Source organism: Nocardia sp. NPDC057353 (genome assembly GCF_042667085.1).
GTDB lineage: Bacteria > Actinomycetota > Actinomycetes > Mycobacteriales > Mycobacteriaceae > Nocardia.
The window spans coordinates 55,748-97,869 of sequence record NZ_JBHVAK010000022.1 but is presented as its reverse complement, the minus strand read 5'-3'; the positions used below and the strand labels follow the sequence as shown (position 1 = coordinate 97,869).

The window sequence follows — 42,122 nt, the reverse complement described above, 5'->3', positions numbered from 1 at the left end:
GTACCGGAGGGATCTCCGGTACCGGGCGTCGACCGACCCCGCGGCTCAGCAGGCGGTCGAGGTACCACCCTGGATGGCGATCAGCGCACAGAAGGTGGCCGAGGCGACCTTCCAGGTGCTCCCCTCCTTCACCGCCTGCCCGGTCTGGTCCGGCAGCACCGGGGCTCCGTTGATCAGCAGCGAGTACCCGACATCGGCGTTGTTCGCGTCCACCAGCTTGATGGCGCCGAGCGAGACCGAGGTCCCCTGCCCCTGCGGGTTGCTCGCCTGCCCCTGCAGGATCGGCAGGAACGCGTCCCCGCTCTGCACATTCGCGGCCCGCTTCTCGGCGGGCTGGGTGGCGTCGAAGAACGTGGTGTACGCCTGGCTGATCGCCTGCGTGGTCGCCGCGTCGGCGGTGGCGGCCGCGGCCGACGTGGTGGCGGCAGCCGTCGTGCTGCTCGCGGTGTCGGACTCGTCGTCCGAGCCGCAGCCGACCAGCACGGCGGACGCGACGACCGCGAGGCCGATACCGGCCACGGCCTTGCGGAAGAGGGATTCGCGCATGAAACTTCCTCGTTTCAGGGGGGAGGGAACGGACGACTTCCGGTCCTACTGCATCTTGGCCTTCATGTCGTCCAGATGAACCAGAACCGGGAACCCGTTGACGCTCAACGCGTTCCCGTGCCCGGTCTGATGGGAGTCGAACACCGACTGGATGGCCGCGTAGAAACCCTGCACGTCCAGCGTCTGGTTGACGGCCCGCTTGGCCTGGCGCAGGCCGAAGGCGGGCATGGTCGCGATGTGCGCGGCCAGCTCCCTGGTGTGCGAGTCGAGTTCGGCCCGCGGCACCACGGTGTTCACCATGCCGACCTGCCGCGCCTCCTCGGCGGTGACCGGGCGGCCGGTGAACAGGATCTCCTTCGCCTTGCGGGCGCCGAGCTCCCAGGTGTGGCCGTGGTATTCGACGCCACCGATCCCCATCATCACCACGGGATCGGAGAACAGTGCGTCCTCGGCGGCCACGATCAGGTCGCAGGGCCAGCACAGCAGCAGCCCGCCGGCGATGCACCGGCCCTGCACCGCCGCGATGGACGGTTTCGGCACGTTGCGCCAGCGCAGCGAGTACCCGAGGTACCGCTGCGACTCGGAGCCGTAGATCTGCTCCAGCGTGATCTTGTCCGTCCAGCCCTTGCCCGCCTTGAGGTCGTGCCCGGAGGAGAAATGTTTGCCCTCCGCCCGCAGCACGATCACCGCGACCTCCGCGTCCTCGGCGGCGCGGGTCCACGCGGCGTCGAGTTCGTCCAGCAGCTCACCGTTCTGGGCGTTGGCCACCTCGGGCCGGTCCAGGGTGATGGTGGCGATGCGGTCCGCGACTTCGTAACGGATGTACAAGACGTGCTCCTTGCCGCCGGGGTGCGATGGGAGCGAGAATAACATTCTCAGTTGCGGAAGTAATAGTCTCTCAGAAAATGGAACATGCGTACCGTGAAGGCACTGTCGCATGACGTTCTCCGGTACAGTGCATTCATGTTCTCTTCATATGACCGGGGATCGAGGTGCCCGTGACCAGCCCGAGCGAGAAGCCGGCCTGGAAGCAGCGCGCGATCGAGCGGTCGCTGCGCTCGGCGAAGCTGCGCGCCGAGGAGCGTGTGCAGCGCTTCCTCGACGCCGCCCAGGCCATCATCACGGAGAAGGGGAGCACCGACTTCACCGTGCAGGAGGTCGTCGACCGCTCCCGGCAGTCGCTGCGCAGCTTCTACCTGCAGTTCGACGGCAAACACGAGCTGCTGCTCGCGCTCTTCGAGGACGCGCTGGCGCGCACCTCCGAGCAGCTGCGCGCGGCCGCCGACGGCCAGACCGACCCGATGGACAAGCTGCAGGTCGCGGTCGAGCTGCTCTTCGAGCTGTGCAGGCCGGACCCGGCGGCGCAGCGCCCGCTCTTCACCGATTTCGCCCCGCAGCTGCTCGTCTCGCACCCGGGTCACGTGAAGGTGGCGCACGCGCCGATGCTCGCGCTCTTCACCGAGCTGATGGACCTGGCCAAGGAGAAAGGCGAGCTGGGGCCGGACATGAACTCCCGCCGCACCGCCGCGATGGTGATGCAGACGGTCATGTTCACCGCCCAGTCCACCGGCGCGGTGGACGAGGAAACCCAGCACCCCATCACCGCCACCGAGGTATGGAACTTCTGCGCGCACGGTTTCGCGCGCGGATAACACGAACAACCCCCGGGTCCGGACACGGTGAGGGTGTCCGGTGGGCCGCCGGAGGAGAGAACGCACGCGTGAGCGAGCGGAGGGACGCCGCCCTCCGCTCGCTCACCCGTTTCACGGGGCCGGGACCTCGATCACGGTCGCCGACCCCATGCCGCCGCCCGCGCAGAGCGCGGCGATGCCGAAACCGCCGCCACGTCGGCGCAGTTCGTGCACCAGCGTCACCACCATGCGCGCGCCGGTCGCCGCCACCGGGTGGCCGAGCGAGCAGCCGCTGCCGCTGTAGTTCACGATTTCCTCGTTCAGGTCCAGGGCCCGGATGGTGGCGATCGGCACCGAGGCGAAGGCCTCGTTGATCTCGATCAGCTTCACCTGCCCGAGCGAGATCCCCGCCCGGCGCACCGCCTTGGTGATCGCCTCGATCGGCGCCAGCCCGGTGACCGCCGGGTCGACGCCGACCGACGCCCAGGCCCGGATGTAGCCGAGCGCGGGCAGCCCCAACTTGTCGCTGGCGATGGCGAGCGCGGCCGCGCCGTCGTTGGCGCCGGAGGCATTGCCCGCGGTGATGGAGAACCCCTCGATCTCCGGGTGCAGCACCTTGAGCGAGCCCAGCTTCTCCATGCTGGTCTCCCGGCGCGGGTGCTCGTCGGTGTCGAAGAGCCCGTGTGGGGTCTCGATCGGGACGATCTCCTCCTTGAAGCGCCCCTCGTCGATCGCCGCGATGGCGTTGCGGTGCGAGCGCAGCGCCCAGGCGTCCTGCTCCTCGCGGGTGAGCCCGGCGTGCACGGCGGCGTTCCAGCCCACCGTGATGGACATGTCCATGGCGGGGGCGTCCGGGCGGTTCGGGTGGCTCGGCGAGGTCCAGGGGTCGATCCACTCGTCCTCGCCGACCTTGAAGCGGGCGCGCGGCGCGGTGGAGTCGCTGTTCACCCCGCCCGCGATGATCAGCTCGTCCATCCCGGACCTGATCCCCGCCGCCGCGGACTGCACCGCGGCCATCCCGGCGGCGCAGTGCCGGTTCTGCGCCAGCCCCGGCACCGTGGTCAGCCCGGCGGTGATCGCCGCGTGCCTGGCCAGCACGCCACCGCCGTAGCGGCCCTCACCGAGGATCACGTCGTCGATCCGCCCGGCGTCGAGCCCTTCGGCGGCCGCGCTCACCACGTGGTGGGCCAGGTCGAAGGCGTTGGTGTCGCGCAGCTTCCCCTTCCTGGCGGTACCGATCGGCGTCCGCAGCGCGGAGACGATGACAGCTTCGGGCATGGAGGGCCTCCCCGGCTCGTCGTGAGAATAGTATTCTTTTGATTCGAGAGTACGACTTGCGAGAAGGGAATGCGACATGCAGATCAGTGGGAGCTCCGCGCTCGTCGTCGGCGGTACCGGTGGACTCGGCGAGGCGACGGTGCGCAGGCTGCACGCCGCGGGCGCGCGGGTCGTCGTCGCCGACGTGGCCGACGACAAGGGCAAGGAGCTCGCGAGCGAACTCGGCATCCGCTACGTGCACACCGACGCCACCGACGAGGACTCGGTCCGCGCCGCTGTCGAGGAGGCGGAATCCCTCGGCCCGCTGCGCATCGCGGTCGACACCCACGGCGGCCCCGCCACCGGCGGGCGGCTCATCGGCAAGGACGGGAAGGCGCTGGCGCTCGACGGCTTCCGCACCACGATCGAGTTCTACCTGACCGCCGTCTTCAACGTGCTCCGGCTCTCCGCCGAGGCCATCGCCCGCAGCGAGCCGCTCGACGAGGGTGCCCGCGGCGTCATCGTCACCACCTCCTCGATCGCCGGTTTCGAGGGCCAGATCGGCCAGCTCCCCTACGCCGCCGCCAAGGGCGGCGTCGCCGCCATCACCCTGGTCGCCGCCCGCGACCTCTCCCCGCTCGGCATCCGGGTGGTATCGATCGCCCCCGGGACGATCAACACTCCCGCGTACGGGCAGAACGCGGACAAGCTCGAGGCGTACTGGTCCCCGCAGATCCCGTTCCCCAGGCGGATGGGGCGCTCGGACGAGTACGCCAAGCTCGCGGTCTCGATCATCGAGAACGATTACCTGAACGGTGAGGTCATTCGCCTGGACGGCGCCCTGCGCTTCCCACCGCGCTGATGCCGGTCGGCGCCCCGGCGCCGGCGACGGCAGCCGGAGGCCGGGCCGCCCGACGGGGCGAAGCCGGCCTCGAGCTTTGCCTGTGCCGGGTGAAACCTACAGATCAGTAGAAAGGATCCGGAACAAGCGGAGATCCTGATTCAGGGATTCGATTCAGGGCCGCTGCGAAACCGGTATCGCGTCGAGTCTGATGATCCAGCTCGGTCGGCACGAGCGGCAAGATGACCAAGGTCTCTCGCTCCATCACCCGCAGCGCTTGCTCATGCTCATCCTGGCAACGACGATCACCGACGGCCCGACCGCTGTTTGATCTGCTGATAGATCTCGTCACGCATCTCAGCGGCATCGCGCGTGCGCCCGCTGCGGAACACCGGCAGCGGCGCGTCGTTGTCCGGGCGGTCGGATGTGTCGAGCAGCATCGCGAAGCCGCGACGGACGAGTTCCGCTTTGCTCACCCCGGTCGCCGACGCTTCCGCCTCGAGCCTCAATTCCAGCTCGTGCGGGAGGTACACCGTCGTCTTTGCCATGCCGCATATGGTGCCACCCGCTCGCACCACCGGCTGCCTGCCAGGCCGGGACGCCTACTTTCCCGCAGGCACCGCCCGCTACAGGTACAGGTTGAGCCACTTGGTGCTCTCGACCTGAGGTTCCCCCGCTTTGTTGGAGGGCGGGGATATCAGGTTCTGGCCGGGACCGGGTGATGGTAGACGGCCTCGAACTCGTCGGGTGATCGCCAGCCGAGTTTCTTCTGGATGCGCTGGGTGTTGTACCAGCCGTCGATGTAGGCGAACAGAGCGTTCTCGGCCTCTTCCCGGCTCCGCCAGCTGTTGCGGTAGACGAGTTCGGTCTTGAGGGTGGAGAAGAAGTTCTCCATCAGAGCGTTGTCATAGCTGTCACCGACCGATCCCATCGATTGCGCGATTCCGTTGTCGGCCGATCGGTTAGCGAACCGGAACGCTGTGTAGGTCGAGCCGCGGTCGCTGTGGTGGACCAGCCCGCCGTCACGAACGTCACGGCTCCAGACCGCGTACTCGAGGCGCCGAGCACGAGTTCGGTGTCGCAGCGGTCGGAGGTCTTCCAGCCCACGATCCGGTTGGAGAACGCGTCGCGGACCGCTGCCAGCCAGAACGCGCCCTGACCACACGGTATGCGGGTGGCGTCGGCGACCCACAACCGGTTGGGGCGGTCGGCGGTGAAGACGCGCTCGACCAGATCCGGTGCCGGCGCGGCCCGGGGATCCGGCCGTGTGGAGGCGATCCGCCATCGTTTGCGCAGGAAAGCGCCCTGCAGGCCGGCGCCGCGCATCACCCGCTCCACCCGTTTGCGCCCGACCGCGACACCGCGCCGGGCCAGCATCGCGTGCACCCGCGGGGAGCCGTAGGTGCCACCGGAGCTGGTGTGGATATCGACGATCTCGGCCAGCAACTGCTCGTCGGCGACCTGGCGTGCCGACGGCCGTACCGAGCGTTCGCGCCACCAGTAGTAGGCCGACGACGCGATACCCAGGACCCGCAATACGAGCTCGACCGGGTGCGGGCTGTCTTCGACGAATCCCACGATCACCTCCGGGTCTGGCCGAGCTCCGAGACGAAATACGCACTCGCAGAACGCAAGATTATCGTTGACTCGCTCCAGCTCGGCGACCTCTTTACGCAGCCGCTTGTTCTCCTCGGCCAGATCACTCACCTCCGGCGCGGGGCGCTGGCCGGTGTCGGCCTGGCGGATCCAGTTCCGCAGCGCTTCGTGGTGCACCCAGCTGCTGGGCCAGCTTGCGGATCGTCGGCTCGGATCCGACTCCAGGTACAGCCGGACCGCTCGGGCCTTCAGCTCGTCGGGGTACTTCTTCGGTGCTGCCACGCGGGGCTCCTTCCTGGTCCTATCGGACCATGCTGAGCCCTCCAGAGAAGCGGGGGAACCTCAACCGCCTGCTGCGGCAACTCGAGAATCCGCTCGGCGGTGGTGAGTGCCAGTCACCGCTCGCGGAGTGCGTCAGCGAATCCGCACGCCCGGCTCGAAAACCGTGACAGGCAGGAGCGCGTCTGCTCGAATGGTGTTCGACCGTGGTTCCGACGGTCGTGACCTGGCGGGGGCGGGGGCCGATCGTGAATGCGATGCAAGAAGCCGACTGGTTGCGGCGCGACGAAAGCACAGCGACGACGCGCTCGATCGGGCAGGTCGTGCGCGAATACCGGCTCGCGGCAGGCGCCAATCAGGGCACAGTGGCCGAGGCTCTCGGCCTGACCCAGCAATTTCTGAGCCAGATCGAGAAGGGCAGTCGGAAGGCGACGCTGGAGCATCGTCGTGGTTTTGCTCGGGTCCTCGGGATTCCGCCGGAAGAAGTCGGGCTCGCGCACCCGGCACGAGGGCAGGTGTTCACCGATGCCGACCCATCGGTTGCCGCGAGCCGAGGCCGATGGCGAGCGCAACGCCACTGGCTGAACAGCCACCGCAGCGAACTGGCCCGCATGGCGATCCGATACTACGACGTCGACTATCGCTTACCACGGACATCGCTCATCAGCGGGGAAGGATGGGTGCCCGCCGCCCCCATCGAACTGGACTCGATCCGGCTCCACCTCGACGAGCGGCCTCGGACCATCGAGGTAACCGGAGCCGAGCGGCAAACCCGGCCGGTCCGTCCACTCCGGCTCCGGGATATTCCCTTCGAGACCTACTCCACGGCGGTACGACATCTCGACCCACCGCGCCTCTTCGAGTCGAGACCGAGCTACCGCTATCTCGGCGGAACCATTTCCGACGGGTCCATGAACTTCGGGCTCGCCGCCTACTTCGACAAACTCGATGTCAGCGAGGCACTTGCCCATGAAACGGCGGCCGCCTGCCTGGCACACGCCGCCGCGAGTACAGTGCACCTTCCGAGCTCTCTTCCGTTCCGGGAGTTGATCGGTGACCCGTTCGATGCCGCGCGGCGAGCCATCATTCCAGCCATCACCACGCTGACGATCCGGCTCCGCCGATTCCCGGAATCGCCGACCTTCCTACTGCACTGGCGAGATCCTGATCGGGTCGCTACGGCAGCGGGCCTTTACGACGTGATCCCGGCGGGCGAGTTCCAACCTTCCGGCATAGCCCTGTGGGACCGTCGCAATGACTTCTCGCTCTGGCGCAATATCGTCCGCGAGTACTCCGAAGAACTGCTCGGCCACCCGGAACACGATGGGACTCGGAGCACACCGATCGATTACGCGAACTGGCCACTGTTCCAGAACCTGGGAGCTGCCCGCGACCGCGGGACGATGAGCGTCCACCTCCTCGGTTTCGGGCTCGACGCACTAACGCTGGCGGCCACCCTGCTCACCGTGGTCGTCATCGACAATGACGCCTTCGACGACATGTTCGGCGCAGCGGTGCGCTACAACGATGAGGGCGAGATCGTCGGCATCGGAGATGGCCGTGGCACCGACGGAGTGCCGTTCACACGCGAGGCTGTAACGCGAATGCTAGACACGGAGCCCATGGCCGCACCGGGAGCCGCATGTCTGGCGCTGGCATGGCAACATCGACACAGCTTGATCGGCTGAGATGAACCGGGAGGCCCGATGCCCACGCACTCGCGCACGTTCACCGGAAGCGAGCAGGCGTGGCTTCGATCCCGTACTTATCTGCGCGAACACCGGCTCGAACTCGATCGCGCCGCTGCAGCCCAGTTTCCGGATCTGCACCAGGTTGCGGGCTCTGCACTTCTCGCACGACGTGAATGGCTGCCGGACGGTCCGTTTCCTTTGCACGACATCTCGCTGCGGGGGTTGTTCGACGAACCCGAGATCCCCGACGCACTGCCTCGAAGCTCCGTTCTGCCGATCCGTGAGGACGGCTTGTCGTACGAGACCTATTCGGCGGCGATGCGGGAAATCGCAGCACCGGCGGTGTTCGAAGATCGTCCCACCTACCGGTTGCTGCGCGCCGAGCTGAAGAGCGGTGATCCGGTTCTCGAATTCGGGCTCGGACGCTACTTCGACAGTGTCGACGTAGGCGAAGCCGCTGCCCACGAATTCGCGACGGCCTATCGTGACGGAGTAGTCGAGCCCGGGGTGCGCACAGCGATCACCAATCCGTGCGAGCTACGGCAACGCCCTGCGAACCTCGCGATCAGCACCCTGACCATCCGACGTGATACCCGTACCGGCGAGCGCGAGTTCCTGCTGCACTGGCGCGATCCCCGCAAGACCGGCCATGCGGGCGGCTTGTACCAGGTCGTTCCCGTCGGCATCTTCCAGCCCTCCGGATACGCGACGTGGAACACCCACAACGACTTCTCGCTGTTACACAACATGACTCGAGAATTCGCGGAAGAACTCGGTGGCATCGACGAAGACCATGGCAGCGAGGCAGCCCCCATAGACTACGAGTCCTGGGACTTCGCGCGGCGAATTCGCCTGGCGATCGGCACTGGATCGATCGAAGCGTACTGCCTGGGGCTGGGTGTAGACCCCACGAGTTTCGCCACCGACCTGCTGACGGCGGTCGTCATCGATGGACCGGTCTTCGATGATCTGTTCGGCGACATACCGGCGGACAACGACGAAGGACGAGTGCTCGAATTGCAGCCCTTCACGGTGGAGCGAATTCGGCAGCTCCGCGCCGAACATCCGATACAGGCCGCAGGCGCGGCCGCCCTCGAACTGGCCATCACCGGCTTGCGTTGACCGAATACAGCGACCGGTTGTACAGCACCCGGTTGTTGGTGCCGCTGTCGGCTCCCGAGTCACGCTGATGAAGTGAATATCTCGGAGACGAGCGACCTGCTGCACAACGCTCTCGACCTCGGACTGGAGTTCAAGACGCGCTCGGCGATCTTCGGTCGGCGCGGTACCGCGGAAGAGATCCGCGACCTGCTGGTCACGGACCTTCCGATTCAACCGACCGATGCGGGAACGGTCCTCGACGACTTCCGCGAGCGAGTACTGCCGCTGTGCAAGAACGAAGCGTCGCCACGTTTCTTGGGATTCGGTGACACCGGCGATGATCCGCTCGCACTGGCGGGTAGTCTCCTGGCCACCCTGACCCAGCAGAACCTGATCAATCAGTCGTTCGACAGTCCGAGCGCGACCTTCATCGATATCGCGGTACTGCGCTGGTTGCGCGAACTCCTCGGGTACTCGAACCTCTCCGCCAGCGAGGTCAGGACGGTGTGGGATGTCGGCGGCATGATCACGCCGGGTGGAACGACCAGCAATACGGTTGCCATGATGCTGGCCCGCGAAGCCAAGGCGCCGGGGACCATGCAATCCGGTGTCACCGACCCCGGCCGCTTCGCGATCGTGGTTCCCGAAGGGATCGGGCACTACAGCGTGCGAGCAGCGCTGACCTGGATCGGCTGCGGTGCACAGATCATCGAAGTGCCGACCATGGGATTCCGCTACGACAGGATCGAACTGGCACGAGCGCTCCGACGTCACCACGATCGGGTGATGGCGGTGATCGCCTATGCCGGCGACAGCCGGACCCAGACGGTCGACTACCTGCGGGCGATCCATGACCTCGTCCGGGCGGTCGATCCGACGATCTGGCTGCACGCGGACGCGTGTTGGGGGCTGCTCGCGGCGTTCACACCGACCCTGCGGCGGAAGATCGACGGCATTGCGAATTTCGACAGCATCACCGTCGACCCACACAAGATTCTGGCCGTGCCCTACAGCTCGAGCGCCCTTCTGGTTCGCGACCCCGCCACTGTACGGAGCATTTCGACTTACTCCGATCTGATCATGCAGGAAGACTTCGCTTTCGGGCAGATCACTCCGTTCCTCGGAACCAGGGAGTGGACTTCATTGAAGCTCTGGATGATGTTGCGTGGTCGCGGTCGTAGCGGCCTGGCACAGCTCGCCGAGCGGCGCTGCGACGCCGCCCAGCGGTTCGCTGCACTGGTGGACGCTCACCCGCGGCTGGTCCGACTCAATGCACCGGACCTGGCAGCAGTCGTTTTCGCCTATCTGCCGATCGGCATCGAGGCCGAGCCGCCGGTAGACCGCTGCGCACTCGATCGCATCAACAATCTCAACCTGGCGATTCACGCGCGAATGCTGGCCGAGGGCACGTGGCATCTCCATCAGTTCACGATGCGCGACGACCTGGGCCGGTTACACGGCGGCGCGACCCTCCATCCACTGCGGTTCATGGCAGGAAATCTCGCCATCACCGAAACGCATATGCATGAGCTCCTGGAGTACCTGGAGATCCTCGCCTGCGACATCGAGGGGGACCGAACATGACGGATGCCGAATTTCGCGCGGTGTACGAAGCCACGGGCATGTACGACCGGCTGTTGCTGCCGCATTACTTCGGCGGCATCGAGGACGTCGACCTGATCGGCACCTGGCTGGACGAGCACTACGGCGCGCCGATCTCGGCACTGGAAGTCACCGAGTTCGGTTGCGGTACCGGCCGAATGACCGAAGCACTTGCACCCTTCGCTCGGAATCTGGTGCTCGTTGACGACAGCGAGGTGATGATCTCGGCGGTGTCCCGCAGATTCCCCGATGCGCGAACTCTGTGCGCGGATGCCGGAGATGCTACCCAGTCATTGCTGGCAGCAGGCCGAGCCCAGAGCTTCGACTTGGTGACCGCATTCTGGTCATTGAGCTACCCGATCGGTGCGTTCTTCGAAGAATTGACCGCCGCGGGGGTGCGCCCGCATCCGGACCAGGCGACAGCGCGTGACCGTGCGCACGCTTTCGTGGTGGACCTGCTACGGCTGGTGGCGCCGGGTGGGCATCTTCTCGCCATGCTGTTCGATGCCGAGAGCCCCGAGCAGCAGTTGGTGACCCGGGCTTGGGAGATAGTCGCCCCATTCCCGGACGGGGGACGTTCCTACACCCGCGACGTCCTGATCCACGCCCTTCGTTCCGCGGAGAGTCAGGGGGTGGGCACACTGACACACACACGACGCGGAGGAGTTGCGTGGGCGCCTTCCGCGCGTGCGGCCCTCGAGTGGTTCTTCGGGGTGCACTTCAAGCACCACCCGCGGCTACTCGCCGATACCGATCTCGCCGCCGCGGTGGCTGAGTTCGTCGAATGCAACACGATGCCGAACGGTGGAGTCGCACTTCCGAGTGGTGTCCACATGATCGATTTTCGGGTAGGTGCGCACCCGGCGACATCGGTTCCGAAGGGCCTACGCGCATGACACCCGAACTCTTCTGCGCCGCTGCCGAGGTGTGCCACACCTTCACACCCGCGGGAGGGTACGGGTTGGCCTACGGATCGCAGGCCGTAGAACCCGACTCCTCCCTTGCCGACCTCGACATCGTGCTGGTCGGAGAGAATCGGCCGGGCGCCGCTGAAATGAGCGATCTCGTCGCCGCCGTGTCCCGCATCCATGAGGACTTCGGTCTGCGAGTCGATACCGAGGTCGAGTACGAAACGAAGCTCTTCGCGACCTACGCCGACATCGATCACGCTGTCGGGCTGCGCTGCTTTCCGCGGTCCGCCGGGCGGCTTCGCCCCGGTCCGGTCATCACCGAGATAGATTGGCTCAACTCGTCCGACTTCGCTCAGCGCCTGGCACTTAACGCTCTCACCAGTGCGCATCTCTTTCTCGGCGGGAACGTACACCGCTATCGAGTTGATTCCGCGCGGGCGGAGCGGGCGTTGATACTGCTGGTCTCGTCGATGCTCGGAACCGAAGCCTTCGGGGTGTACGACGCGGTGCAGGCTCTCACCCACGGACCGGACGGTACCCAGGGCAAAGATTTTCTCGGATATCACCGGAACGCGCGCCTTTACGCGACGGTTCGAGCGGGGCTGGCCCGGCTGAGTCGTCCGGCGGATGGGACCTGTAACAATAGCGCCACCAACCCCTCCTGAAAGGAAGCACCGGTGAGCCCTGTCGGCATCACACCGCTCCTCGACCGTGTCACCTCCGCCGTGTCGGAGGCGATCGGGCGAGTCCGTCCGGATATGGCGGATGCGGACCCGGTGGTGCGACGATCCGATCGGGCCGACTTCCAGTCGAACGCCGCGCTTCCGCTGGCGAAGCGGGTCGGAGTGCCGCCGGTCGGCCTCGGCGGCGAACTCGCGCGGTGCCTCGATACCGAGGTGATCGCCGAAGTGGCGGTATCCGGGCCGGGGTTCTTGAACATCACCCTGACCGACCGGGCCGTCTGGGCGAGCGTCGCGGCGCGGCTGGGCGACGAGCGGCTCGGTGTTCCCGCCTCCGAGGCGCAGCAGCGGGTGGTCATCGACTACTCCGCGCCGAATGTGGCGAAGGAGATGCACGTCGGGCATCTGCGCACCACGATCATCGGGGACAGCCTCGCCCGGATCTTCGGCTTCCTCGGTGCCGACGTGGTTCGCGCGAACCACCTGGGCGACTGGGGCACGCAGTTCGGCATGCTCATCCAGTACATCGATGAACATCCCGAATCACACTGGCATACGGCTGAACTCGGCTCCGGTGACAGCGCGGTCTCGGCCCTGGACCGGTTGTACAAGGCCGCGCGGGCGCTCTTCGACGCGGACGCCGCGTTCGCGGACCGGGCGCGCACGCGCGTGGTCGCCCTGCAGGCGGGGGACCCCGCGACCATGGCGCGCTGGCGGGAGATCGTCGCCGAGTCGGAGCGGGCCTTCGGCGCGATCTACGACCGGCTCGGCGTGCTGCTCACCGCCGAGGACTACGTCGGCGAGTCGTTCTACAACGACCAGCTCGCCGACACCGTCACCGAACTCGTCGATAAGGGAGTCGCGGTCGACAGCGACGGCGCCGTTGTTGTGCTTTCCGAGCAGGTCACCGGCCCCGATGATCGACCGGCCGTGCTCATGGCGCGCAAGCGCGACGGTGGCTACGGCTACGACAGCACCGACCTGGCCACCATCAGGTACCGGCTCGCCGCGCTCGGCGCCGACCGGCTGCTCTACGTGACGGATTCGCGGCAGGCCCTGCATTTCCGACTGGTCTTCGAAGCCGCCCGGCGCGCCGGGTGGCTCACCGATGCGATCCGCGTCGACCACGTCGCCTACGGCACCATCCTCGGTCCGGACGGCAGACCGTTCAAGACCAGGGCGGGCGGCACCGTCCGGCTGCTCGGCCTCCTGGACGAGGCCGAGGCGCGGGTCCGCGCCATCGTCGCCGAGAAGAACCCCGAGCTGCCCGCGGCCGAGCTCGATGCCATCGCGCGGCAGGCCGGGATCGGCGCCGTGAAGTACGCCGACCTGTCCACCTCGCGGGTCAAGGACTACACGTTCGACCTCGAGCGGATGACCGCGCTGAACGGAAATACCGGCGTCTACCTGCAGTACGCGCACGCACGGGTGCGCGCCATCCTGCGCCGCACCGGAACGGCGGGCGAGGTCGACGAGCTCGCGCCCCTGGAACCGGCGGAGCGAGCGCTGGCACTCGCCCTCGACGGCTACGGGACGGTACTGGGCGAGGTCGCCGAGACGCTGGAGCCGCACCGCCTCGCGGGCTACCTCTACGACCTCGCGCGCACCTTCACCGGCTTCTACGACGCCTGCCCGGTCGCGACGGCCGACGAGCCCGTGCGCTCGAATCGAGTCGCGCTGTGCCTGCTGACAGCCCGAACCCTGGAGCTCGGGCTCGACCAGCTGGGAATCGCGGCGCCGCACCGCATGTGAGCCGCTATTTGCCTGCCGTGAGCTTCGCGATCGTCGCGTGGAAATCCGGGTGCTGGAACGACAGCTCCTCGGCGGCGTTCGCGTAGTCGAGCGTGGCCAGCACCGCGCGCTCGAGGTGCAGGTTCAACAGCCGCTTGGTGCTCTCGACCGCCTGCTGGGGCAGCTCGAGAATCCGCTTGGCGGCGGCGATCGCCTCGGTGAGCGGGTCGGCGACGACGTGGTTGACCAACCCCATCTCCCGGGCCCGCTCGGCGGTGATCTTGGCGCCGGTGAGCGCGTACTCCTTGGCGAGCAGCAGGCTGGTGTGCAGCGGCCAGGTGAGCGGGCCGCCGTCGGCGGCGACCAGGCCGACCTGGACGTGCGGGTCCTTCAGGTACGCGGTCTCGGCGATGTAGGCGACGTCGCTCAGCGCGACCAGGCTGCAGCCGAGCCCGACGGCGGGGCCGTTGACGGCGGCGACGAGCGGGAGCCGGAGCCGGGCCATGCCGAGCACGATCTCCCGGCCGTGCCGGATGGTCTTGGCGCGCAGCTTCGCGTCCTGGGCCAGCTCGGCGAGGTAGGCGAAGTCGCCACCGGCGGAGAAGGCCTTCCCGGCGCCGGTGAGGACGGCGGCCCTGGCCTCCGGGTCGTCGTTGAGCTGCGGCCAGAGCTCGGCGAGGCCGGTGTGCAGCGCGTCGTCCACGGCGTTCAGCGCGTCGGGGCGGTTCAGCGTGATGATCCGGAGCGGGCCTTCGGCGTCGACGCGGATCTCGGCGGGCAGGTCGTACATGATCAGGCTCCTAGGTCGAGGATGCGCTGGGCGATGATGTTCTTCTGGATCTGCGAGGTGCCGCCCATGACGCTCTGGGCGCGGCTGTAGAGGTAGTGGCCGAGCATCTCCTCGTCGCCGGTCCCGGCGACGGCGAGCGCGGCGTGCCCGACGGACTGCTCGACCCAGGTCATGAGCAGCTTGTCCAGCGAGCCGTCGGGGCCGTGGGTGACGCCGTCGAGCTGCTCGGAGAGCCTGCGGCGGACGTGCAGCCGGAGCATCTCGGTCTCGACCGCGGCCCAGGCCAGCTCCGCGGGCTGCGGGCCGGTGACCCGGGATTGCAGCTGCCGCACCGTCTTCGCGTAGCGCGCGGCGAAGCCGAGGGTGGAGGGCTCGCGTTCGTGGCCGACGACGGTCATGGCGAGTTTCCACCCGTCGCCGGGCGCGCCGACCATCTGCGCGGCGGGCACCCTGGCGCCGTCGAAGAGCACCTGCCCGAATTCCTTGGTGACGCCGCTGATCATGGTGAGCGGGCGCTGCTCGATCCCGGGCTGGTTCATCGGGACGATGAAGCCGGAGATGCCGCGGTGCCGCGGCGCGTCGGGGTCGGTGCGGGCGAGCAGCAGGCACCAGTCGGCGACGTCGGAGTAGCTGGTCCAGATCTTGTGGCCGTTGATGACGTAGTCGTCGCCGTCGCGCACCGCGGTGGTGCGCAGCGAGGCCAGGTCGGAGCCTGCCCCCGGTTCGCTGAAGCCCTGGCACCAGCGCTGTGAGCCGTCGATCATGCCGGGCAGGAAGCGCTGCTGCAGTTCGGGGCTCGCATGCCTGCCGAGCCCGACCACCAGGTAGCCGAGGCTGGGGCGGGCGGGGGCGCCCGCGGCGGCCAGCTCCTCGTCCAGGATCACGTCGTAGACCGGCGGCAGCGCGTGCCCGCCGAACTCGGCGGGCCAGGAGAGGCCGAAGAACCCGGCCTCGTAGAGCGCGCGGTGCCACTCGCCCGCGCGCGCCCAGTAGGCGTCGCCGGAGGTCGGGAACTCGCCCGCCACCCCCGCCAACCAGGTGCGCAGCCGGGCCCGGAACTCGGCCTCCGCGGGTGAGTCACGAAAGTCCATGGTCGATCTCCTCCAGACGGACGGCGAACAGTTCGGTCGCGGTGAGCACCCGGCGCAGGAACAGGTGCGCCAGGCACTCCCAGGTATTGCCGATGCCGCCGTGCACCTGGATCGAGGTCTCGCACACGGTGCGCGCGGCGCGCGCGGTGTAGACCTTGGCGATCCGGGCGGCGCGCAGCGCCTCGGCGGGCGGCAGCTCGTCGACGGCCCACGCGGCGTGCCTGAGCACGCTGATCGAGCCCTCGAGCAGCGCCCTGCTCTCCGCGAGCAGGTGCGCGACGGCCTGGTACGAGCCGATGGTGTGGCCGTACTGCTCGCGCACCCGCGCGTACTCGACGGCCAGGTCCTGGGCGCCGCGCGCCGCGCCGAGCAGGTCGGCGGTGGTGGTGGTGACCGCGAGCGCCCGCCACTGCGTGAGCTGGTCGGACGAGAAGTCGCCGAGAAGTTCGGTGCTGCCGCTGATCTCGGCGGAGCGCCGGGTGAGGTCGGCGCCGGGCACCCGCTCCCCCACCTCGGCGGCGAGCAGCTCCCGGCCGTCGATGAGCAGCACCCGCTGCCGCCCGGCGGAGCCCGCAGGCTGCTCGCCGCCGGCACCACCCGGAGCGGCGGCGCCGATCCCGCCGGACTGTTCGCCGTAGGTGGCGACGTCTATCGCGCGGCCGTCGACCCCGATGGTCGCGCCTGCGTCGGCCGGGCCGCGCAGGTCGTCGGCGAGCACCGGACCGAGGAAGGGCACGTCGACCAGGCCGCGCGCGAACTCCTCGGCGACCAGCGCCACCTCGACCCCGGAGGCGCCGTCGGAGCGCAGCGTGCGCCAGCCCGCGGTGCTCACCGCCTTCTCCAGCCGGGCCCGCCGGGCGGCATCGTCCAGCTCGGCCACCGATCCGGGGCCGAGGTCGTCGGCGAGCTTCGCCGCGGCGTCGCGCAGCTGGCGCTGCTCACTGGTCAGTCGGACGTCCATAGCGCTCCTCGAGGACTCGGCGCAGCACCTTGCCGGAGGGCAGGCGCGGGATCTCGGGCACGAACACGACCCGGCGGGGTCGCTTGTAGCCGGCCAGGTGGGTGCCGACCAGCGCGATCAGCTCGTCGGCGGGGACACCGTCGGCGTGCACGGCGGCCACGACGGCCTCGCCGTCGCGCTCGTCGGGGGTGCCGAAGACGGCGCAGTCGCGCACCAGCGGGTGCGCGTGCAGCACCGCCTCGATCTCGGCGGGCGCCACCTGGAAGCCGCGCACCTTGATCATCTCCTTGGCCCGGTCGGTGAGCCGGATCCAGCCGTCGGCGTCCACCCAGCCGACGTCGCCGGTGCGGTACCAGCCGTCGTCGAAGGCGGCCGCGGTCTCGGAGTCCGGCAGGTACCCGGCCATGACCGAGGCGGCGCGGCACTGGATCTCGCCCAGTTCGCCCGGCGGCAGCGGTTCGCCGCTGCCCAGCTCGGCCACCCGGATCTCGACGCCGGGGGCGGCGCGGCCGACGGTGTCCAGCCTGGCACCGGTCAGCGGGTTGCAGGCGATCACCGGCAGCTCGCTGGCGCCGTAGGCGGGCAGCCACGGCACGCCGGTGCGGGCGGTCACCCGCTCGGCGACGTCGGCGGTGACCGGGGTGGCGCCCCACATGATGTAGCGCAGCGAGCTCAGGTCGTAGCGCTCCAGCTCCGGGTGCGCGGCGATGGCGAGGGCGATCGGCGCGACCGCCATCTCGACCGTGATCCGCTCGGCGGCGATGGTGCCGAGCACGGTGTCCAGGTCGAAACGGCGGTGCAGCCGCATGCTCGCGCCCGCCGCGAGCACGGTGAGGATATTGAGCAGCCCGAGGATGTGCGAGGGCGGCGTGGCGATCTGCAGCCGGTCGGCGGCGGTCAGCCCGAGCACCTCGGTCCACTGCCGCACCGCGACCGCGAGCGAGCCGTGCGTGTGCCGCACCGCCTTCGGCAGCCCGGTGGTGCCCGAGCTGAAGACCAGCACCGCGTCGGCGTCCGGGGCGGGTGGGACATCCGTCGGCTCGGCCGGGGTGATCGGCTCGTCCAGGTGCCGCATGGGCAGCAGCCCGGCCAGCACCTCGGTGTCGCCGACGGCGTGCGCGGCCTCGGTGATCGCCAGCGCGTGCTCGACCTCGCCCGCCTTCCACGCCGGGCTGAGCAGCACGACGGCGGCGCGCAGCTGCCACACCGCCAGCACGGCGATCACGAACTCGGGGCGGTTGGCCGACATGAGCGCGACCCGGTCGCCCGCGCGCACCCCGCGCCCGGCCAGCTCGGCCGCGAGCCCCGCCGCGAGCGCGCTCAGCTCGGCCCCGGTGTAGCTGCGATCGTCGAAGCGGAGCGTCCCGTCAACCGCCATCTTGGAACTTCCCGTCGCATAGGTGAGAATGTAATTCTCTTTGCACTAGAATATACGTACCAGGAGGAGGCTGTTCATGGCGAGACCCAGTTCGTCCGGTCCGGTGGACGGCACCGTGACCGTGATCCTGAACGGTAAGAAGACGACGGTGCCGCGACGCGAGGGCGAGACCCTGTTGGAGACCGCGCGGCGCGCCGGGCTCGCCCCGCCGTTCTCCTGCGAGCAGGGCAACTGCGCCACCTGCATCGCCCTGGTCACCGACGGGCACGCGGTCATGCGGAACAACGAGGCGCTGGCCGACGACGAGATCGAGGAGGGGTACATCCTCACCTGCCAGGGCGTGCCGGACACAGCCGATATCACCGTCGACTACGAGTAGCGGCACCGGGCGCGGGCGGTCCGATGGCCGCCTGCGCCCGGTGCGCCTGCCAATCAGCGCAATTCGCGCGCGAGGACCGCGATTATCTCCCTGGTGCGCCGCTTCGAGGCGACCAGGGTCTCGCGATCGTCGCCGATCGGCAGCAGCCGGATCGAGAGGTCGGTGGCGCCCGCCTCGGCGTAGCGGCGCAACCCGGCGGCGATGGCCTCCTCGTCACCGGCGATGCAGAGATCCCCGATGTCGCGGGCGTCGCCCTGCTCCAGCAGCCGCTGGTAGTTCGGCGAGACCTCGGCCTCGCCGAGGATCCGGTTGGCCCGCGCCTTCGCCTCGTCCACCTCACCGGCGGCGCAGAGGCAGACCGGCAGCCCGGCCACGATCCGCGGCGCGGGCCTGCCCGCCTCCGCGGCCGCCTTGCTGATCTTCGGCAGCACGTGCTGCTCGATCGCGCGCTCGTCGGCCATCCACAGCACGGTGCCGTCGGTCCGCTCGCCCGCGATCCGCAGCATGACCGGGCCGAGCGCGGCGATCAGCACCGGAACCGGCGCCACCGGGCCGAGGTCGAGCGGGTTGTGCACGGTGAAGGTGTCGTTCTCCACGTCCACCGAGCCGGTGCCGCGCAGCGCGGCGTTCAGCACGTCGAGGTAGTCGCGGGAGTAGGCGGCGGGCTTCTCGTAGGGCAGCCCGAGCATGTCCTGCACGATCCAGTGGTGCGAGGGCCCAACGCCCAGCGCCAGCCGCCCGCCGGCCGCGGCGTGCGCGGAGAGCGCCTGCCTGGCCAGCGCGATCGGGTGCTGCGCCTGCAGCGGAACCACCGCGGTGCCCAACTCGATCCGCGAGGTCTTCAGCCCCATGGCCGCGATGGTGATGAGCGCGTCGAAATCGGTGGGGATCTGCGGAATCCAGGCGGTGTCCATCCCCGCCGATTCCGCCCACTCGATATCGCGCAGCATGCGCTCCAACTTCCGGCCGGAATCGCCCTTCTCCGGACCGATCATCACGCCGATGCGCACGGTGCCTCCCACCGGGTCGTGGACCAACTTTGCACGTGGTTGTTCATTGGCGGATATGCTACTTGCACAAAATGAGAATGCCAATACCGCTCGCGCGAGGAGAACCATGCCCGACCAGGACCGTCCGCTGCTCGACCGCACCGTGGTGATCTCCGGCGCCAGCCGGGGAATCGGCCTCGCCATCGCCGTCGCCGCCGCCGAGCAGGGCGCGAACGTGGTGCTGCTGGCCAAGACCGCGGACCCGCACCCGCGGCTGCCCGGCACCGTGCACACCGCCGCCGCCGAGGTGGAGGCGGCGGGCGGCAAGGCCGCGGCGGTCGTCGGCGACGTGCGCCGGGAGGAGGATGTCGCGCGGGTGGTCGCGACCGCCGTCGAGCGCTTCGGCGGCATCGACATCTGCGTCAACAACGCCTCCGCCATCGCCACCGAGCCGACGCACGAGCTGAGCCCCAAGCGTTTCGACCTCATGCAGGACATCAACCTGCGCGGCACCTTCCTGCTCACCGCCGCCGCCCTGCCGCACCTGCGCACCTCGCCCAACCCGCACGTGCTCACCATCGCGCCGCCGGTGAACCTGAACCCGCGCTGGCTCGGCGCGCACCCGGCCTACACGCTCTCCAAGTACGGCATGACGCTGCTCTCCCAGGGGTGGGCGGCCGAGTACGCCGACGCGGGCATCGCCTTCAACTGCCTGTGGCCGCAGACCTACATCGCCACCTCCGCGGTGGCGGCGCTGCCGGACGCGGAGAATCAGCTCGCCGCGGCGCGCAGTCCGCGGATCATGGCGGACGCCGCGGTCGCCATCGTGACGCAGCCCGCGAAGCAGGTCACCGGCAACTGCTTCCTGGACGCCGACGCGGTCGCGGTCTACGCCGGAATCGACGACCTGACCCGCTACGGCGGCGGGGACACCCCGACGCCGGATCTCTTCCTGGACTGAGGTTCCCATGACGCATCCCCCTACCCCGCTGCGTGTCGTGCAGTGGGCGACCGGCACCATCGGCGGCTACGCGCTGCGGTCGGTGCACGCGCACCCCGGGCTGGAACTGGCCGGGGTGCGGGTGCACTCGCCTGCGAAGGTCGGCCGGGACGCGGGCGAGATCGCGGGCACCGCGCCGATCGGCGTCGCGGCGATCGGCACCCTGGACGAGGTGCTGGCCCTGCGCCCGGACTGCGTGCTCTACATGCCGCTCGCCTTCGACGCCGACGAGGTCTGCGCGCTGCTCGCGGCGGGGAGCAATGTGGTGACGACCTGCGGGCTCTTCCACCACCCTGCGAGCACCGAGCCCGCGCTGCGCGAGCGGGTCGCGGCGGCCTGCGCGGCGGGGGGGAGCACGCTGCACAGCACCGGGAGCAGCCCGGGGTTCATCACCGAGGCGGTGCCGCTGGTGCTGACCTCGCTCCAGCGCGAGCTGACCGGGCTGGTCATCGACGAGTACGCCGACCTCTCCCGGCGGGACTCGCCCGAGCTGCTCTTCGACGTCATGGGGTTCGGGCGGGAGCGGACGGCGGTGAACGAGTTCCTCGCCCCGCACATGGCGGGCAGCTTCGGGCCGTCGCTGCGGTTGCTCGGCGATGCCGTCGGGCTGCCGCTCGACGACGTTGTGGCGCACGCGGAGCTGGCCACCGCGCGCGGCGAGGTGCGGATCGCGGCGGGCACCATTCCCGCCGGGACCGTTGCGGCGCAGCGCATCACGGTGTCGGGAATGCGCGGCGGCGCGGAGCTGGTCGGCTTCCGCGCCACCTGGTACTGCACCCGCGACCTGGCGACCGATTGGCGGCTCGGGGACACCGGCTGGCACGTCTCGGTGCGCGGCGACGCGCCGATGGAGGTCGATATCCGGTTCGCGGTGCCGCTGGAGCGGATGGCGGCGGTCTCGCCCGCCTTCACCGCCAACCGGGCGGTGAACGTCGTTGCCGCGGTGTGCGCGGCCGAGCCGGGGATCCGCAGCAGCGTGGAGCTGCCGCAGATCATCCCCCGGCTGGGCTGAGGTCGATCGCGGCCGGGTCGGCGGCACCGGGCCGAATCCACCTCCCGGAGGGCCGCTACCGCGCGGCGGCCGCGGCCTCGGCGCGGTGCAGCTCCACGGCGGCCTGCGTTTCCGCCATGACCAGGTCGGCGTTGATCTGGGCGCCTGCCATGGCCCCGGCCGCCGCGGCGGCACCGACCTGCGCGGAGAGGTCGGTGACGTTGCCCGCCACCCAGACACCGGGCACCTCGGTACGGCCGAAGGCGTCGGCGGGCACGGTCTCGCCCAGGCCGGACGGGTGCTCGACCGGCACCAGACCGAGCCCGGCGAGCAGCCCGCCGCGCGCCACCATGCGCGGCCCGACCACGATCGCCTCGCGCGCCAGCACGGTGCCGTCACCGAGCCGGACTCCGGTGATCCGATCGTCGGTGACCACCACCTCCGCCACGGTCCCCGACACCAGCGCGATCCCCCGCGCGGCCAACTGCTCGGCCTGCTCGGCGCCGGGCGGCGCGGTGTGCGCGAAGACCGTCACGTCGGCGCTCAACTGCCGGAAGAGCAGCGCCTGGTGCACCGCGTTCGGCCCGGTCGCGATGATGCCGATCGCCTTGTCGCGCACCTCCCAGCCGTGACAGTAGGGGCAGTGCAGCACATCCCGCCCCCAGCGCTCGCGCACGCCGGGAATCTCCGGCAGCTCGTCCACCAGCCCGGTGGTGACCAGCAGCCGGCGCGCCGCGGTCACCCGCCCGTCCGCGAGCTCGACGGTGAACCCCGACTCGTCGCGCGCCACCGCCCGCACCTCGCCAGGCACGACCTGCCCGCCGTACCCGCGCACCTCGTCCCGCCCGCGCGCCACCAGCTCGGCGGGCGGCATGCCGTCCCTCGCCAGCAACCCGTGCACCCCGTCCGCCGGGGCATTGCGCGGCGCCCCCGCGTCGACCACCAGCACCGAGCGCCGCGAGCGCGCCAGCATGAGCGCCCCGTTCAGCCCGGCGGCGCCACCGCCGATCACCACCGCGTCGTAGCCGTCCAGAATCTCCTCGGTCACCCTGACCACCTCCTCGGGTTCCGAGGGTGCCCGCAGTCCGGCGGATCCGGCAAGGAAGTTTGCCGTGGCGGCAAAATCAGCGCGGCAGCCCGACCAGGTCGGCGGCCAGCTCGGCATGCCGGTCGAAGTACTCCGCCCGCGCCAGGACCAGGTCGTTCAGCCGGCCGAAGACCTCGAACCCGACCGCGCCGAACAGCTGCGTCCAGGCCAGCATGACCAGCTCCAGCTGCTCCTCCGGCATCCCCTCCGGCTGCTGCTCGATCAGCGCGCGCAGATCCGCGCGCACGGCGCCGGGCAGCGGCGCGCCGCCTGCGGGCGGTGTGCCGTGCGCGCGCACGATGCCCGCCAGCTGCAGCAGCACCGCGGCGGCGGGCTCGACGGTCTCCGGCGGCGCGGTGTAGCCGGGCACCGGTGTGCCGTAGAGCAGCCCGAACTCGGCCGGGTGCGCCAGCGCCCACGCGCGCACCGCGCGCCAGACGGCGAGCCACTGCGCACGGGGCCGGTCGGCGGGAACGGCGGCGGCGGCATCGCGCAGATCGCGGTACGCGTCCACGATCAGCGCGGTGAGCAGGGCATCGCGGCTGGGGAAGTAGCGGTAGAGCGCTGAGGCCACGATCCCCAGGTCCCTGGCGACCGCGCGCAGCGAGAGGTTCGCGCCGTCTTCGGCCAGGCGGCGCCGCGCGGCGGACCCGTCGGGTCCGCGACCGCCCTGCTGCTCGCCGAGCGGGGGATGCGGGTCCGGCTGCTCAGCCGCGCGGGCAGCGGCCCCGCGCACCCGGCGATCGAGCGGGTCGCCGCGGATGCCGCCGACCCGGAGGCGCTGATCCGGCACAGCACCGGCGCCGCCGCGCTCTACTGCTGCGCGGGCCCGGCCTACCACCGCTGGGCCGCCGAGTGGCCGCAGCTCGGCGCGGCCTTCGTCCGGGCGGCCGAGGCCACCGGCGCGGTCTACGCGGCGACCGGCAACCTCTACGGCTACGGCCCGGTCGACGGCGCCATGACCGAGGAGCTGCCGCTGCGCGCGACCACCCGCAAGGGGCGGGTGCGGGCCCGGCTGTGGGAGTCGGCGCTGGCCGCGCACCGGGCCGGGCGGATCCGGGCCGTCGAGGTGCGCGGCTCCGACTACCTCGGCGCGGGCGCGGTCACCCCGTTCGGGGTGCTGGTGCTGCCGAAGGTGCTGGCCGGGCGCCCGGCAGCGGTCCCCGCCGACCTGGACGCGCCGCACAGCTGGACCTTCGTCGGCGACGTCGCGACCATGCTGGTCGCGGTCGCCGCCGACCCCGCGTGCTGGGGCAGGCCGTGGCACGTCCCCACCCCGCCGCCGGTCTCGATCCGGGCGCTGGCCGGGCGCGCCGCCGAGCTGGCGGGCGCACCGCCCGCGCGGCTGCGGCCCATGCCCGCGACGGCCCTGCGGCTGGCCGGGCTCTTCGACCCGGGCGCGCGCGAGATGGTGGAGCTGCAGTACCAGTTCCGCCGCCCGTTCGTGCTCGACTCCACCGCCGCGATCGCCGCGCTCGGGCTCACCCCGACGCCCACCGACGCCGCCCTCCGCGCGACCATCGCGGGGTAGGTTCCGGCAACTCCGTTTGCCGCGGTGGCAACATGGAGTGATGGACGACGACCTCGACCGCGCGCTGGACGCGGTCGGCCCGCGGCTGCGGGCGCTGCGCAAGCAGCGCGAGACCACGCTGGCGTCGCTCGCCGAGGCCACCGGGATCTCGGTGAGCACGCTCTCCCGGCTGGAGTCCGGCAGCCGGAAGCCGACGCTGGAGCTGCTGCTCCCGCTGGCCAGGGCGCACGGGGTCACGCTGGACGAACTGGTCGACGCCCCGCCGACCGGTGACCCGCGGGTGCACCTGCGCCCGGTGCACACCCGCGGCATGACCTTCCTGCCGCTCACCCGGCGGCCCGGCGGGATCCAGGCGTACAAGCTGGTGATCCCGGCGGGCGACAGCAGGCGCGAGCCGACCCAGCAGACGCACGAGGGGTACGAGTGGGTCTACGTGCTCAACGGCAGGTTGCGGCTCGTGCTCGGCGAGCACGACCTGGTGCTCACCCCGGGTGAGGCGGCCGAGTTCGACTGCCGGGTGCCGCACTGGTTCGGCTCCGCGGACGCCGAATCGGTGGAGTTCCTCAGCCTCTTCGGCAAGCAGGGCGAGCGCGCCCACCTGCGCGCCCGCCCGCGCGCGGAATCGGGCTGAGGCCGGCTGCCGCTGCCCGCGCGCCCGACCGCGCGTCGAACCGAGCCAAGGCGGGCCGTTGCTCGCGCACCTGGCCGCGCCCGCCGGATTCCGCGCCCGCCGGATTCCGCGCCCGACGGACTCCGCAGACGGCGGACTCCCGACGGCGACGAGTTCCCGCCGGCGACGCGCTCAGCCCAGGTGCCTGCGCAGGAAGTGCAACTGGTGCTCGATCGCGGCCGGGTGGAAGTCGCCGCCGGGCCAGACGTCGAAGTGGTCACCCGGGTAGTGGCGCACCTCGGCGCGGGCGGCGAAGGCGGCCTTGGCGGCGGCGTGCGGCGGGGCGGCGCGGTCGAAGTCGGCGATCTGCACCAGGACCGGGACGGTGATGTCGGCGGCGCGGCGGGCCGGGCGGTACGCGGGGAGCGTCAGGAGCACGGCGGGGTCGATGCCGTTCTCCCAGGTCGGGCCGCTCAGCGCGCGGTACGAGCGCTCGTAGCCGTCCAGCGAGAGCGCCGCGCCGCTGCCGGGCGCGCCGACCAGCGGGATCAGCCCCCGCTCGCCGCGCAGCCGGGCGATTCCGGCGCGCACGCCCCCCGCGGCGCCCCGCAGCGAGGCGAGCGGGCCGCCGTGCCGCACGGCGTGCCGCACCGCGGCGCGGCCGTCGACCAGCGGGGTCAGCGAGACCACCGCCGCCACCCGCGGCTCGACGCCACCGCTCCGCGGCACCGCCGCACCCGCGTGCCGCGCGGCATCCGGCCGGAGCCCGGGCGCGGCGCCCGGGGCTACGCTCGCCTGCGCGGCGGCCCCGTACTCCGCGGCGAGGGCGAGCACATGCCCGCCGGACATCGAAACCCCCCACAGCACGACCCGTTCCGGATCGACCCCGGGCAACCCGGCGGCCGCCGAGACGGCCGCGCGGTAGTCCGCGATCTGGTCGCGCATCCGCAGCCGCTGGCGCGGCTCCCCCGCACTCGCCCCGAAACCACGGAAGTCGAAGGCGAGCGCGTCGATCCCGGCCCCGGCGAGCGCGGCGGCGAAGGCGGCGAGTCCGGAGTCCTTGGTCCCCCCGAACCCGTGCGCGAGCACCGCGACCGGCCGCCCCGCCGGACCGGCGAAGTCATCGGCGGTGGCCGTGAAATGCCAGGCATCGCAGCGGGTCCCGGCCGAGTCGAAGGTGAGCGCGGTGGCGCCCGCGGGCAGTGTGGTCATGACGTTCCCCGATCGACCGGCACCCGGCCGTAGACGGTGCGCAGCCACACGGTGACCACGGCGTTGACGTAGTTCTCCCGGTCCAGCCCGGTACCGAGCGTGAGCCGTTCCAGCAGCCGCTCGTTGAGCAGCAGCAGCACATCGGCGAGCGCGGTGGCGTCGGCGCCGTCCGGGGCCCGGCCCGCGGCGCGCTCGTCGTCGATCATGGCGGCGATGGCGGGGATGAAGGCCTGCCGGTCGTCCTCCCACATCCGGCGCACCTCGGGCGAGGCGTTGCGCGCCTCCAGCGCTGCCCGGAACAGGTGCCGGTGCCGCTCGGAGAACTCCACCAGGCTGCGCGCGGTGTGCTCGATCCGCGCCGCCGGGTCGCCGGGGCCGACCAGCACGTCGGTGACGGCGAAGACGGCGTCGTACATCTCCTCCAGCGTCGCGGCCACCGCGGCGGCCTTGTTCTCGAAGTAGAAGTAGAAGGCCGAGCGGGTGAGCCCGGCGCGCTTGGCGATCTCGGCGATGGTGATCGGGTCCAGGTTGCCGCCGCTGTCCTTCAGCAGCTCGGCCAGCGCCGCGAGCAGCGCCGAGCGCCGCAGGTCACCACGGTGCGGGGCCCTGCGGTCGGTGCGGGCGCGGGCGTTCACCTGGCAGGCACCCGCCCGGCGCGCCGATACCCGGCGGGCAGCTCGCGCACCCGCAGGTCGTGCTCGTAGAGCCAGTAGTCGAGCTGCTGGGTATGCCGCGCGGTGTTCATCATGTGCCCGATGAACTTCTGCTCGTCCTCGGCGATCACCCGCTCCATCTCCGCATCCGACGGCGGGCGGTAGTGCCCGGCCGCGAAGGCCGCGACCAGCCGCGCCTGGCATTCCACGAACGGGAAGAGCGTGGGGAACGGCTGCGCGAAGCCGACGAAGGCCAGGTCGTCCAGCCCCGGCTTGAAGATCCGCTTGTAGAGCTGGATCTTGTTTCCCGGCGCGCTGAGGAACTCCGGGTCGAAGAAGGGGAAGGTGATGTTGTAGCCGGTGCAGTAGATGATGACGTCGAAGTCCTTCGCCTGCCCGTCCTCGAAGTGCACGGTTCGCCCGTCCAGCTTGGCGACATTGCCGACCGCGGTCACGTCGCCGCTGCCGAGCCGCAGCGGCAGCTCGACCGACTGGGTGGGGTGCGCCTCCATGAATTTGTGGTTCGGCGCGGGCAGCCCGTAGTTCACCGGGTTGCCGGAGATGACCGGGGTGAAGAGCTGCGCCAGCTTGCGCTGCCAGCGCAGCGGCACGTACGGCACGGTGCGGTAGTAGCGGTCGGCGGGGGTGCCCGCCAGGTACTTGGGCACCACCCAGGCGCCGGAGCGGGTGGAGAGCCAGACCTCGTTGTCCATGCTGCGCGAGGAGAGCTCGACGGTGATGTCGGCGGCGCTGTTGCCGATGCCGACGATCAGGATGCGCTTGCCGTACAGGTCGAGCGGGGTGCGCGGGTCGACGTAGGCGTGCGAGTGGAAGGAATCGCCGGTGAACTCGCCGGGGAAGTCGGGGAAGCGCGGGTCCCAGTGGTGTCCGTTGGCCACCACGAGCAGGTCGAAGCGGCGCTGCTCGCCGCGCTGGGTGGCGATGCGCCAGCCGCCGTCCGGCAGCCGCTCGGCGTGCGCGACGCCGTTGCCGAACTCGATCCGGCGCTTCAGCTCGAAGGCGGCGGCGTACCCCTCCAGGTACTCCTTGATCTGGCTGTGGTGCGGGAAGTCCGGGTAGGTCTCCGGCATCGGGTAGTCGCGGAAGGAGAGCTGGTACTTCGAGGTGTCGATGTGCAGCGAGCGGTAGGCGGCGCTGTGCCCGTTCGGGTTGCCGAAGGCCCAGTTGCCGCCGATCCGGTCGGACGACTCGAAGCAGGTGTACGGAATCCCGTAGTCGCCGAGCATCTTCCCGGTGGTCAGACCGCTGATTCCGGCGCCGATCACGGCGACCGTCGGATGGGACATCGGACCTCCTGGCAGTGCACCGCCGTCCGGATCGTGACGGCGATCACACGCACTCTAAGCCTGCTTTCGACGCGCGTCAACAAAAATCCACGCTTGTTTCTGGAACAGGTTGCAGCTACGGTCTTCGGAGGCCGTGGCCGATCCCCCGACCCCGGTTTCCAGGGGAGAAGACATGCGCGGCAGTCATTTTCGGTCGGTCCGGGTGGCCGTCGTCGGCGCCGGGTTCGGCGGGATCTGCGCGGCGCTGCGGCTGCGCGCGGCCGGGCACCGGGCGGTGACGGTCTTCGACGCCCGCTCGGGCGTCGGCGGCACCTGGGCGGCGAACCGCTACCCCGGCGTCGCCTGTGACGCGCCCTCGCACATGTACAGCTACTCGTTCGTCGAGCCGCCCGCCTGGTCGCGCCGGTTCGCTCCCGGCGCGGAGATTTGCGGCTACCTCGAGCGCTGCGCCGCCGGGCTCGCCGTGCGCACCGGCACCGCGGTCACCGCCGCGCGGTGGACCGGCGCGGACTGGCTGCTGACGCTCGGCGACGGCACCGCGGAGCGGTTCGACGTGCTGGTCGCGGCCACCGGGCAGCTCGCGGTGCCCGCCGTGCCGCCGCTGCCCGGGCTCGCCGAGTTCGCAGGCACCGTGCTGCACACCGCGGAGTGGCCGGAGGATTTCGACCCGGGGGGCCATCGGATCGCGGTGGTCGGCACCGGGGCGAGCGCGGTGCAGCTGGTCCCGAGGCTGGCCGGGCGGGCGCAGGGGCTCACCGTCTTCCAGCGCAGCGCGCCCTACGTGCTGCCGAAACCCGATGTGCCGTACGGGGTGCGGGCGCTGCACCGGCGCTTCCCCGCCGTCCGCAAGCTGACCCGGGCCGCGTTCTGGACCGGGCTGGAGCTGCTCACCCTCGGCTTCTGGCGCTGGCCCGCGCTGCTCCGGCCGCTGGAGCGGGCGCACGCGAAGGCGCTGCGGCGCAGCGTCGCCGATCCGGCGCTGCGGGCCGCGCTGACGCCGAAGGACCGGGCCGGGTGCAAGCGCATCCTGATGGCGAGCGGGTACCACGCCGCGTTCGATCGCCGGGACGTCGCGCTGGTCACCGAGCCGATCACCGCGGTCGAGCTCGGCGCGGTGCACACCGCCGCCGGGCGGTACCAGGCCGACACCCTGGTCTTCGCCACCGGGTTCGACACCGGCGGCTTCGCCACCACGCTGGAGATCAGGGGTCGCGGCGGCGCCACCCTGGCCGAGCGGTGGGCGGGCGGCGCCCGCGCGCACCTCGGGCTCACCGTGCCCGGGTTCCCGAATCTGTTCCTGGTCTACGGGCCGAACACCAATCTCGGCTCCGGCTCCATCGTCTTCATGCTGGAGACCCAGGCCGCGCACATCGCGGCCGCCGTCACCCGGCTCGCCGCCGCGCCCGCGGGCTCCGCGCTCGAGGTGACCGCGGCGGCCTTCGCCCGCTGGTCCCGGCTACTCGACCGCCGGTTCGCCCGGCCGCTGGCTTGGAACTCCGGCTGTCGCAGCTGGTATCGGGACGCCGCGGGCCGCGATACCCACAACTGGCCGGGCGCGCTGCTGGAGTACCGGTTGCGCGCGGCCCGCCCGCGCCGACGCGACTACCACCTGTCGCCGCCGATCGGCTGATCCACCCGGCTCAGTCCAGAACCGCGATCGCCTCGACCTCGATCATGAGGTCCGGCTCGGCCAGCGCGACCACCGGAATCAGCGTGATCGGTTTGGTCGGGTCCACCCCCAGCTTGGCGGCGACCCGCGCCGCCCCCTCGCCGAGCAGCGGGAACTTCTCCGGCGACCAGTCGACGACGTAGAGCGTCAGCTTGGCGACGTCGTCGAAGGTGCCGCCCGCGTCGGCCACCGCGGTGGCGACGTTCAGGTACGCCTGCTCCACCTGGGCCGCGAAATCACCGGCGCCGACCGGGTTTCCCTCGGCATCCCGCGCCACCTGCCCGGCCAGGAAGACGAAGCGGCTGCCGGTGGCGATAGCGGACTGCCGGTAGACCTCCGGCTTGGGCAGGCCGTCGGGGTTGCGCAGTTCCACGGTCATGGCTGACTCCTTCGAATGGGGATCGGATCGCCCTTACAATAACGCCGTTATGTATTCTGTGTCCATGGCACGGACGAAGAATCCGCGGACGCGGGCACTGCTGGTGGAGCGGGCGGCGCAGATGCTGGCCCGGCGTGAGCCGATCACGCTGCGCGCCCTGGTCGCGGGCACCGAGGTCTCGACCATGGCGGTCTACACCTACTTCGACGGGATCGACGGGCTGTGGCGCGCGGTGCGCCAGGAGGGGTTCACCCGGCTCGCCGCCGAACTCGCCACCGTCGCGGTGACCGCCGACCCGGTCCGCGACCTCACCGCGCTCGGGGCGGGGTATCTCGCCAATGCCGTGGCGAATCCGGACCTGTACCGGGTGATGTTCGACGCCACCGCCGAGCTGGAGGACGCGGCGGCCGCCGACGCCTCGCTCGGCCTGCTGGTCGCCGCGGTCGCCAGGGCCGTCGGCGCGGGTCGCTTCGCGCCGGAGACCGATCCAGCGGTCACCGCGCTCCGGGTCTGGGTGATCGGCCACGGGCTGGCGAGCCTGGTCGCCACCGGCCCGCTGCCCGCCGAGACGCTCGCGCACGGCGAACCGATGCTGGTGGCGCTGTTCGTCGCGGCGGGCGACGAACCGGAGCGCTGCGCCCGCTCGGTGGCGCGCGGCTGGCACCAGGAGCCGGGGCCGCGACCCGATCGAGTATGAATCGATCAGTACACCCGACGAGAGGACCGACATGACCAGCACCGCACCCCGCACGGCGATCGTCACCGGAGCCGCGCGCGGCATCGGCGCCGCCACCGCGCGCCGCCTGGCCGCCGACGGCCTCGCGGTCGCCGTCTTCGACCTCGACGAGGCGGCGAGCGCGGCGTCGGCGGAGCAGATCGCCGCGGCGGGCGGGAAGGCCATCGGGCTCGCGGTCGACGTGGCCGACGAGGAGGCGGTGGCGGCCGGGGTGAGCCGCGTCGCCGAGGAACTGGGCGCGCCCACCGTGCTGGTCAACAATGCCGGGATCCTGCGCGACAACCTGCTGTTCAAGATGACCGCGGGCGACTGGGACGCGGTCATGAACGTGCACTTGCGCGGTGCCTTCCTGATGAGCCGCGCCACCCAGAAGTACATGACCGAGGCGAAGTTCGGCCGGATCGTGAACCTCTCCAGCACCTCCGCGCTCGGCAACCGCGGCCAGGCCAACTACTCGGCGGCCAAGGCGGGGCTGCAGGGCTTCACCAAGACGCTCGCCATCGAGCTCGGCAAGTTCGGCGTCACGGTGAACGCCATCGCGCCCGGTTTCATCGCCACCGACATGACCGCGGCCACCGCCGAGCGGGTCGGGGTGACCTTCGAGCAGTTCACCGAGGCCGTGGTCGGGCAGATCCCGGTGGGCCGGGCGGGGCAGCCGGAGGACATCGCGCACACCGCGTCGTTCCTGGTGAGCGAGGGCGCGGGGTTCGTCTCCGGCCAGGTGATCTACGTGGCGGGCGGCCCGACGGACTGACCGGTCACGGCAGCGGCGGCAGCTCCAGGTTCTCCCGGAAGGTGCCGCCGACGTAGTCCTCGCCGACAATGCCGCGCTTGCGCAGCAGCGGCAGCAGCCCGTCGAGGACGTACTCGCGGCCGCGCGGGTCGGCGAGCCCGCCCAGGGTGACGAGGTCGAGCACGCCCGCGTCGTAGCGCTCGGCGATGGCGTCGGCGATCTGCTCGACGGTGCCGGTCTCGGCCCAGTGCCCGGTGTCCTTGGCGGCGACGATGAGCTCGCGCAGGGTCTTGCCGGAGCGGGCGAGGCGGGTGAAGATCTCCACCCGGCCGCGGCGGCGGTTGACCGAGGCCAGGTCGGGCAGCAGCGACTCCGGGAGCGGGCGGTCCAGGGGCAGCTCGGAGAGGTCGATGCCGCCGCCGAGCATGTCCTCCAGGCCGCGGCGGCCCGCCTCCAGGTCGGTGTTCCCGTCGCGCTCGGCGGCGATCCTGCGGGCCTCGGATTCGGTGCCGCCGTAGGTGGCGTGCAGCGAGCTGAAGATCAGCGGCAGCCCGGCGGGACGGCCGAGTTCGGCGGCGCGGGAACGGATCCGCTGCGTATAGGCGAGCGCGTCGTCGAGGGTGGCGAGCGAGGTGAAGACCACCTCGGCGAAGCGCGCGCCGAGCTCGACGCCGCCCGCGGACTGGCCCGCCTGGAACTGCACCGGCCTGCGCTGCGGCAGCGTCGGGATGTTCAGCGGGCCGCGCACCGAGAAGTACGGGCCGGTGTGCTCGATCGGGCGCACCAGCGCGGGGTCGAGGACTGCGCCGCCCGCGCCGTCCCGCGTGAGCGCGCCGGGGGCCCAGCTGTCGAAGAGCGCGTTGGTCACCGCCAGCACCTCGGTGGCGCGGGCGTAGCGCTCCTCCGGGGTTGGCAGCTCCTTGTCGCCGTAGTTCTCCTCGCCGAGCGATGAGGTGACCGCGTTCCAGGCGGCGCGGCCGTTGCTGACGTGGTCGAGCGTGCCGAAGAGCCGGGCCAGGTTGTACGGGTGGTGGAAGGTGGTGGTGACGGTGGCAATCAGCCCGGCGCGCCGCGTGACCCCGGCCAGCGCGGCCAGGAAGATCAGCGGCTCCTGCGCGCCGATGGCGCCCTGCGCGCCGAAGGAGAGCAGGTCGGCGGCGAAGAGCGCGTCGATCCGGTGCTCCTCGGCGAGCCGGGCGATCTCGACCGCGGTGTCCAGGGTGGAGCGGGCCGGGTCGACGGCGGCGGCGTAGACGTCCGCCCCTCCGCTCACTCCGGTCACGGTCTTGAGGGGGCGGCGCGCACGGACCATGACAGCCGACGCTACGAGCCGCCCGCGCGCCGGGCACCGTTTGCGCTCAGCGCGATTCGTACCGGCCCCCGCGCCGGGGGCGCGCGTCGTACAGTGGGCGCGATCGAAGGAGGTTCCGGTGGCACCTGTCTCCCGGGTCGGCCCGCGGCGCGGGGTGACGACGCTGCTTGCGCTGCTGCTCGCGCTGGTCGCCGCCGCGGCCGGGGCGGTGGCGATGCCCGAGCAACCCGACGAGGTGCGCTGGCTCTGCCGCCCCGACCTGCCCGCCGACCCGTGCCGCGGCGACCTCGGCACCACCGTCTACGGCGCCGGGCAGCCACCGGAGGTGGTCCGGCCCGCGGCGGCCGAGCGCGCGGTCGACTGCTTCTACGTCTACCCGACCGTCTCCACCGAGCTCGCCTACTCGGCGAGCCGGGAGATCACGCCGCCGCTGCAGTTCATCGCGGAGCAGCAGGCCCAGCGCTTCTCCGAGGTCTGCGACGTCTACGCCCCGGTCTACCGGCAGCGCACGCTGCTCGCGCTGCGCTCCCCCGGCTCGCCCGAGCAGGCGCGGGCCGCGGCCGAGCTCGCCTTCGCCGACGTGGCGCGCGCCTGGGAGCAGTACCTGGCCAACGACAACCGCGGCCGCGGCATCGTGCTGATCGGGCACTCGCAGGGGACGCGGATGCTCCGGCAGCTCATCCGCGAACGGATCGAGCCGGACCCGGCGGTGAACGCGCGGCTGGTCTCGGCGGTGCTGGCGGGCGGCAATGTGGTGGTGCCGCGCGGCGCCGACGTCGGCGGCGACTTCCGCACCGTGCCGCTGTGCCGGGAGCGCGCGCAGACGCACTGCGTGCTGGCCTGGTCGATCTTCGGCGCGGAGCCGCCCGCCGACGCGCGCTACGGGACCACCCCGACCACACCGGAGGCCACGCCGCGGCCGTACGGCCCCGGCTACGAGGTGGCCTGCGTGAACCCCGCCGCGCCGGGCAGCACCGAGCAGGTCCCGCTGCACACGCTGCTGCGCACCGGGGCCGCGCCGCAGGCGCTGAACGTCGTCCTGCCCACCCCGGCGACGCCATGGCTGCGGCCCGCGCAGCGCTACCGCGGGCAGTGCGCGCACATCGGCACCGCGCACGTGCTGCTGGCCGAGCCGGAGCCGGGCGCCCCGCCGCTCCCCCCGGTCCCCGACCCCGGCTGGGGGCTGCACGTCGTCGACCTGACGCTCCCGCTCGGCGACGCCGTCGCGACGGTGGCCGCCCAGATCGGGGCCTACCAGCGGCGCTGAAAGCGACGGCGGCGATCTTATCGATCAGCGATCAATAGTGGGTTAGGGTCGGGCCATGGACTTCCGGCCCTCCGACCGCGCCGCCGAGCTCACCGCTCGGGCCCGCGCCTTCCTGGACACCGAGATCGAGCCGGTGGAGGCGCGATACCACCACGAGGTGGCCGCGCTCCGCGAATCCGGCGGCGACCCGTGGCAGCCGCTGCCGATCCTGGCCGAGCTGCAGGCCAAGGCGCGCGCGGAGGGGTTGTGGAACCTCTTCCTGCCCGCGGGGCACGGCGACGCCTACGCCGAGCGGTTCGGCACCGCGGGCGGCGCCGGGCTGAGCAATATCGACTACGCGCCGATCGCCGAGGTCACCGGCCGCTCCTTCCTGGCGCCGTACGTCTTCAACTGCAACGCCCCGGACACCGGCAACATGGAGGTGCTGCTCAAGTACGGCGACGAGGCGCAGCGCGAGCAGTGGCTGGAGCCGCTGCTGGAGGGCCGGATCCGCAGCGCCTTCTGCATGACCGAGCCGGACGTGGCCTCCTCGGACGCCACCACCATGGAGCTGAGCGCCGTGGTCGACGGCGACGAGGTGGTGATCAACGGCCGCAAGTGGTGGTCCACCGGCGTCGGCCACCCGGACTGCACGGTGCTGATCGTCATGGGGCTCACCGACCCGGAGGCCGAGCGGCACCGCAGGCACTCCATGGTGCTGGTGCCGCGCGACGCGCCGGGCGTGAAGGTGGAGCGGATGCTCTCCACCATGGGGCTGCAGGACGAGCCGTTCGGCCACGGCGAGGTGAGCTTCACCGACGTCAGGGTGCCGCTGTCGAACGTGATCGCCGGGCCGGGGCGCGCCTTCGAGATCGCCCAGGGCAGGCTCGGGCCGGGCCGGGTGCACCACTGCATGCGGTCGATCGGGCTGGCCGAGAAGGCGTTGGAGCTGGCCTGCGAGCGCGGGCTGTCGCGGGTCGCGTTCGGCAAGCCGCTGGTGAACCTCGGCGGCAACCGGGAGCGGATCGCGGAGGCCAGGATCGCCATCGACTCCACCCGGCTGCTGGTGCTGAACACCGCGTGGAAGCTGGACGAGGGCGGGCCGCTGAACGCGCTCAGCGAGGTCAGCCAGATCAAGGTGGCGGCGCCCGCCATGGCGCAGCAGGTGATCGACTTCGCCATCCAGCTGCACGGCGGCGGCGGGCTCTCCGCCGACTTCCCGCTCGCCGCGGCCTGGGTCGGCGCCCGCGCGCTGCGCCTCGCCGACGGGCCGGACGAGGTGCACAAGGGCGTGATCGCGCGGATCGAGCTGGGCAAGCACGGGGCGAAGCGATGAGCCGCGGGGTCATCCTGATCACCGGCGCCAGCTCCGGGCTCGGCGCCGAGATGGCGCGGCAGTTCGCGGCGCGCGGCTACGACCTCGCGCTCACCGCGCGCCGCACCGAGCGGCTGGACCAGCTGGCGGGCGAGATCGCCGCCATCCACCCCGGCACCAGGGTCGAGGTGCGCACCCTCGACGTCACCGACTACGACGCCGTCCCCGCGGTCTTCGCCGACATCGCGCAGGCGTTCGGCAGGCTGGACCGGGTGATCGTGAACGCCGGGCTCGGCAAGGGCGCCCCGCTCGGCACCGGCCGCGCCGACGCCAACCGGGAGACCGCGCTGACCAACTTCGTCGGCGCGCTGGCGCAGATGGAGGCCGCGCTGGAGATCTTCCGGGCCGCGGGCGGCGGCCACCTGGTGGTGATCTCCTCCATCTCCGGGCTGCGCGGCATGCGCAAGACGCTCACCACCTACGCCGCCACCAAGGCCGGGCTGGCGCACCTGGCCGAGGGGGTGCGCTCGGAACGGATTCCCGGGGTCAGGGTCTCGACCATCTACCCCGGTTACATCCGCTCCGAGATGAACGAGCACGTCGCGCAGAACACGCCGTTCATGGTGGACACCGAGACCGGGGTGAAGGCCATCGTGGCCGCCGTCGAGAAGGAGAAGGCGGAGGCGTACGTGCCGCCGTGGCCGTGGATCCCGCTCGGCTACGCGCTGCGCGGGCTGCCGCTGTCGGTGGTGCGCAGGCTGACCTGATTTCGGCTTCCGGCGTGCGCCGGTTCGTGGTACGAGTACGGGATGGAGGGGACGCCGTTCGGCCGGTACCGGCTGCTGGATCTGCTCGGGGCGGGCGGCATGGGCCGGGTGTACCGGGCGCACGACACCGGCACCGACCGGACCGTCGCGCTCAAGGTGCTGCCCGAGCAGTTCGCCGCCGACGCCGGGTTCCGGGAGCGGTTCCGCCGGGAGGCGCACGCGGCGGCCCGGCTCACCGACCCGCACGTCATCCCGATCCACGACTACGGCGAGATCGACGGGCAGCTCTTCCTGGACATGCGGCTGGTCGAGGGCACCGACCTCGGAGCGATCATCGACGCCGGGCCGCTCCCCGCCGCCGATGCCGTGCACTGCGTCGAGCAGGTGGCGCAGGCGCTCGACGCGGCGCACCGGGCCGGGCTGCTGCACCGCGACGTCAAGCCCTCGAACATCATCGTCACCCCGACCGGCTTCGCCTACCTCATCGACTTCGGCATCGCCAAGGACCTCGCCGCCACCGGCATCACCAGCACCGGCGCGACCGTCGGCACCTTCGCCTACATGGCGCCGGAGCGGCTCGGGGCGGGCGCGGTGGACGGGCGGGCGGACGTGTACGCGCTCGGCTGCGTACTGCACAAAGCGCTGACCGGGGAGCTGCCCTTCCCCGGGGAGAACATCCAGCAGCAGATCGTGGCGCACCTGAGCGCACCGCCGCCCGCGCCGTCGCAGGTCCGGGCCGGAGTGCCCGCCGGACTGGATGCCATCGTGCGGCGCGGAATGGCGAAGCAGCCGGACGAGCGGTACCCGACCGCGGGGTCGCTCGCGGCCGCGGCGCGGGCGGCGGTGGACGCGGTGGGGGCCGGGTACCGGTCCGGAACGGCGCCGACGGTGCTCGGGCCGGGGAGCCCGCCGGACCGGGCGGCGCGAACCGCGCCGACCGACATCGGTACCGGCTCCGGCACCGCACCGAACGAGGGGTTCCGGGCCGCGCCGACGGTGGCGGGTCCCGGTCCGGCCGCACCGCCGAACCGGGGGGCGCCGACCGCGGATCCGACGGGCAGGCGCCGATGGCTGCTCATCGGCGCGTCGGTGGCGCTCCCGGTCCTGGTGCTCGCGGTGGCCGCGATGCTCGTCCTGCGCCCGGACCGCGCCGACTCCGCGGGGTCGGCGACCACCACCAGCCCGGCCGCCGTCACCGGCCCCGCCACGAGCACCGGCACCGCCACGCCCGGCACCGCCGACCTCTCCCCGACCGCGGCCCCGGTCGTCACCGCCCAGCTCCCCGCGGCCGAGGACACGATGGCGAGCTTCGTCCTCGCCCACTACGCCGACCTCCCCGGCGACCCCGGCGCGAGCTGGACCCGCTTCACCCCCGCCTACCAGCGCACCGTCGGCCGGGCCGCGCACACCGAGTTCTGGGCAGGCATCGAGGCGCTCGCGGTCGAGATCACGAATGTGGACGCGGCCCGCAACCGCGTCTCCCTCGAGCTGACCCTGACCGGCACGGACGGCACCGTCCGCCGCGAGGGCCGGGTCCTCACCCTGGAGCCGACCGGCGGCTCCTACCTGATCGCCGCCGCGGAGCGAATCAGCTGACATCGCGCGTGATTCGCGCGTCGAATGGGTAGCCCGGTTCCGTGACCGAACCCGGAAACACCACAGCGCCCGATCTCGGCGAGCACACCGACACCACCCACCCCGACGACCACACCCCGGAGCAGCGCGAAGTCCCGGAGAACGAGGACGTGAACGAGGACGCGGGCGCCGTCGAGCCCCCTGACTGACCGTTTCGCCGGTGCGGGCGCGGGCATCCCGGCCCCATGGGAATCACCGTCGCCGTCACCGGTCCGACCGGTGAAATCGGCATCTCCGCCGTCACCGCACTCGAGCAGGACCCCGCCGTCGACCGGGTGATCGGCATGGCCCGGCGCCCGTTCGACCCGGCCGAGCACGGCTGGGCCAGGACCGAGTACCGGCGCGGCGACATCCTGGACCGCGCCGCGGTCGACGCTCTGGTCGCCGACGCCGACGTGGTGATCCACCTGGCCTTCGTCATCATGGGCTCGCGCGCGGAGAGCGCGCGGGTCAATCTGGAGGGCACCAGGAACGTCTTCGAAGCGACGGTGGCCGCGGGCCGCCCGCGCCGCCTGGTCTACACCTCCTCGGTCGCCGCCTACGGCTACCACCCGGAGAACCCCTCCCCGATCACCGAGGACGTACCGCCGAACGGCTCGCCCGAGCACTACTACTCCGAGCAGAAGGCCGCCTGCGAGCGGGCGCTGCTGGAGATCACCGCCAACTCCGGCCTCGAGGTGTACGTGCTCCGACCGTGCATCGTGGCCGGGCCGAAGGCGCCCGCGCTGCACGACCTGCCGTGGGAGAAGGTGCCAGGCCCGGTCCGCGCGCTCATGCGCTCGTCCGCGCTGCTGAAGCCGGTCATCCCGGACCCGGGGCACCCGCTGCAGCTGGTGCACCACGACGACGTCGCCGCCGCGATCGCCCTGGCCGCCACCACCTCCGGCGCCCCCGGCCCGTACAACATCGCCGGTGACGGCACCTTGAGCCTGTCCGACGTGGCGGCCGCGCTCGGCGGCCGCCCGATCCGGGTCCCCGCCGCCACCGCCACCGTCGCCTCCGCCGCGCTGGCCCGCCTCCCCTTCGTCCCCGCCACCCTGGAGTGGCTGCACATCGTGCGCACGCCGGTCGTCATGGACACCGCCCGCGCCAAGCGGGAGCTCGGCTGGCAGCCCGCCTACACCGCCGCGGAGACCCTCGCCGCCCTCGCCGCCGCCCGCTGATCGCCGTCCCCCATACCTAGAGCTGCTAGGCTTCTCCTCGATACCTAGCAGAACTAGGCATAGGGGTGCCATGTATATCGACAAGGACCTGGTGGCGGCGTCGGCGACGCCGCTGGTGCTCGGCATTCTGGCGGACGGCGAGTCCTACGGCTACGCGATCCTGAAGCGGGTCAGGGAGCTCTCCGGCGGGCGCATGCAGTGGACCGACGGCATGCTCTACCCGCTACTGCACCGCCTGGAGCGCTCCGGCTACGTAGCGGCCAGCTGGGGCAGTTCGGAGACGGGGCGCAAGCGCAAGCACTACGCCATCACCCCGGCCGGGCACGAGGCGCTGGCGCAGCGGCGCAGCCAGTGGGCGGTGGTCGCCGACGCGCTGGACCAGGTGTGGCGCGGCCTGCCCCCGGTGACCGCGGGCAGCCCCGCGTGAGCGACGTGGCACTGGAGGCGCAGATCGGGCAGTGGCGCGGCTACGTCGTGCGGCACCGGGTGATCTCGGCCCAGGACGCCGACGAGATGGAGGACCACCTGCGCGCCCAGATCACCGAGCTGACCGAGGCCGGGCTGGCGGCGGACGAGGCGTTCCTGGTCGCGGTGAAGCGCATGGGCCGGGTGGACGACATCTCCCGCGAGTTCGCCAGGGAACACTCCGACCGGCTGTGGAAGCAGCTGGTGCTGCCGCCCGTCCCGGAGCGCACCGGCGGCCGCAAGCCCGACCTGGAGCTGCTGGTTGTCCTGGCGCTCGGGCTCGGCGCCGGGCTGACACTGGAGCTCGCGCGGCTCCTCGAACTGGACGACAGCCTGGTGGCGCGCAATATCGGGCTCTTCACACTCCCCTTCCTCGCGGCCTACTTCGCCTGGAAGCGGCGGATGCCGCTGCGCGCGGCGGCGCTGCTGCCGGTGCCGTTCGCGCTGGCCGGGATCCTGCTCAACGTCTACCCGTTCGCCGAGGACGGCGATGTCGAGGTCGTCGTCATCGTGCACGCCCCGATCGTGCTGTGGCTCGCGGTGGGGTGGGCCTACATCGGCGGCGAGTGGCGCTCGGACCGGCGCCGCATGGATTTCGTGCGCTTCACCGGCGAGTGGGTGGTGTACCTGACGCTGCTCGGGCTCGGCGGCGGCATCCTCACCGGGCTCACCGTCGGCGCCTTCGACGCGGTCGGGCTGAACGCCGAGGACTTCGTGGCCCGGTGGGCGCTGCCGATCGGCGCGGGCGTCGGGCTGGTGGTGGCGGCCTGGCTGGTCGAGGCCAAGCAGAGCGTGGTGGAGAACATCGCGCCGGTGCTGACCCGCGTCTTCACGCCGCTCACCATCGTCATGCTGCTCGCGCTGCTGGTGGCGCTGGCGGCGAGCGGCAGCGTCACCGATGTCGACCGCGGCCTGCTCATCATGATGGACGCCATCCTGATCCTGGTGCTCGGGCTGGTCCTCTACGCCATCTCCGCCCGCGACCCACTGCGCCCGCCGGACCTCTTCGACCACCTGCAGCTCCTGCTGATCGCCCTGGCGCTCGCCGTCGACCTGCTCATGCTGGCGGCCATGCTCAGCCGGATCGCCGAGTTCGGCGCGACCGCCAACAAGACCGCGGCGCTCGGCATGAACCTGGTGCTGCTGGTCAACCTGGCCGGTGCGGCGTACCTGGCGGTCGGCTTCCTGCGCCGCAGGCGCGGCTTCGCCGACATCGAGCGCTGGCAGACCAATTACCTGCCGGTCTTCGGGGTCTGGGCGGCGGTGGTGCTCGCGGTCTGGCCCCCGCTGTTCGACTTCGCCTGAACCGGGGCGGGCGGTCCGGCACCGCCCGCCCCGGATTCCTCAGGCGTCCGCGGCGACCCGGTTGGCGTTGCGCACGTCGGGCAGCCCGAGGTTGTCGCGCAGCGTCGTCCCGCTGTACTCGGTGCGCAGCGCGCCGCGCTCCTGCAGCAGCGGCACCACCCGGTCGACGAACTCGTCCAGCCCGGTCGGCACCAGGTGCGAGCCGAGGATGAAGCCGTCCGAGCCGTCGTTCTGCACGAAGTCGTCGATCTGCCGCGCCACCTGCTCCGGGGTGCCGACCAGCGGGCCGCGCTCGAACTGGTCGATGACGACCTCGCGCAGCGTCAGCTTCTTCGCCTCGGCCACCTCGCGCAGCTTCCGCACAGTGGCGAAGCGGTCCTGGTGCACGAAGGCGCGGCCCTGGATGATCGGCGGCGCCTCCGGGTCGGGCTCGATGTCGGGCACCGGGCCCTCCGGGTCGAAGGCGGAGAGGTCGCGGTTCCAGATCTGCTCCAGCAGGATGAGCGCGGTCTGGCCGGTGACCTGCTGGTTGCGCACGTCGTGGTACTTCTCGATCGCCTCGGCCTCGGTGTCGCCGAGCACGAAACTCGCCGAGGGCAGGATCTTGATATCCCCCGGCTGCCTGCCCGCACCCACCGCACGCGCCTTGATGTCGCGGTAGAAGTCGGCCGCCTCCGGCAGCTTGCCGTAGGGCGAGAAGATGGCATCGGCATTGGCCGCGGCGAAGTCCCGGCCCTGCGGCGAGACCCCGGCCTGCAGCAGCACCGGCCTGCCCTGCGGGCTGCGCGGGACGGTGAACCGGCCCTCGATGTCGAACTGCTGCCCGCGGATGGCGAAGGCGCCCGCGTCCGGGCGGGCCAGGTACTGCCCCGACCCCTTGTCCGCCACGATGTCGTCGGCGGCCCACGAATCCCACAGCGCGCGCACGGCGTGCACCGTCTCCTCGGCGCGCACGTAGCGGTCGTCCCGGTGCAGGAAGCCGCCGCGCCGGAAGTTCTGCCCGGTGAAAGCGTCGAACGAGGTGACCACGTTCCAGGCGGCCCGGCCGCCGGAGAGGTGGTCCAGGCTGGCGAACTGCCTGGCCAGCTCGTAGGGCTCGTTGAAGGTGGCGTTGATGGTGCCCGCCAGCCCGAGGTGCTCGGTGACGGCGGCGATCGAGGCCAGCACGGTGAAGGTGTCCGGGCGGCCGATGACGTCCTGGTCGAAGATCTGCCCGGCGCGCTCGCGCAGGATCAGCCCCTCGGCGAGGAAGAAGAAGTCGAACTTCCCGCGCTCGGCGGTGCGCGCGGTGTGCTCGAAGCTGGAGAAGTCGATCTGGCTGCCCGCCCGGGGATCCCACCACGCGGTGTGGTGGTTGACCCCGCCCAGGTAGGCGCCGAGGATGACCTGCTTGCGGTTGCTGCTCATGGTGGCCTCGCTCAGGCGGTCGCGTAGCGGTTGGGGACGGTGGTCGGCAGGTCGAGCACGGCGCGCAGGCCGCCGTCCGGGTAGCCGGTGCGGAAGGCGCCGCGGTGCTGCAGCGCGGGGACCACGCCCGCGGTGATGGCGGCGA

Annotated in this window: 43 protein-coding genes and 2 pseudogenes (1 of these 45 cut by a window edge); 24 read left to right on the top strand and 21 right to left on the bottom strand. The window is 71.4% G+C overall.

Annotated elements, in window-relative coordinates; genetic code table 11:
- Window positions 1–45 precede the first annotated feature (45 nt).
- Together ACFUUZ_RS14315 and ACFUUZ_RS14310 are read right to left on the bottom strand one after the other, a co-directional pair.
- A complete protein-coding gene (locus ACFUUZ_RS14315; protein WP_378696080.1) occupies window positions 46–546 on the bottom strand; it encodes a hypothetical protein in 501 nt (166 codons plus the stop codon).
- Between the two features lie 45 nt (window positions 547–591).
- Window positions 592–1,374 (bottom strand): enoyl-CoA hydratase, encoded by a 783-nt coding sequence (locus ACFUUZ_RS14310; protein ID WP_378696078.1) that lies wholly within the window; start codon window positions 1,372–1,374, stop codon window positions 592–594.
- A gap of 170 nt (window positions 1,375–1,544) precedes the next feature.
- On the opposite strand from ACFUUZ_RS14310, the gene ACFUUZ_RS14305 reads away from it, so the two are divergent.
- Window positions 1,545–2,198, top strand: a complete 654-nt coding sequence (locus ACFUUZ_RS14305; RefSeq protein WP_378696076.1) for a TetR/AcrR family transcriptional regulator — start codon at window positions 1,545–1,547, stop codon at window positions 2,196–2,198.
- 111 nt (window positions 2,199–2,309) lie between these two features.
- On the opposite strand, the gene ACFUUZ_RS14300 is transcribed toward ACFUUZ_RS14305, so the two are convergent.
- A complete protein-coding gene (locus tag ACFUUZ_RS14300) occupies window positions 2,310–3,455 on the bottom strand; it encodes a thiolase family protein (RefSeq protein ID WP_378696075.1) in 1,146 nt (381 codons plus the stop codon).
- 76 nt (window positions 3,456–3,531) lie between these two features.
- On the opposite strand from ACFUUZ_RS14300, the gene ACFUUZ_RS14295 reads away from it, so the two are divergent.
- Window positions 3,532–4,296, top strand: a complete 765-nt coding sequence (locus ACFUUZ_RS14295; protein ID WP_378696074.1) for an SDR family NAD(P)-dependent oxidoreductase — start codon at window positions 3,532–3,534, stop codon at window positions 4,294–4,296.
- A gap of 284 nt (window positions 4,297–4,580) precedes the next feature.
- Here the strand turns inward: ACFUUZ_RS14295 and ACFUUZ_RS14290 are convergent, their stop codons facing one another.
- From ACFUUZ_RS14290 to ACFUUZ_RS14280, 3 genes are all read right to left on the bottom strand, one after another.
- Window positions 4,581–4,823 (bottom strand): hypothetical protein, encoded by a 243-nt coding sequence (locus ACFUUZ_RS14290; protein ID WP_378696073.1) that lies wholly within the window; start codon window positions 4,821–4,823, stop codon window positions 4,581–4,583.
- Window positions 4,824–4,972: 149 nt separating this feature from the next.
- Complete coding sequence (locus ACFUUZ_RS14285; RefSeq protein ID WP_378696072.1) at window positions 4,973–5,170, bottom strand: IS3 family transposase; 198 nt, start codon at window positions 5,168–5,170, stop codon at window positions 4,973–4,975.
- A complete protein-coding gene (locus ACFUUZ_RS14280) occupies window positions 5,170–6,153 on the bottom strand; it encodes an IS3 family transposase (RefSeq protein ID WP_378696070.1) in 984 nt (327 codons plus the stop codon). The genes ACFUUZ_RS14285 and ACFUUZ_RS14280 overlap by 1 nt, the downstream gene beginning before the upstream one ends.
- Before the next feature lie 254 nt (window positions 6,154–6,407).
- Here ACFUUZ_RS14280 and ACFUUZ_RS14275 point away from each other — a divergent pair, with 254 nt between their 5' ends.
- The 6 genes from ACFUUZ_RS14275 to argS all read left to right on the top strand — a co-directional run bounded on the left by ACFUUZ_RS14275 (window position 6,408) and on the right by argS (window position 13,887).
- The gene (locus ACFUUZ_RS14275) at window positions 6,408–7,838 is read left to right on the top strand and encodes a helix-turn-helix domain-containing protein (RefSeq protein ID WP_378696068.1); all 1,431 of its coding nucleotides are present in this window, start codon (window positions 6,408–6,410) and stop codon (window positions 7,836–7,838) included.
- A gap of 18 nt (window positions 7,839–7,856) precedes the next feature.
- A complete protein-coding gene (locus tag ACFUUZ_RS14270) occupies window positions 7,857–8,963 on the top strand; it encodes a hypothetical protein (protein ID WP_378696066.1) in 1,107 nt (368 codons plus the stop codon).
- Window positions 8,964–9,035: 72 nt separating this feature from the next.
- The gene (locus ACFUUZ_RS14265; protein WP_378696064.1) at window positions 9,036–10,526 is read left to right on the top strand and encodes a pyridoxal phosphate-dependent decarboxylase family protein; all 1,491 of its coding nucleotides are present in this window, start codon (window positions 9,036–9,038) and stop codon (window positions 10,524–10,526) included.
- The gene (locus ACFUUZ_RS14260; RefSeq protein WP_378696062.1) at window positions 10,523–11,440 is read left to right on the top strand and encodes a methyltransferase domain-containing protein; all 918 of its coding nucleotides are present in this window, start codon (window positions 10,523–10,525) and stop codon (window positions 11,438–11,440) included. The genes ACFUUZ_RS14265 and ACFUUZ_RS14260 overlap by 4 nt, the downstream gene beginning before the upstream one ends.
- Entirely contained in the window at window positions 11,437–12,120 is a 684-nt protein-coding gene (locus ACFUUZ_RS14255) for a hypothetical protein (protein WP_378696060.1), read from the top strand. The genes ACFUUZ_RS14260 and ACFUUZ_RS14255 overlap by 4 nt, the downstream gene beginning before the upstream one ends.
- A 12-nt stretch (window positions 12,121–12,132) precedes the next feature.
- The gene (gene argS, locus ACFUUZ_RS14250; RefSeq protein WP_378696059.1) at window positions 12,133–13,887 is read left to right on the top strand and encodes an arginine--tRNA ligase; all 1,755 of its coding nucleotides are present in this window, start codon (window positions 12,133–12,135) and stop codon (window positions 13,885–13,887) included.
- A gap of 4 nt (window positions 13,888–13,891) precedes the next feature.
- On the opposite strand, the gene ACFUUZ_RS14245 is transcribed toward argS, so the two are convergent.
- The 4 genes from ACFUUZ_RS14245 to ACFUUZ_RS14230 are packed head-to-tail and all read right to left on the bottom strand — an operon-like array spanning window position 13,892 to window position 18,086.
- On the bottom strand, window positions 13,892–14,656 hold the full coding sequence (locus ACFUUZ_RS14245) for an enoyl-CoA hydratase/isomerase family protein (RefSeq protein WP_378696057.1): 765 nt from the start codon (window positions 14,654–14,656) through the stop codon (window positions 13,892–13,894).
- A 2-nt stretch (window positions 14,657–14,658) separates the two neighbouring features.
- Complete coding sequence (locus ACFUUZ_RS14240; RefSeq protein ID WP_378696055.1) at window positions 14,659–15,747, bottom strand: acyl-CoA dehydrogenase family protein; 1,089 nt, start codon at window positions 15,745–15,747, stop codon at window positions 14,659–14,661.
- A complete protein-coding gene (locus tag ACFUUZ_RS14235; protein WP_378696053.1) occupies window positions 15,734–16,708 on the bottom strand; it encodes an acyl-CoA dehydrogenase family protein in 975 nt (324 codons plus the stop codon). The genes ACFUUZ_RS14240 and ACFUUZ_RS14235 overlap by 14 nt, the downstream gene beginning before the upstream one ends.
- The gene (locus ACFUUZ_RS14230; RefSeq protein WP_378696051.1) at window positions 16,686–18,086 is read right to left on the bottom strand and encodes a class I adenylate-forming enzyme family protein; all 1,401 of its coding nucleotides are present in this window, start codon (window positions 18,084–18,086) and stop codon (window positions 16,686–16,688) included. The genes ACFUUZ_RS14235 and ACFUUZ_RS14230 overlap by 23 nt, the downstream gene beginning before the upstream one ends.
- Window positions 18,087–18,162: 76 nt before the next feature.
- On the opposite strand from ACFUUZ_RS14230, the gene ACFUUZ_RS14225 reads away from it, so the two are divergent.
- Complete coding sequence (locus tag ACFUUZ_RS14225) at window positions 18,163–18,465, top strand: 2Fe-2S iron-sulfur cluster-binding protein (RefSeq protein ID WP_378696048.1); 303 nt, start codon at window positions 18,163–18,165, stop codon at window positions 18,463–18,465.
- Window positions 18,466–18,518: 53 nt separating this feature from the next.
- Here the strand turns inward: ACFUUZ_RS14225 and ACFUUZ_RS14220 are convergent, their stop codons facing one another.
- A complete protein-coding gene (locus ACFUUZ_RS14220) occupies window positions 18,519–19,475 on the bottom strand; it encodes an LLM class F420-dependent oxidoreductase (protein ID WP_378696046.1) in 957 nt (318 codons plus the stop codon).
- A gap of 106 nt (window positions 19,476–19,581) precedes the next feature.
- On the opposite strand from ACFUUZ_RS14220, the gene ACFUUZ_RS14215 reads away from it, so the two are divergent.
- Entirely contained in the window at window positions 19,582–20,415 is an 834-nt protein-coding gene (locus ACFUUZ_RS14215) for an SDR family oxidoreductase (RefSeq protein ID WP_378696044.1), read from the top strand.
- A gap of 7 nt (window positions 20,416–20,422) precedes the next feature.
- Window positions 20,423–21,466, top strand: coding sequence for a dihydrodipicolinate reductase (locus ACFUUZ_RS14210; RefSeq protein WP_378696042.1), 1,044 nt, complete (start codon window positions 20,423–20,425; stop codon window positions 21,464–21,466).
- Window positions 21,467–21,521: 55 nt separating this feature from the next.
- Here ACFUUZ_RS14210 and ACFUUZ_RS14205 read toward each other — a convergent pair whose 3' ends face one another.
- From ACFUUZ_RS14205 to ACFUUZ_RS14195, 3 genes and pseudogenes are all read right to left on the bottom strand, one after another.
- Entirely contained in the window at window positions 21,522–22,493 is a 972-nt protein-coding gene (locus ACFUUZ_RS14205; protein WP_378696040.1) for an NAD(P)/FAD-dependent oxidoreductase, read from the bottom strand.
- A 76-nt stretch (window positions 22,494–22,569) separates the two neighbouring features.
- Window positions 22,570–23,106 (bottom strand): TetR-like C-terminal domain-containing protein, encoded by a 537-nt coding sequence (locus ACFUUZ_RS14200; RefSeq protein ID WP_378696084.1) that lies wholly within the window; start codon window positions 23,104–23,106, stop codon window positions 22,570–22,572.
- Between the two features lie 3 nt (window positions 23,107–23,109).
- Window positions 23,110–23,268, bottom strand: a pseudogene (locus tag ACFUUZ_RS14195) (hypothetical protein); the annotation flags it as partial.
- Between ACFUUZ_RS14195 and ACFUUZ_RS14190 the strand changes: the two are divergent.
- Both ACFUUZ_RS14190 and ACFUUZ_RS14185 read left to right on the top strand, forming a co-directional pair.
- A pseudogene (locus tag ACFUUZ_RS14190) lies at window positions 23,191–24,063 on the top strand (NAD-dependent epimerase/dehydratase family protein); the annotation flags it as partial. The pseudogenes ACFUUZ_RS14195 and ACFUUZ_RS14190 overlap by 78 nt on opposite strands.
- Window positions 24,064–24,103: 40 nt before the next feature.
- Window positions 24,104–24,694, top strand: a complete 591-nt coding sequence (locus ACFUUZ_RS14185) for a helix-turn-helix domain-containing protein (protein ID WP_378696038.1) — start codon at window positions 24,104–24,106, stop codon at window positions 24,692–24,694.
- A 171-nt stretch (window positions 24,695–24,865) separates the two neighbouring features.
- On the opposite strand, the gene ACFUUZ_RS14180 is transcribed toward ACFUUZ_RS14185, so the two are convergent.
- The 3 genes from ACFUUZ_RS14180 to ACFUUZ_RS14170 are packed head-to-tail and all read right to left on the bottom strand — an operon-like array spanning window position 24,866 to window position 27,845.
- Window positions 24,866–25,885, bottom strand: coding sequence for an alpha/beta hydrolase (locus tag ACFUUZ_RS14180; protein WP_378696036.1), 1,020 nt, complete (start codon window positions 25,883–25,885; stop codon window positions 24,866–24,868).
- The gene (locus tag ACFUUZ_RS14175; protein WP_378696034.1) at window positions 25,882–26,520 is read right to left on the bottom strand and encodes a TetR/AcrR family transcriptional regulator; all 639 of its coding nucleotides are present in this window, start codon (window positions 26,518–26,520) and stop codon (window positions 25,882–25,884) included. Before ACFUUZ_RS14175 ends, ACFUUZ_RS14180 begins: the two co-directional genes overlap by 4 nt.
- The gene (locus ACFUUZ_RS14170) at window positions 26,517–27,845 is read right to left on the bottom strand and encodes a flavin-containing monooxygenase (RefSeq protein ID WP_378696032.1); all 1,329 of its coding nucleotides are present in this window, start codon (window positions 27,843–27,845) and stop codon (window positions 26,517–26,519) included. Before ACFUUZ_RS14170 ends, ACFUUZ_RS14175 begins: the two co-directional genes overlap by 4 nt.
- 172 nt (window positions 27,846–28,017) lie before the next feature.
- Here ACFUUZ_RS14170 and ACFUUZ_RS14165 point away from each other — a divergent pair, with 172 nt between their 5' ends.
- A complete protein-coding gene (locus ACFUUZ_RS14165; protein WP_378696030.1) occupies window positions 28,018–29,475 on the top strand; it encodes a flavin-containing monooxygenase in 1,458 nt (485 codons plus the stop codon).
- Window positions 29,476–29,485: 10 nt separating this feature from the next.
- On the opposite strand, the gene ACFUUZ_RS14160 is transcribed toward ACFUUZ_RS14165, so the two are convergent.
- Window positions 29,486–29,893, bottom strand: a complete 408-nt coding sequence (locus tag ACFUUZ_RS14160; RefSeq protein ID WP_378696028.1) for a RidA family protein — start codon at window positions 29,891–29,893, stop codon at window positions 29,486–29,488.
- A gap of 64 nt (window positions 29,894–29,957) precedes the next feature.
- On the opposite strand from ACFUUZ_RS14160, the gene ACFUUZ_RS14155 reads away from it, so the two are divergent.
- Window positions 29,958–30,590 (top strand): TetR/AcrR family transcriptional regulator, encoded by a 633-nt coding sequence (locus ACFUUZ_RS14155; protein ID WP_378696026.1) that lies wholly within the window; start codon window positions 29,958–29,960, stop codon window positions 30,588–30,590.
- A 31-nt stretch (window positions 30,591–30,621) separates the two neighbouring features.
- Entirely contained in the window at window positions 30,622–31,383 is a 762-nt protein-coding gene (gene fabG, locus ACFUUZ_RS14150) for a 3-oxoacyl-ACP reductase FabG (protein ID WP_378696024.1), read from the top strand.
- 4 nt (window positions 31,384–31,387) lie between these two features.
- On the opposite strand, the gene ACFUUZ_RS14145 is transcribed toward fabG, so the two are convergent.
- Window positions 31,388–32,674: an NtaA/DmoA family FMN-dependent monooxygenase gene (locus ACFUUZ_RS14145; protein ID WP_378696022.1), complete on the bottom strand. Its 1,287-nt coding sequence runs from the start codon at window positions 32,672–32,674 to the stop codon at window positions 31,388–31,390.
- Between the two features lie 118 nt (window positions 32,675–32,792).
- On the opposite strand from ACFUUZ_RS14145, the gene ACFUUZ_RS14140 reads away from it, so the two are divergent.
- The 8 genes from ACFUUZ_RS14140 (at window position 32,793) to ACFUUZ_RS14105 (ending at window position 40,570) form a co-directional block, all read left to right on the top strand.
- Window positions 32,793–33,941: a DUF3089 domain-containing protein gene (locus ACFUUZ_RS14140; RefSeq protein WP_378696020.1), complete on the top strand. Its 1,149-nt coding sequence runs from the start codon at window positions 32,793–32,795 to the stop codon at window positions 33,939–33,941.
- A 55-nt stretch (window positions 33,942–33,996) separates the two neighbouring features.
- Window positions 33,997–35,256: an acyl-CoA dehydrogenase family protein gene (locus ACFUUZ_RS14135; protein ID WP_378696018.1), complete on the top strand. Its 1,260-nt coding sequence runs from the start codon at window positions 33,997–33,999 to the stop codon at window positions 35,254–35,256.
- Window positions 35,253–36,002, top strand: a complete 750-nt coding sequence (locus ACFUUZ_RS14130) for an SDR family oxidoreductase (RefSeq protein ID WP_378696016.1) — start codon at window positions 35,253–35,255, stop codon at window positions 36,000–36,002. The genes ACFUUZ_RS14135 and ACFUUZ_RS14130 overlap by 4 nt, the downstream gene beginning before the upstream one ends.
- A gap of 42 nt (window positions 36,003–36,044) precedes the next feature.
- The gene (locus ACFUUZ_RS14125) at window positions 36,045–37,598 is read left to right on the top strand and encodes a protein kinase (protein WP_378696014.1); all 1,554 of its coding nucleotides are present in this window, start codon (window positions 36,045–36,047) and stop codon (window positions 37,596–37,598) included.
- Window positions 37,599–37,639: 41 nt separating this feature from the next.
- Window positions 37,640–37,786 (top strand): hypothetical protein, encoded by a 147-nt coding sequence (locus ACFUUZ_RS14120; RefSeq protein WP_378696012.1) that lies wholly within the window; start codon window positions 37,640–37,642, stop codon window positions 37,784–37,786.
- A gap of 36 nt (window positions 37,787–37,822) precedes the next feature.
- The gene (locus tag ACFUUZ_RS14115) at window positions 37,823–38,800 is read left to right on the top strand and encodes an NAD-dependent epimerase/dehydratase family protein (RefSeq protein WP_378696010.1); all 978 of its coding nucleotides are present in this window, start codon (window positions 37,823–37,825) and stop codon (window positions 38,798–38,800) included.
- A 70-nt stretch (window positions 38,801–38,870) separates the two neighbouring features.
- Window positions 38,871–39,227: a PadR family transcriptional regulator gene (locus ACFUUZ_RS14110; protein WP_378696008.1), complete on the top strand. Its 357-nt coding sequence runs from the start codon at window positions 38,871–38,873 to the stop codon at window positions 39,225–39,227.
- The gene (locus tag ACFUUZ_RS14105) at window positions 39,224–40,570 is read left to right on the top strand and encodes a permease prefix domain 1-containing protein (protein WP_378696006.1); all 1,347 of its coding nucleotides are present in this window, start codon (window positions 39,224–39,226) and stop codon (window positions 40,568–40,570) included. The genes ACFUUZ_RS14110 and ACFUUZ_RS14105 overlap by 4 nt, the downstream gene beginning before the upstream one ends.
- 39 nt (window positions 40,571–40,609) lie before the next feature.
- Here ACFUUZ_RS14105 and ACFUUZ_RS14100 read toward each other — a convergent pair whose 3' ends face one another.
- Window positions 40,610–41,977, bottom strand: a complete 1,368-nt coding sequence (locus ACFUUZ_RS14100) for an NtaA/DmoA family FMN-dependent monooxygenase (RefSeq protein WP_378696004.1) — start codon at window positions 41,975–41,977, stop codon at window positions 40,610–40,612.
- 11 nt (window positions 41,978–41,988) lie between these two features.
- A protein-coding gene (locus ACFUUZ_RS14095; protein ID WP_378696002.1) for an LLM class flavin-dependent oxidoreductase crosses the window boundary here: on the bottom strand, window positions 41,989–42,122 show its 3' portion. Its footprint extends 1,081 nt past the window's final position; only the last 134 of its 1,215 coding nucleotides appear in the window; the start codon falls outside the window, past its right edge; the stop codon is at window positions 41,989–41,991.

What these genes read in the sequence shown, in the direction of transcription:
- ACFUUZ_RS14300 (WP_378696075.1), bottom strand. Translation starts at nt 3,455, where the DNA reads ATGCCCGAAGCTGTCATCGTCTCCGCGCTGCGGACGCCGATCGGTACC.
- ACFUUZ_RS14270 (WP_378696066.1), top strand. Translation starts at nt 7,857, where the DNA reads ATGCCCACGCACTCGCGCACGTTCACCGGAAGCGAGCAGGCGTGGCTT.
- ACFUUZ_RS14210 (WP_378696042.1), top strand. Translation starts at nt 20,423, where the DNA reads ATGACGCATCCCCCTACCCCGCTGCGTGTCGTGCAGTGGGCGACCGGC.
- ACFUUZ_RS14115 (WP_378696010.1), top strand. Translation starts at nt 37,823, where the DNA reads ATGGGAATCACCGTCGCCGTCACCGGTCCGACCGGTGAAATCGGCATC.
- ACFUUZ_RS14180 (WP_378696036.1), bottom strand. Translation starts at nt 25,885, where the DNA reads ATGACCACACTGCCCGCGGGCGCCACCGCGCTCACCTTCGACTCGGCC.
- ACFUUZ_RS14240 (WP_378696055.1), bottom strand. Translation starts at nt 15,747, where the DNA reads ATGGACTTTCGTGACTCACCCGCGGAGGCCGAGTTCCGGGCCCGGCTG.
- ACFUUZ_RS14295 (WP_378696074.1), top strand. Translation starts at nt 3,532, where the DNA reads ATGCAGATCAGTGGGAGCTCCGCGCTCGTCGTCGGCGGTACCGGTGGA.
- ACFUUZ_RS14315 (WP_378696080.1), bottom strand. Translation starts at nt 546, where the DNA reads ATGCGCGAATCCCTCTTCCGCAAGGCCGTGGCCGGTATCGGCCTCGCG.
- ACFUUZ_RS14260 (WP_378696062.1), top strand. Translation starts at nt 10,523, where the DNA reads ATGACGGATGCCGAATTTCGCGCGGTGTACGAAGCCACGGGCATGTAC.
- ACFUUZ_RS14290 (WP_378696073.1), bottom strand. Translation starts at nt 4,823, where the DNA reads ATGGCAAAGACGACGGTGTACCTCCCGCACGAGCTGGAATTGAGGCTC.
- ACFUUZ_RS14285 (WP_378696072.1), bottom strand. Translation starts at nt 5,170, where the DNA reads ATGGAGAACTTCTTCTCCACCCTCAAGACCGAACTCGTCTACCGCAAC.
- ACFUUZ_RS14130 (WP_378696016.1), top strand. Translation starts at nt 35,253, where the DNA reads ATGAGCCGCGGGGTCATCCTGATCACCGGCGCCAGCTCCGGGCTCGGC.
- ACFUUZ_RS14245 (WP_378696057.1), bottom strand. Translation starts at nt 14,656, where the DNA reads ATGTACGACCTGCCCGCCGAGATCCGCGTCGACGCCGAAGGCCCGCTC.
- ACFUUZ_RS14100 (WP_378696004.1), bottom strand. Translation starts at nt 41,977, where the DNA reads ATGAGCAGCAACCGCAAGCAGGTCATCCTCGGCGCCTACCTGGGCGGG.
- ACFUUZ_RS14145 (WP_378696022.1), bottom strand. Translation starts at nt 32,674, where the DNA reads ATGGTCCGTGCGCGCCGCCCCCTCAAGACCGTGACCGGAGTGAGCGGA.
- ACFUUZ_RS14155 (WP_378696026.1), top strand. Translation starts at nt 29,958, where the DNA reads ATGGCACGGACGAAGAATCCGCGGACGCGGGCACTGCTGGTGGAGCGG.
- ACFUUZ_RS14275 (WP_378696068.1), top strand. Translation starts at nt 6,408, where the DNA reads ATGCAAGAAGCCGACTGGTTGCGGCGCGACGAAAGCACAGCGACGACG.
- ACFUUZ_RS14170 (WP_378696032.1), bottom strand. Translation starts at nt 27,845, where the DNA reads ATGTCCCATCCGACGGTCGCCGTGATCGGCGCCGGAATCAGCGGTCTG.
- ACFUUZ_RS14110 (WP_378696008.1), top strand. Translation starts at nt 38,871, where the DNA reads ATGTATATCGACAAGGACCTGGTGGCGGCGTCGGCGACGCCGCTGGTG.
- ACFUUZ_RS14255 (WP_378696060.1), top strand. Translation starts at nt 11,437, where the DNA reads ATGACACCCGAACTCTTCTGCGCCGCTGCCGAGGTGTGCCACACCTTC.
- fabG (WP_378696024.1), top strand. Translation starts at nt 30,622, where the DNA reads ATGACCAGCACCGCACCCCGCACGGCGATCGTCACCGGAGCCGCGCGC.
- ACFUUZ_RS14125 (WP_378696014.1), top strand. Translation starts at nt 36,045, where the DNA reads ATGGAGGGGACGCCGTTCGGCCGGTACCGGCTGCTGGATCTGCTCGGG.
- ACFUUZ_RS14165 (WP_378696030.1), top strand. Translation starts at nt 28,018, where the DNA reads ATGCGCGGCAGTCATTTTCGGTCGGTCCGGGTGGCCGTCGTCGGCGCC.
- ACFUUZ_RS14230 (WP_378696051.1), bottom strand. Translation starts at nt 18,086, where the DNA reads ATGGCGGTTGACGGGACGCTCCGCTTCGACGATCGCAGCTACACCGGG.
- ACFUUZ_RS14160 (WP_378696028.1), bottom strand. Translation starts at nt 29,893, where the DNA reads ATGACCGTGGAACTGCGCAACCCCGACGGCCTGCCCAAGCCGGAGGTC.
- ACFUUZ_RS14185 (WP_378696038.1), top strand. Translation starts at nt 24,104, where the DNA reads ATGGACGACGACCTCGACCGCGCGCTGGACGCGGTCGGCCCGCGGCTG.
- ACFUUZ_RS14235 (WP_378696053.1), bottom strand. Translation starts at nt 16,708, where the DNA reads ATGGACGTCCGACTGACCAGTGAGCAGCGCCAGCTGCGCGACGCCGCG.
- ACFUUZ_RS14135 (WP_378696018.1), top strand. Translation starts at nt 33,997, where the DNA reads ATGGACTTCCGGCCCTCCGACCGCGCCGCCGAGCTCACCGCTCGGGCC.
- ACFUUZ_RS14225 (WP_378696048.1), top strand. Translation starts at nt 18,163, where the DNA reads ATGGCGAGACCCAGTTCGTCCGGTCCGGTGGACGGCACCGTGACCGTG.
- ACFUUZ_RS14215 (WP_378696044.1), top strand. Translation starts at nt 19,582, where the DNA reads ATGCCCGACCAGGACCGTCCGCTGCTCGACCGCACCGTGGTGATCTCC.